This is a genomic window from Saccharospirillum sp. HFRX-2, from assembly GCF_043196805.1.
Classification (GTDB): Bacteria; Pseudomonadota; Gammaproteobacteria; order Pseudomonadales; family Natronospirillaceae; genus Saccharospirillum.
Window position 1 is genome coordinate 681,223 of sequence record NZ_JBEBMU010000001.1, and the last position, 55,544, is coordinate 736,766.

Consider the following 55,544-nt stretch of genomic DNA (forward strand, 5'->3'; position numbering starts at 1 on the left):
CTTCCTGCTGGCGCGCGTTGCCGAATTGACGGGCGGTGACAGTTTGGCCAGCAATATCCAGCTGGTGTTCAACAACGCCCGTCTGGCGGCTGGTATTGCCAGCCAACTCGCCAGCCGATAGAACTTTCGTCTTTGCTGCCACTCCCTATACTGAGTTGACCGAATTCGGATAGGGAGAGGGCGCAATGACAAAACGTTGGATGGGATCGAGCTTGATCAGCCTGCTGCTGGCTGGTTGCGCCAGTCTGGGCTCAGGCCCGGTCAGCGAACCCAGTATCACCATGCCGCTGTTTCCCGGCTGGTTCGATGACCGCAAGGTCTATTACATCACCACCGATGCGTCGCCGGTGGCAGCGGCCATCGACAAGAACGCCAATTTCGCACCACGACTTAACGATGCCTTGCCACCTCGTCCGAAACCGCCGGAATTAAAGACGGTCATCGAACGTATCTACGGTTTTCCCGAAGGCGACCAGCCAGCCATTCTCCCCTCGTCACCCGATCCCATTGGCGCCACCAGTGTTAACCGACCTTACAGTCCTATCTGGCAAATCTATGAAGTGCGCTGGCTGGATGTTTCTAAGCGTCGGGAGTTGACGTCTGAATCAGCCTTATTTGATGCCGAAGCCAATAGCTGGGTCAGTATCACGGCAACGGACATGGTGGTGAATTGTGCGGTGGTGGCCGATGCCGAAGGGAATCATTTACCGGGCAGTGTGATTCAGGGTTTATCGAATTGATGGTGTGATTTTTTTCTTACTGACGATAAAAAACGGGAGCCAAATGGCTCCCGTTTTTGGTGCTACCGATTAAAGTTTCAGTTCAACTTTCAGCCCCAGAGAATTGGTGGCGTAAGTGGTATCACTGTCGTCGTCATCTTCGGTTTCAGCCATGGTATAGACCGCACCCATTTGCAGGTGCTTGTTGAACTCATAGCCGGCACCCACAAGGATGCCTTTGCCGCTTGACTCAATGTCGAAGCTGTTATCTTCGACGTTAAATCCCGCCATACCTGCGGTTACTTCAAAATAAGGCGAACCCGCGGTCGAGCTGGTGTAGTGGGTGTAGCCCAAACCGATCAGCGTAGTCTGTGCATCTTCAAACTCAATGTTGGCATCTTCAGTTTCATAGTCGAAACCAGAAGAGCGTGCGTGCACGTACAGAGCATTGCGGTCATTTAACATAAAGCCCGCTTTCAGAGAGCGCAGCAGGCCGGAAGTGGCGTCAGTTTCAACCTCACCCAGCGAGGAATCAGAGGTTAAATTGTTAGCGCCGATACCAGCACCGGCCGACAGATAAAGTGGCGTACGATCTGCCAGCGCGACACCGCTGGTGCCGAGAACGACCGTTGCGACACCGGCGATACAAAATTTCTTAGTCATTGTCTGAGTCATGATCATTATCCCTTTTCAAGTCTCAATCACTTCAACATGAAGCGATCATGGGACGAGACGCTACAGCTCGAATCGGGAGGTACTCAGTGAAACAGTTCACAACAAGTCTGAATTGGATGCGGGATGTGATGGGGTCGGCGGTAAAGGTTGCTGACATTACGGGGAATAGAACGAGCGTCGACAATTTCTTTACTCGTTTATTTACAACGCATTAGTGTGTTTTAGTTAGATAAAGAACCTCCGGAATAAAATGCTGGCTCCCAGCATAGGCAGCTGGCTAGTGCGATGAATATATTAATATTTATCAGAAACCCTTCCTTGCTGCTAAGACTTATCAGTCTATAAGAGTCTAGGTTCTTGAGGGCTTGCTGTGTTTCGTGACATTAGATTAAGCCCTAATGCATCTTATCCGGGGCCGCGTGCGTGGTTGTCGGTTGGAAATTCTGGATAATTATAGCCAAGGGCTTTACACCATAAAATTATACAGAAGGCATAGTAAAGGCTGGAATTAGCCAGCCTTTATATCTAGAACTATAGTTTTAATTCAACTTTTGCCGCAATGGTTGAAGTGCCATACTCTTGCTCTGAACTAGCAGAATCATTCTCAGTAGTGGTTGTTCTGAATGTTGCGCCAAACTGTACGTTTTGATTGAGCTCGTATCCTGCTCCAATCAAAAAACCAATTCCTGAAGAATCTACGTCAGTATTATTGTCGTTAATAGTGAAGGATGAAAAGCCTGTTGTCATTTCAACGTATGCTGATCCAACTGTAGGTTTTAAATAGTAGGTATAACCAAGGCCAAGCAGCATGCTCGTATTGTCCTCATAGACCAAGGACTCACCTTTAGCATTCATATCGAAACTAGAGGACTGGCCATGGAAGTAAAGAGCATGTTGTTGGTTAATAATGCCGCCAATTTTCAGAGAACGTACAAAACCGGCGTCAGAGTCTGTTTCGAAATCATCACTAGGCGTATAGATTGTTAAGCTGTTTGCACCGAAACCCGCACCAGCGGCAAGTAGAAAAGGATTTCGCTCTGCAAAAGCATAATTGCTTGCAAATAATGCCAGTGCTGACATCAGAAAGATTTTTCGCATGGGAGGATTCTTCCATAAAGACACAATTCGGGATGAATTGACTGCGCGCCGGAAGGTACAAAAAAAATCAAGTGCCAACAATCATTATTGGCACTGAGGTGTCGTATCTGTCCGCTTTTATGAGATTAATGAGTGAGGGCTAGTCTGCCAAAATAAAGTTCTCGAGCATCTCCTTGCCACCTTCCGTCGCAAACGACTCCGGATGAAACTGGATGCCATGAATGGGATAGTCCCGGTGTTGCACGCCCATCAGTTCGAAATCACCGGCGCTTTGCAACGCCTTGCGATCGTCAAACTGATCTGCGCTTAAGTCACCGACCGCTGCGGTCACCCTCAGGCATTCCGGTAAGGTTGCGGCATCGGCGATTAAAGAGTGATAGCGCATCACTTCCAGCTTATCCGGGACATTGGCAAAAACGGAATCACCGCCATGAGTGACCGGGCTGATTTTGCCGTGCATCGGCAGCGGCGCCAGCACGACCTTGCCACCAAAGCAATGCACGATACCTTGCATACCTAAGCACACACCCAGCAATGGAATGGTCGGGCCCAGTTCAGTGATGACTGAGGCGCAAACACCGAAATAGCTTGCGTCATCCGGTGAGCCGGGTCCGGGCGAAATAATAATGCGATCCGGATTCAGATCGCGCACTTCGGCCAGGCTGATTTCATCGTTGCGCTTCACCAACACCTGAAAATCTTCCAGGCGGTTATGGCGCTTGGCGGTGGAGAGAATTTCGCCGATATACTGATAGAGGTTGTAGGTGAAGGAGTCATAATTATCGATGATTAAAACCTTCATTCGAGCTCTCCTTCCATAAAGGGCGCCAACGCCATGCGGGTGCCGGCAAACTTACGGCGAATTTCTTCGTATTCATCTTCAGCGTTGCTGTCGTACACATTGCCACCGCAGGTTTGCACATAGGCACGGTTGCCATTGGCGAAGACGGTGCGGATGGGAATGGCGAAGGTGCAGTCACCGTTAAAGGAGAAATGACCGACGCCGCCGCCATAAGGACCACGACCATCGGTCTCCAGGCCGTCGATAATTTTCATCGCCTCAATTTTCGGCGCGCCGGTCAGGGTGCCGGCTGGAAAGTTACTCGCCAGAGCACTGAACATATCTTCGTCTTCATCGATGATGCCGACGATCTCGCTGGATATATGCTGCACATGACTGAAGCGTTTGATGTCCATCAGCGAACGCACTTTAACGGTGCCAAAGCGCGCTACCCGACCGATGTCGTTGCGATGCAAATCGACAATCATATTGTGCTCGGCGATTTCCTTAGGATCGTTCAACAAGGCACGGGCGTATTGGGTGTCTTCCTGTTCATTTTTGCCGCGTTTGGTGGTGCCGGCCAGCGGGAAGGTTTCCATCTCACCCTGACGCAAACGGAATAGCAGTTCCGGGCTGGCGCCGATCAATTTCTGGTCGCCGAATTTGACGTAGTACATCTGCGGTGACGGATTAACTTCGCGCAGTTGCTCATAGATGTTGATGGTGTCGCCGTCGATTTTCAGGCGTTTTTTAAAGCCGACTTCACACTGAAAAATTTTGCCGTTGATGATGTCGTTTTTTACTTTGGCGACGGCCTGGGCATGTTCGGCCTGGCTCATGGTGTCGCCTGAAAATTCGATACGCAGTGGGCCGTTGCCTTCATAGTCGGTATCGATCAAAGCATCGAGAAAATCCACCCGGCTGTCGCCGTAATGAAAGTAAATAATCTCGCCGGTCATTTTGTCGAGAATCAACCCGTCTTTGTACAAACCGAAACGGAAGGTGTCGAAATCGTCGTTATGCTTCAGTTGCAGGGTCGGTTCAAAATACTGCATCGCATCGTAACCGAGGTAACCGGTCAGGCCACCGGCGTATCGCCGCGAGATAATATTCTGCGGCATGATTTCGCGCAGTAATTGATAGGGATTGTCGCTGTCGTAATCGCTGCGCTGGCCGTCGCGGTCTTCGATGCTCAGCGTTCTGCCGTTGGCGTAGAGGCTGTATTCAGGATCGAAACCAATGATCGAGTAACGTGAAATATGGCTGTCTTCGCCGAGCGATTCGAGCATAAAGCAGGTGTCGAAACGCTTTTCTATTTTCTTGAACAGTTCAAAAAAATCGCAGTCGTCGGCGAGCTTGATGTACTGCGGTTTGCGCGGCAACACAAAGGGCTGAGGGCGCTCGGACATGGTGAATACTTCCTGAAGTCAGTGGTTGTCGTCGTGCAGGGCGCGGGCGCCGCGTGACACTGTGGCAATGCCGACACCCAGGGTTTCGGCGATTTTGCGTTGCGGAACACCGGCGCGCAGCATCTTGAAGATTTGCAGACGCTTGGTGATCTCGGTGTATTCGGCCGGTGTCAGCAGGCTTTCCAGGGCGGCGTCCAGGCTTGGGGCGTCGTCGATGGCGAGCAGGTAGTCGAGCAACTCGGCTTTGTAATCGGACTGTGTACTCATGTACTAGTACGGTATTGATTTTGGCCGAGGAGTCAAGCCTTGATTGTGTTAGGCGGGTTATTCGCTGTGGCGCCGAAAGATCAGTTTGTTGGACAGGCTGTAATTGAAGCTCATCCCGGCGATGCCACCGAGCCAGACACCCAGCAGCGGCAGCCAGAAATCCCAGACTGGTGCCAGCGCCAACTGGTGACCGACCAATAAAGTCAGGCTGAAGACGCCATAGTTGATCAGACCGCCGGTGGAATGAACGCCGTAATAATGCGCCAGCTCGACCGACAGCCGATGCACACGCTGGTGGTTATGGAAGGTGAATTGCCGGTTCAGAAAGTAACCGGTGGTCATGGCCGTCAGATAGGAACAGACGCGCGAGATAAAGACGTTCCAACCCAGGCCTTCATGCAACGCATAGAGACCACCGGCATCGATGACCGAGATAAGACTGGCAACCAGGGCATAGCGAGTGAGGGTGACGGCGTGGTGCGTGGAGTGCCGTAAACGGTTCAGCATGACGGTCGAAGGCAAGACAACAAAGTCTGCACTCTACCGGTAAGGGTCGAGGCTGACCAGTATCGGGCGAGCACTGTGGCGATAAAAATCAGCGGCGATAAAAAGCCCCGGCCGTTTGCACCGCCGGGGCTGGTTCGGACGTCACGATGTCAGTCCGCTGCGGTCTGGTTTTGTGCCAATTTCATCAGCACTTCACGCAGGTCGTTGCGAATCGACTCGTGCTGGCGACCGATGGCGTTTAGTTCGTCGTGAATTTGCTCGAACTCAGCTTCGCGCCGTTCGGCCATCACCATCGTCTTGATCTCTTTGACCACAGACAGGATGGCGTCGGTTTGAGCATTGCTTTGTTGAGTCATGGTTTCCTCCATTAGTTTGCATTTACGGATGTCCGATCCCGGTGCGTTCTGGCATCAGGATTTGGGACGCTTGGACGCGCTACGCTGGCGACTCGGTGTTGCTCGTTCGCTGTCGCCTTCGCTCGCGCTGTCATTGGCTTGGATGGCGGTACTGCTGGCATTGGCAGCGTTGCTGCTGGCACTGGCACCATCGGGTGCGACTACCGCCACACCGACCGGACCGGCCGCTGCCGCGCCATAAGGGCCGACCGCTACGGCCACGGTGTCGGAGGCGGCCGCGGCATAGTCGCCACTGACGCTGACCGAAACCGCACTGGTCTGGGCCACGCCATCGCCGACCGCCGAACTGGCCGCACTGGCCGAGGCCGGGCCATCGCCCTGTTCGGCTTCGGCGGTGACCGCCGAAGTTGCCACGGCGTGCTCAGCGCGATCGACCACCGGCTCACCTTTGGCCTTGGCCTGTTGGCTGTCTTCGGCTTCGTTGTGGTCGTTGCCGGTATCGGTATTGCTGTTTGTGTTGGTGCTGCTGTTGCCGGTACTCATGGTTCACCTCCTCAGGTTCAGGCTTAGAAAGCCGCCACCGGCACCAGCTGCATCAGCAGCGTTACGCCGGTCACGATGACCAGAATTCCGGACAGATCGACCAGAAAACCGGTTTTGATCATGCGCCACACCGGCACCTGGCCTGAGCCAAACACGATGACGTTGGCCGAGGTGGAGATGGGCAACATAAAGCCGTAGATGGCGGAAAAGGTTGCGATCAGCGCCACCATTAACGGATCACCACCGCCGGCTTCGGCGACCGGTGGCAGCGTCGGCACCAGCACGGTAATGCTGACCAGGTTGGTGCTGATTTCGGAAAACAGGATGGCCGTGGCCGAGGCGATGAAACTCACCGCTAAAGGACCAACGTTGCCGACGTGTGACGCCAGAGCATTACCGAACACCTCTGCCAGGCCGGTCTGGGTCATCAGGTTGCCCAGTGCCAGGGCGGAACCGACCAACAGAATCGGTCCCCAATCCATGGCGCTGACATCGCGCCAGCGCAGCGTGAAACCCTTGTCGCGACTGACCGGCATCAGAAACAGACTGCAGGCGACGAGAATGGCCACCACAGGAGCCGGCAGGCGCTGGGCCAAAAACAGATGCGGCGCCGAGCCGTGTCCAAAGATCACCGCGACGATCGCCGGCAACAACCACAGGAAGACCGCCAGCCCAAAGGCAATGGCGGTGTTGATTTCGCCCTGGCTCATGCGGCCGAGCTTGTTACGATGCGCCGCCAGATGTTGCTGGGCATTGGGCAGGCGACCGATTTCCGGGCGATTCATCAGGATCACCAGCGTCACCAGCAGCACGAAAAGCACGGCAACAATAGGCAGCGCCAGTGACATCCAGGTGCCCACCGAAATCAGCAAGCCAAATTCGCTGAGGATAAATTCGCGACCGACCAGGTTGGAGGCATCGCCAAAGGGCGTCATCAGTGCGCCGACGGTGGCGCCGTAAGCGGTGATCAACATCAGCGCCGTGGCAAAGCGCAGCGGCCGATGGTCGGGCAAATCCGGACAGCGTTTATAGATGTCGGGTGACAACGCCTGCACCAGACCGATGGCAATGGGCACCAGCATGGAAGCGACCGCGCCGTTATCGATAACGCCGGACAGCAGGGCGGCGAGCAACCCGAAGGCGGCGATGATGCGCGTGGTCGACTGGCCAATGCCGGGCAGTGATAACACCCCCAACGCCAGCCGCTGCCCGAGACCGTATTTGACCATCGACAGGGTGATCAGAAAGCCGCCGATCAACAGAAACAGCGTCGGCGACGAGAAGGCACCAAAGACCGTTCGTGCCGGGGCGACGTTCAACACCACCGTCAGCGTCAGACCGAGAATGGAGGTCACCGGAATCGGAATCGGCTGGGTGATCCAGTAGGTGATGGTCATCAGGATGATCGCCAGCAACGCCTGCTGCGGCCAACTGAGTGACAGTGGCAGCAGCAGGGTGATCAGTAACAACGTAGGCCCGAGCAACAGGCCGATGACGCGGCTGCGGCTAAAGGGTTGCTGCTTGGGACGGCTGGCTTTGGCTTGGCTGAGAGACATAACGCCTCCTGCGCTGGAATGTGGCTTCACCCTAGGCAGGCGGCATTCGGACGACCATGGGTCGAACAGCCAGACTTTCGGACAAGTCGCCCGAGCTCTGGTTCAGGGCTTAAGCAGGCCACTTTGAATCGCACGAAAAACCGCTGCCGGAGCATTGGCGACGCCGAGTTTGGCGAACAGATTCTGGCGGTGGTTTTTCACTGTGGAAGGACTCAGATGCAGCACCCGGCCGACTTCGCTGTTGGACAGACCCTGGGCAATCCAATACAGCACCTCGTACTCGACTTCCGACAAGCGCGGCGGCGCCGAAGGTTCCGGCTCGGCCATGATGGTGTTGCCGTCTTCCAAGAAGGCCTGCAGGCTGGCTTGGGCTTCGGGTGACAAACACACCTCGCCTGCGGCGGCGCTGCGAATCGCCTCGACAATGCGCTCCGGTGACGACTGGGCCGTGATGTAACCGGCAACACCGGCAGTCAGGGCTCTGTACACCAGATCGCCGCGTGGCTGGCTGGTCATCAACAGCACGCGCACGGCCAGGCCGCGTACCTTGACGGCATCGATCAAACGCCAGGCATCGCCGTCAGCTGTGGTCAGTTCAATCACCGCCACATCCACCTCAAGCTGCCGCAACAGCCGCACCGTACCTCGCGGCTGTGCGCGTTCGGCCACCAGGCAGAGCCCGGCCGTGGCGTTGATCAGCGCCGCCAGGCCGTAACGCAGCAGCGGATGGTGGTGCACCACCAAGACACGAGTATCCACGCTAAAGCGCCGTTCCCCTTTGGGTCAGAGTTGCATCGTTAGTAACAGCAGAACTGCCAATGACGGCGCCTAAGACGCCCAAAGGGTGGGGAAAGTGCGTGGTCAGAGGTTACCGCTCGGGATACATTGGCCAGGAACATCGCATGCTACCGTTGGTTTAGGGGGCCTCTGAACAACTCTCCCAGGGCTCTGCGCGAGCTAAAACGTTCTGCCACAAGGCGTACTTCGCAGCGCAATGGCCGTAGCCCTTGTCAAGAAGTGCAACGCCGGGGCAGGACGTTTTAGCCGCGCCCTTCGGGGCTTTCCGAGGAACGTTGCCACTGCGTTAAACTCATTTGAAAGGCCTAGGCATTCCTACATGAGTTCGCCTTGTGGCAACATCCCTCGGATAAGCCAGAGCCCGGGGGAGTTATTCAGAGGCCCCCTAGGTAAATTGGCCCAGAGAAACCTGAGGTAGAAGAATGACCACGCCGCGTCGAAAACGACGCCAGAGCGTTCGGACCATCCTTGAACCGGGTGCGCAAGACAGAGCGTATGCATCCTTCCAATCCGTACAAAAAATAGGCGGTTGCTGAGCGCTTAGCGTTCAGTCTGCCCAACATTGTGATTCAGGTCACAAACAACCTCCGAATAACGGCCTCAGCTGGACCCTCGGCCAGGACAGTGGCTGTGCCTCAATGTCACATAACTTTGATATAGTCCGCCGGATTGGGTGAACCGGGCTCGCCCTTAGTCGTTCAGGAGAGAGCAAAACATTGAATAGATGGTGGTGTTTGTGGGTGGTTATGGTCGGCAGCGTTCAGGGCGCAGACCTGTCGGTGGGGCTCGGTGTGGCGGTATTGCCGCCGGTTAGCGACGACGATTGGCAAGTGTTTCCGGCGCCTTCGTTCCGCTATGAGGCTAATGGTTATTCGGTGGCGAGCCAGGGGCCGGGCATTGGTGCAGATCTGGTGCCCAGTCCCTTGCTGAGTATGGGGCCGCTGGTGCGTTACAGCGGCGGTCGCGACGAAAATGATCTGCCCGACATTCCCGCCTCGGCAGAAATCGGGCTGTCTGCCAGTACCGGCCTGCCCTGGAAAGTCATCGGCGTGCCTTTGCCGGGTATTGCGACGGTTGGTAGCGAAGTGGTGACTACCTGGCCAGGCGGGCATGAATCGCCCTACGGCAAGTTCAGCCTCGGCTGGGTGTGGCCGGCCACCGACAAGCTGACGCTGATCAGCAGCGCCAGCGCCAGCTATTTCAGCGATAGCTACGCCGACCGTTTCTTCTCCCTTAACAGCAGTGAAGCCAGTCGCGCCGGTGTCGAACCCTATGATGCCGACGCCGGCTGGCAGGATCTCGGCCTCACTCTGGTTACCGCCTATCGCTTTAAGCCGCGTTGGTCGGCGGTGACGGTGCTCAGTCACAGTCACTACATCGGTGATGCGGCTGACAGCTCAGTGACCGAGCGGCTGGATGATCGCGACCGCCAGGCGCTGGTGTTCAGCATCAGCTATCAATGGTTGGGTGATGGCCGTCGGTCACGGACTCGTCCCAGCGATGCCGCAGAAGCCGCAGACTGATCGACGTACCCGGCTGATTGAATGCTCACAGCTCGGTCTCTTGAAACTGGCATGCCTCTTGAAATGACCACTGACCGTGGATCAGTCACAGAGGCGTTGCCATGAATATTTCCGGTTCTTTATCGCAATGGGCGGAACAATTTATCCAGACGGTGGAAACCCGGCGGCTAGAAGCTGCCGGTGACATCGAACCGATTGAACGCACCCCTGAACAGGCGGCTGCCGAACAAGCCATGTTATCCGGCGCTGCCTCGAAGAATCACCTGGCGCGTTTGGTATTTGGCGGCGGCCAGATGGAACAGTGGAGCGCCAAGGGGTTGGAACTGGCTCCTGGCACCATGGATGCCGCCTACAACGCGATCAGCAAAGCCATGGCCGAACACGAAGCCAACGGCACCCAACCCTCCGAAGCCTTGTTCAATGCCTATCAACTGGTGGCCGACAATCAGGAAGTGCCGGACTGGTTCAATCAAGAGAAAGCCGACGCTTTGGCGAACATGACCGATGATGAGATTCGCGAAGCCTTTGAAAACGGCGAGCTGTATTTCCTGCGTGAAAAAGGCCCCAGCAACAACAGTGCTATTGAGGCCTACAAAGCCATGAGCAGAGCGCCGAGCCTGATCGATCAGCTGTTCGGTTAACCGTTTTTGCGGTTAATAACCAAAGGCTTCGCGGGTCAGGTTACGCTGACCTTCAGCGGTGACCACCAGATTGTCTTCAATACGAATGCCGCCGAAGGCTTTGAGCTGTTCAATGCGCTCGACATCCAAACCATGCTGCGGCTGGTTGCGCATCAGTTGGTCCAGCAGCATGGGAATAAAGTACAAACCCGGCTCGATGGTGGTCACCATGCCGGTCTCGAACGTTCGGGTCAGCCGCAGCGCCGGTGAGTCCTCATCGCGCTTAATAGTACCCGCCATATCCTGTTGATGGCCGCCCACATCGTGAACCTGCAAACCCAGTAAGTGCCCCAGACCGTGCGGATAAAAAGCCTGCGGTATGCGTTTGGCCAACTGTTCGTCTACCGACAGTGAGCAGAGTTTATGCTGGTGTAACACCTCAGCCACGCCCGCCAATGCCTGTTGATGCAATTCCGGCATGGTCACGCCCGGCTTCACCGCTTGGCACAGACGCTGTTGCAAGGGCTCCATGCTGTTCAGTATCTCAGCAAACAAACCCGCTTCGGCACAGTAAGTACGAGTGATGTCGCTGGCATAACCATTGACCTTGGCGCCGGCATCGATCAGTAAGGTGCGGTGTTGCGATGGCGCGGCAAAGCGACGACGTTCGTAGTGCAAGGTTGCCGCGGCTTCATTCAGTGCGACGATGCCACTGTAAGGCTCTTGGATTTCCAACTGTTCGCTGGCGCCCAAAAAGGCACGGTAGATCTGTGCCTCAGAGCCACCTTCAGCAAAGGCCAGCTGAGCCGCCAGATGACCTTTAACGCCTTTGCGGCTGGCCGCAGCCAGGCAATCGATTTCGAAAGCGGTCTTATAAGCGCGGCAATAACTCAGCTCCGCTTTCAGTCCCGCCGGGTCGACTTCAACCTGACTGGCATCGGCGTGTTGCGGTCCGATCCAGGCGATGCGTCCGGCCAGTTTGGGCAGCCAGTCGGCGACTGGAGTGGCGGCTTCGATATTCCACAAAGCGGTCCAATCGCCGCTGGGTTCTTGTGGCGTCAGATGCCAGAAGTCGGCGCGGGCCGGCCACAACAGTCGCGGTTTTTCGCCGGGACGAAAGATGACGAAGGTGTCCGGATCGAGGTCGTAAGGCAACCATTGTTGCGCGAAAGCACGCGGCGTATAGGGAAAGGTGCGATCGTCTTCGGCGATGGTCAGCAACGGACCGGCGCTGATCACCACGGCATCGTGACCGGAACGTTCCAGAGCGGTTTGGTAACGCTCAATCAGCGTTTGCAGATGTGCTTGATAGTGCGATGTCATGCAATTATCTCTCTTTAATCAGTGGCTTTTCGACAGCAGTTCCTGGCCGTATTCGCTGTCGAGTTGGCGATTTTTCAGTTGGCTAACGGCGGCGACTTCGACCAATTCGCCATGGCGCAGCACACCCAAGCGGTCGCATAAAAAGGACACCACCGGCAGGTCATGAGTGACCAGAAAATAGGTCAGCTGCCGTTCTGCGCGCAGCGTCTTCAACAGGTTCAGCACTTCAGCCTGCACCGATACATCGAGCGCCGAGGTCGGTTCGTCGAGCAGCAGAATTTTCGGATCGAGCATCAGCGCCCGGGCAATGGCGACACGCTGACGTTGCCCGCCCGACAACTGGTGCGGCAGCCGGAAGCGAAATTTCTGCGCCAGGCCGACGTCATCGAGCGCTTTTAAAACACGTTCGCTGTGGTTGCCAATGCCGTGAATTGCCAAGGGTTCCGACAAAATAGTGTCGACGCTTTTGCGCGGATGCAGCGACCCATAAGGATCCTGAAACACCATCTGACACAGCCGTACCTGAGCGGCATTGGGTGTCTTGCTCAGCGCTTGCTGATTCAACTGAATCTGTCCGCGCCAATGTTTTTCCTGGCCGGAAATGGCTTTAAGAATGGTCGATTTTCCCGAGCCGCTTTCACCGACTAAGGCAAAACTTTCGCCCTTGGCGATGTCCAGGCTGACCGACTTCACCACCTCGGTATCGCCGTAGGAAACGCTGAGATTATTCAGTTCGATCATTGGCTGTAAGCCTCCAGATCGGCGCGATTCAATACCGGCAAACGATCGCGGTTTTCATCCAGAGTTGGCATCGACGCCAGCAAACCCTGGGTGTACGGATGTTGCGCCAGATGCAATTCGTTGGCGGCGCAGGTTTCGACAATGCGACCGTTAAACATCACCAAAATGCGGTCGCAATAACGCGCCACCAAGTTGAGATCGTGGCTGATAAAAATCAGTCCCATACCGTTGCGATTTACCAGATCATCGAGAATATCGAGCACCTGGGCTTGCACTGAAACATCCAGAGCAGACGTTGGTTCGTCGGCAATAATTAAGTCGGGTTCCAGTATCACCATCATGGCAATCATCACCCGCTGGCCCATGCCGCCGGAGACCTCATGCGGATAAAGCCGATAGACCCGCTCCGGGTCGTGAATGCGTACCGACTCCAGCGCCTGCAACACTTTTTGTTTGCGTTCGCGGCGCGATACTTTGCTGTGTACGGCCATCACTTCAGCCATCTGTTCGCCGATGCGCATCACCGGATTGAGCGAATATTTTGGGTCCTGCATTACCATCGACAGACGCGCGCCGCGCAAACGGCGCATGGCGCGATCGCTCAGCGTGGTCAGTTCTTCGCCGTTAAAACGCAGCGCGTCGGCACTGACTTTCCCCGGTGCGCGAATCAGTCGTAACAGCGCCCGGCCGGTCATGGATTTGCCCGAACCGCTTTCACCGACGATGCCCAGGCGTTCACGATTCAGCTCAAAACTGATGCCTTTGACGACCTCGACCGGGCCTTGCTCCGAAGGAAAGCTGACACGCAGATTGTTGACTTCTAAAAGAGGCATCAGTGGCTCCTGTTGCGCGGATCGAGTACATCACGCAGCCCATCGCCGAACAGGCAAAAGCCCAGACTGACGATGAGGATGGCGAAGCCCGGCATGGTGGCAACCCACCATTGATCGAGAATGAAATTGCGACCGCTGGAGATCATCGCGCCCCATTCCGGCAGCGGCGGTTGCGCGCCCAGACCGAGAAAACCGAGGCCGGCGGCGGTGAGAATAATGCCGGCCATATCCAGGGTGACGCGCACAATGGTCGACGACATACACAGCGGCATAACGTGGCGGAAAATAATGCGCAGATGACCGGCGCCCTGCATACGAATAGCGCTGATAAATTCTGCCTGCCGGAAGGTCAGTGTTTCGGCGCGGGCGATACGCGCATAAACCGGCCAGGCAGTAATGGCAATGGCGATAACGGCGTTCTCTATACCTGGTCCTAAAGCGGCGACAAAGGCCAAGGCCAAAATCAATCGTGGCATTGACAGAAAAATATCGGTGATGCCCATCAAAATACGATCAATCCAGCCACCGAAATAACCAGCGACGGTGCCAATTAACAAACCGATGGGCGCGGAAATAACCGCCACCAACAGCACAATAAAGAGCGTGATGCGCGAGCCATAAATAATGCGCGACAAAATATCGCGACCGAGTTCGTCGGTGCCCATCCAGTGTGCCGCCGAGGGCGGTTGCAGACGCGCGCCCAGGTCGCTGGCGATGGGCGAGTAGGGCGCAATCAGCGGCGCCAAAGCCGCTACTAACAGCAGCGCGATAATGATCAATAAACCGATCAACGCCAGCGGATTGCGCATCAGATTGCGCAGCGTGCGATAGCCTTGACCGAGGCTCGCCTGCCAACGGGTTTCTGGGCTGTCGTCCAACAGCCAGCTTTTCGACAACATCATGAGCGGGCCCTCGGATCGAGCAAACGGTAGAGCAAATCAGAAATTTTATTGACGCCGATAAAGACCGCGCCGATTACCAGAGTGGCACCGAGCACCGAATTCATATCGGCGTTGAGTAAGGCATTGGTGAGGAAATTACCGATGCCTGGCCAGGAGAACACCGTTTCAATCATCACCGAACCTTCCAGCAACTGTGCGAAAGACAAACCGATAACCGTCACCAGTTGCACCCGTATCGGTCGGAAGGCGTGACGCCAGATCACCAGATATTCCGGCACACCTTTAACCCGAGCGGTGGTGACAAATTCCTGGCTGAGTTGTTCGAGCATAAAAGAGCGCGTCATGCGCGCTATGTACGCCAGGCTGAAAAACCCCAAAATAGTCGCCGGCAAAATGATGTGTGAAAAAGCGCTGCGCCAGACCATCCAGTCGCCAGCCAGCAGACTGTCGATTAACAGCAAGCCGGTGCGAGTGGGCACCATCCCTTCCAGATAGATATCGATACGTCCGGGTCCACCGACCCAATGCAGATGCGCATAAAACAGCGCCAAGCCAACCAGACCTAACCAGAACGCCGGAATAGCGTAACCGGCCAAACCAATGACGCGGATGATCTGATCGAGCCAGGAACCCTGGCGCGCCGCAGCGATGACACCGGCTGGTACGCCCAGCGCGACGCCGATGATGATGCCGATCAGTGCCATTTCCAGCGTCGCCGGAAACACCCGCGCCAGTTCTTCGGCGACCGGTCTTTGCGAGCTGACCGACACGCCTAAGTCACCGCTGAGCACCGAGCCGACATAGTGGAAGAACTGCACGATCAACGGATCGTCCAGTCCCATTTCCAGACGGGCAGCGTCATAGACGGCCTGAGGCGCACGGTCGCCGACCACGGCCAAAACCGGATCGATAGGCACGACCCGGCCGATTAGAAAGGTAATCGCCAGAAGCCCGAGAAAGGTCGCGGCGACCGTTGCCAGCACGCCGGCAATCGACAGCGACCAGCGCCGCAGCGAGGGTAAGCGGGTCCGCCAAAGGGCTCCCTGATCCATGGTAAAAGCGCCTTTTACTCTATAAAAATGTTTTTTGACTAAACTAAAAAATTTTTATAGTGTCAAACTGGTTTTAATAAAAGTGTCAAACTGGTTTTAATAAAAGTGTCAAATTGGTTTTACATTAAAGAGTGTCAAACAGGGTTCATGACGAACACTGTTAAACGGCGATTAATAGAAGAAGGATGACTCATGGTCTTGCCCGACGCCCAACCAGACAGCGAGAAAAAACTACTCAGTGGCAGCCGCATCCGCGACGCTCGTCGCCGTGCCAATCTGACCCTGCAGCAGCTGAGTGACCTGGCCGGCATCTCGGTGGGTTTTTTGAGTCTGGTGGAACGCGACAAAGCCACCCCTTCGCTCGGCACCCTGGCGCAATTGGCCGGAGCGCTGGAAGTGTCCATCGAATACTTTATCGCCACGCCCAAGGTGACCGACAGCTATACCCGCGCCAACGAACGCAGTCGTTTCGCCGTGGCCGATTCATCACTGCAATACGAAAAACTGTCTACCGACCTGCCCGGCGGCACTTTGACGTCACTGATCATCCATATCCCGGCCGGTTACGCCTCAGAGCTGACCAGTCACCCGGGTGAAGAAATGATTGTCGTGCTCGAAGGTGAAGTGCAGCAGGTGTTGGGCGAAGGCAGCTTTGCCATGCAAGTTGGCGACTCGCTGCACTTTATGGGCGATGTCCCGCACAGCTTCGCCAACACCGGCGACAGCGGCGCACGAATCCTCTGGACTGGCACCACCCCTCGGTTACGAGGACCAAAACAAACCCCGCTCAAACGCGAGTCATAACTCTAAAAGAAAGTTGGGAGTCAATAACCATGAACAGAGTCATCCACACGACCTTGGCCGCTGCCTTAGCGCTGCTGCCGGTCACACAACTGCACGCTGCGACACCGGACAACACCTTGGTGGTGGCGCAAAATATCGACGACATCGTTAGCATCGACCCGGCGCAAGCCTACGAGTTTTCCTCCGGTGAATACGTCGCCAACAGCTACGACCAGTTGGTGCAGTACGATGCGACCAACACCACCGAACTGGCGCCGGGCCTGGCGACTGACTGGGACATCGATGCCGACAACAAAACCATCACCTTCACCCTGCGTGATGGTGTGAGCTTCCACTCCGGCAACCCGCTGCGCGCTGAAGACGTGGTCTATTCCTTTACCCGTGTGGTCAAGCTGAACAAGGCACCGGCCTTTATTCTGACTCAGCTGGGTTGGACGGCGGATAACGTCGAGCAAATGGTGGTCGCCGATGGCGATCAGGTGGTGGTGCAGTACGACGGTGATTTTGCGCCTTCATTTGTGATGAACGTTCTGGCGGCACGTCCGGCGGCTATCGTCGATGCGGTAGAAGTCAGCTCGCACGAAGTCGATGGTGACATGGGCAACGGCTGGTTGAACCGTAACTCAGCCGGTACTGGTCCTTTTAAACTGCGCACCTATCGCCCGGCAGAATTGCTGATCATGGATGCCAATGCGGACTACTTTGGCGGCGCGCCGGCAATGGACAGCGTCATCATCCGTCACGTTGCAGAAGCCGCGACTCAGCGTCTGTTGCTCGAAGCCGGTGATGTCGATATGGCGATGAACCTGACGCCGGATCAGATTGCCGGCATGGCCGACAACGACGAAATCAACACCGAAACCTACCCTCAGGCAGCGGTGCATTTCCTGTCGTTCAACCAGAAAGACGAGGCGCTGACCTCGGAAACTCTCTGGGAAGCAGCGCGTTACCTGGTCGATTATAAAGGTATGGTCGATTCGTTCCTGAACGGCCAGATGCAGGTGCATCAGGCGTTCTGGCCGGCCGGTTTCCCGGGTGCGGTAGAAGACACTCCGTACAGCTACGACCCCGACCGTGCGCGTCAGATTCTCGAAGACGCCGGTGTTGAACTGCCGATGACCGTGACGCTGGATGTGATCAACTCGGCGCCCTTCACCGATATGGCTCAGGCGCTGCAAGCGACCTTTGCGCCCGTCGGTATCAACTTCGACATCATCCCCGGCACCGGTGCTCAGGTGATTACCAAGTACCGCGCCCGTACCCACGAAGCCATGTTGCTCTACTGGGGTCCGGACTTTATGGACCCGCATTCCAACGCCAAGGCGTTCTCTTACAACGCCGACAACTCGGACGACCACTACCAGAGCACCACCACCTGGCGTAATGCCTGGCAGCCGTCGGATGAGCTGAACGAAGAAACCATGGCAGCGTTGACCGAACAGGATTCAGACAAGCGTCTGGATATGTATCGTCATCTGCAAGTTGAAGTGCAGCAGCATTCGCCGATCATCATCATGTTCCAGGCGACCAAGCAGGTGGCTATGTCGGAGCGCGTCAGTGGCTTCGTCAACGGCGCAATTTCAGATTACGTTTACTACCGCTTGGTCGAAAAAGACTGAGCAAGCGGCAACACCAGAAGGCGCTTCGGCGCCTTCATTTTTTTGTATCAGTGATATTTGTACAGGAAACAACACAGTGCACAGTGAAACCTTGTATGCGCAGTTCCACCAGCAGGCCGACCAGGCCATCGGTGTCAAACTCTTTACCGTCATGGTGGTGGATAACGAAGCCGGTTTGTCGCGCCGGGCCTATACCTCTCACCCCGAAGAATATCCAACGTCCGGCTCCAAACCTTTGCGTAAGGACGACCGTTGGAGCCAGCAGGTGTTGGTCGAGCAGCAGTGCTTTATCGCCAACAGCACCGCCGGTTTTGCCGATGTTTTTCCGGACCACGCGTTAATTAATGAGCTGGGTTGTGAGTCGGTGATCAACGTGGCCATCGTCGATGGTGGCGAGGTGATCGGCACGGTGAATTGCTTGGACGTGGCCGATCATTTCGATGAAGCGCGAGTGGCTACGCTGCTGAAGCTGATCGACGCGCAACGCGCCGACCTGATTGCCGCCATTCGTTCTGCCAGCTTTTAACGACGCTTACAGCCCCTGCATCGCCTCGGCGCCGATGCTGTACGATTTCAGCCGGGCGGCGTGATCAAAAATCGGCCCGGTTAAAATCACCTCATCGACCTGGGTTCGGCTGATAAAGGCTGCCAGCCAGCGCCGTACGGTCTGCGGTGAACCCACCGCAGATTCCACCAGAGCGTGCTCCACCTGCATGCGTTCCATCGGCGAACCGATGCTGTCCGGGTCATCGACCGGCGGCGGCATCTTGCCCGGTGTGCCCCGACGCAGCGCGACAAACTGCTGCATCATCGACGTCTTCAGCCGTTCGCCTTCGGCGTCGGTATCGGCGGCGAACAGATTGGCGGCAGCCGCACAGTAAGGCTTGTCCAGATAGGCCGAAGGTTGGAAACGTTCGCGATAAATCGCCAGCGCCTGGTCGAGCATATCCGGTGCGAAATGCGAGGCGAACGCGAAGGGCAAGCCCAGAGCGGCCGCCAGTTGCGCCGAATACAGACTGGAACCGAGCAACCAGACGGGAATGCGCGTACCGGCACCAGGAACAGCCTTGATGCGCTGACCTTCCTGCAGCGGTTCCAGATAGGCCAATAACTCCTGGACATCGTCAGGGAAACGATCGGCGGCCGACATGGGGTCACGACGCATTGCCTGCATGGTGGCGCCATCGGTGCCCGGAGCGCGGCCCAGACCCAGATCGACCCGACCCGGATACAGCTCGGCCAAAGTGCCATATTGTTCGGCGATCACCAGCGGTGAGTGGTTGGGCAGCATCACACCGCCGGAACCGATGCGAATACGTTCGGTGCCTTCGGCAACAAAGCCGAGCGCAACCGAGGTCGCGGCGCTGGCGATGCCGGTCATATTGTGGTGTTCGGCCATCCAAAAACGGGTGTAACCGAGTTGTTCAACGTGGCGGGCCAGATCGCGACTGTTGTGCAGCGCCTGGCGGACGTCGGAACCTTCGGTGATGGGAGCGAGATCGAGTACAGAAAAGGCAGTCATAAGGGCTCCAAAACTGGGCGGTTGGCGAATCCCTCTATAAGATGGGAATCGAACTTGGCCCTGTTATGGGGTCATCAATGGTCAGCGCAAGCCGTGCCAAAGGTCAGCTTTGACACGCTGCGTCTATAAAAGCGGGACGATGATGATCAGCCTTGAATTCCTACTGACTTCTCTTGTTGTGGTGCTTATTCCCGGCACCGGCGTGCTTTACACCCTGGCCACCGGACTATTCGTCAGTCGGCGTGCCAGCTTTTATGCAGCCGCCGGCTGTACCCTGGGCATCGTGCCGTCGCTGTTGGCGAGTGTGCTTGGCCTGGCGGTGATCTTTCACACCAGTGTGCTGGCGTTTCAGATCATCAAGTACGCCGGTGTGATTTATCTGCTCTATCTGGCCTGGTCGATGTGGCGTTCCAGCAGTCCTTTGAGCGTGGCTGAAAACAGCCATGAAAAGGACGCTTGGTCGGTAGCGCTGAAAGGCATGCTGATCAACATCCTCAACCCCAAACTGTCGATTTTCTTTCTCGCCTTTATGCCGCAATTTGTCCAACCCGAGGCAGGACAACCTTTGATGCAAATGCTGCTGCTCGGCGGCGTCTTTATGCTGATGACTCTGGTTATTTTTATCGGCTATGGACTCATCGCCAATCAATTCCGGCAGTGGGTCACCCAATCGCAACGCGCCGCTGTGGTGCTGCAAAAAATCTTTGCCGGTAGCTTTGCAGCGCTGGGGGTAAAGCTGGCATTGACTGAACAATAAAGTCTCAGCCAACCAGTGCCTTGGTCCAATCCTCGACGCTGTCACCGCTGCCCAGCGCCGGTTGTACCAGACCATCGACCATAAAAGTAGGCGATACATGGATGCCATTCTGGCGTGCGTATTTGCAGTGGCGTTTGATCAACTGATCGAGATCGTGCTGTTCAAAAGCGGCGGTTAATTTAACGCCGCTGTAAGTTTCCAATCGCGCCAGAATATCATTGGGTGTGGCATCACGATTCGGGCCTACACAGTGATGTTCGAACTCGAATTCCTCGCGATGATCAGCCACCGCCTGCAATACCTTTTTGGCTTGGTCACGGCCGTTGTCGAGCGTCGAAGCCGCCAGCACAGCGCGAACAATAACACCGGAAAATAAATGCCAGGGCTGTGACTGCAACCAGATTTGCACACGGATCTGATTACTACCAGCGTGCGCTAACAGCGCATCCAGTTTATTAAAGGCTTTAACCGAAAACGGGCAGGTGGGCTCGAGAAAGACTTCGAAGCGACGCAGTCCGCTTCCCCAGATCAATGGTTCGGCGATATGCATATCGTTAGCCTCAATAATCACTATAAGACAAAACAATTAGTGGGGCGCCAAGGGTAGTGGTTTGCGCAGGCGCCCCGGTTTTAGGTAATTGATCAGCAGTTAGGACTCAGGAATAACCAGAAATTCCAACTCAATATTGGCCTGATTGGCTGCTTCGATCAGGTTTTCCTGAAACTGGGCACCGCCAACAAAGACCACTTTTTTACCATCGATGGAGCCTTCGCCGTCTTTTAGCGCGCGTTCAAGTGTAGCGGCGGCAAGCACATCCGAATCTGAAGTGACGATGGTGGGAATCCCCGGCTCCACCTGTTGCAGATGTGCCAGCAGGTTATCAGAAGGAACCGTAGGCCCCATCTTCAGGCTAGTGGCGAGCAAGGAGTCGCTGACGTTGTTTCCGGCACTGGGAATTTCTGCAATGTATTTCTTGCCATAGGATGATTCGATCATATTCATCCGATTTTCCCTGCTGTGCATACCACCCCCGGTGGCGCAACCAGCCAGCACCAACATCACAAGCGTTAACAGGCTTATCTGGCGTAACATCGATTTCTCCTTGAAGCATTTCAACGGTAAGGTTATTGCAGCCTTGGCGACCCTGGGGCCATGGGGATGCTTTGGCTGATGGTACTATCGTTACATTGGTAAAGGGTAGTTTAAGCGCTGGCGCTCTATGCAAAAGGGGTGCACATCTGTCCGTCTTTGATCACTATTCGATTCATAGTGATCTTCCTTTGCATTGATCGAACAGTATTAACTCAACAGGAGTGCATGCCGATGCCTGTCAGAGCGCCGGAGTCAGCTGAGATGGATGCCGTCTATATGATGGGCTACGACGTCTGGGGTGACGGTGACGACATTGACACCCATCTGAACGATTGCCGACACAGTGCCAAATATGCCGCTGGTGAATGGTTTGTCTGGGACCTCGGTGGCGAGCCGGTGGCCTCGTTAATTGTGTTCCGTGATGGCTATCAATTGGCTGAGCAATGCTATGGCATCGGCGCGGTCGCCACCGAACCAGGACATCGTCGTCAGGGTTATGCCTCGGCTCTGGTACAGGCAGTTGTGAATGTCTTGGCGCAACGTCAGGCTAAGGCGATTTTTCTGCATTGCGACATTGAGTTCGATTTTTATCGGCGCCTGGGTTTCGAGCTTCAGGTAGCAGACAGTCGCTGCATGATGTTGGCTGTTGAACCAGGATTTCAGTGTCTGCGTCTGCCCGATTATTTTTAATACTGTGCTGTGAATTGAGGTGAGTGGATGAAACGCATCCTGGTGCTGCTATTGGTGTTGGTCGGGCTTTATGCCGCCGCCTTCAGTCGCGCCAATCGAGCCTACGAGTTTTGCCTGCAAGCCAAGGGTTTGCCAAGCACCGCCATCGAAGCGCGACTGGGTGAACATTATGAAGTGCGTAACGGCGAACGTCGTTACGATCCAAGCTGGCTCTATGCGTTGCTATTCAGCGACGATATTGGCGTGCGTTATGACCGCAACTGGAACGCCATGAGCGTCAGCTGCGGTGCTTAACATGGTGCAAACAACAAGATTAAAAAAATAATTCTGCTATTAATGCCGCGCTATTAATTCAGCCACTGCAAAACTACGGCCGCCAAGCAGATACACAGCAAATGGTAGCTGCCGGTGATCAAACTGTATAAAAACGGGCGCGGAATATTGGGATTGATGGCGATGTTGACCGTGTTCGCCACCAGAAAACCGATGCCGACCAGCAAAGCCAATAACACAGCAGAACCCAGATCCGCCACCGCGACCCACTGCATCAGTATTGCCAGTGTCAGGGTGATGACCAACATGGTCAGCATCGGTCCGATAATAAAGATTGCTGTTGTCGGTGTTTCGACGTCCGGGTCGCGGCCCAGGGCGAGACGATAAGAGCGCTTAAACAACAGCGTGAACCAGACTGAGCCCAAAATAACATAGGGCAGATAGGCGACAGCGACGGTCCAGAGTTTCAGCGTTGAGAACATTGGGTTTTCCTCAGTGTTGGTGGTGTTCGTGATGTGAAAGGCCGTTTAAAGGCCGGGATCAGCAGCGGCCAGGTACGCAAAACAGTCATGGCTAATTGGCGGTCAACAGAGTCGGCGGCGGCTCGATACCAGCCACTGCTCAGCTGGTGTCCTGGCACAGTCGTTAAACGCCTAGAGGTGACGAGTTTCAGTGGGTGCAGCAAACCAGTTATCGTGGCGACCGTCGCTGTAACGCACTGGAATTTCCGCCAGTTGTTGCGCATCGACCAAATCCAGGCAGGCCAGGTTGACGCTGACAAAGTCGCCGCCCAGCACATCCAGAGTGCCGCGTCCGAACGGGCGCACGCCGCAGTGTTTGCAAAACAGGTGATGCATGACCTCGCCAAACTGGTAATCGCTAAGTGCCGCTTCGCCGGATAACAGGCGAAACTGCTCGGGCTTCAGGCTGACACTCCAGGCACGTGTCTTCGTGCAAATGGAGCAGTTGCACTTGCCACTGCCTTCACTCAGATCGATGTCGGCTTCGAACCGGATTGCGCCGCAATGACAACTGCCGTTGTGGGTGGTACGCATGGATATTCGCTCCGCTGGGTGAATGGAAGCGCCAGCTTAAAAGCCAAATAGGCTGGATTACGCCCTAATTCGATGCCACTCTAAATGTCTCGCTCTGGAGGCTGTTATGACCCGTCCCACCACCCGAGTTTTGGCGTTATTGGAGTTGTTGCAAACGCATCGCCGCCTCAGCGGCAGCGAACTGGCGCGTCGTCTGGAGGTCGATGGACGTACCGTGCGCCGCTATATCCAGACGCTCGAAGAGATGGGTGTACCGGTGGTGGCCGAGCGTGGTCGCGATGGCGGCTATGCGCTGGTCGCTGGTTTCAAACTGCCGCCGATGATGTTTACCGATGAAGAAACCCTGGCCGTGGCGCTGGGTCTGGTCGCAGCCTCTGGATTGGGTTTGTCGGAAAACGAAGTCGCCGTTACCAGCGTGCGCGCTAAGTTGGAAAGGGTGATGCCCGAGCGCCTGAAGCGTCGGGTGCGCGCCATTGGCGAAACCACTCAGATGGCGCGCGCGCCGGCGCGGATCGATATCGACGAAGGTGTTTTTATCACCCTGACGGAAACGACGCTGGCGCAACAGCGAGTTCGGCTGAGCTATTGCAGCGTTGATGGCGAAGTCTCTCAGCGTGATGTGGATCCTTATGGCCTGGTGTTTCGCACCGGCTACTGGTACGTCAGTGGCTATTGCCATCTGCGCAAGGACCTACGCTCGTTCCGACTGGATCGTGTCACCAGTGTCAGCGCTTTGCCGGAAAGTTTTTTACGACCCGCCGATTTCGATGCCGCCCGTTATCTGTCGGACAGCCTGAAAGGTTTGTTTGCCGGTCAGGAAAATCTCTGGGACATCGAAATTATGCTCTATACCCAATCACAAAATGTGTCGCGTCAGTTGGGTTGGTTTGGTGGCGTTTATATTCCCACTGAAACTGGCCTGCTGCTACGCACCTGCACGCCCAACCTGGAATGGCTGGCGTCGTCGCTGTGCTCGTTATCGGTCGATTTCCGCATCGAAAAACCGGCTGAGTTACGCACCGCCGTTGCCAATCACGCCCGGCATTTATTGCAGATGGCTGAAAAGTCCGGCTGACTATCCTCGTCGCCATCGAACATCTTTGCCCCCAATTCGTGCTTTCGTTCAGACCATAAGCTCTAATTTGGACCATTTGATCCACATCAATATCTCCACCAAAAATAACTCCTTGTTTTTATTGCAATTTAATTCTTGGCACGTTTACTGCTCTGCCCAATCCCGAGCGAGCACTCACCCAAAAGGGATGGGTTGCATGGCCTCGCTGTGAACTGAAGTCATTCGAGGGCAAACAACATGACGAAGTTAGAGCAGGTACCCACCATCGATTTGGCGCCCTATTTCGACGGCACCGAAGCGGGCAAACAGCAGGTCGCTCAAGCCGTTGATCAGGCCTGTAAAGACATCGGCTTTCTGGTCATCGTTAATCACGGTATTGATGAAAAACTGGTAGAGCGCGTTTACCAATTAAGTCGTGAATTTTTTAATCAACCCATGGCCGAAAAGCGCAAGGTTGATCGGCCTCGTGCCGACATGGTGCGCGGCTACAGCGCGGTGGCCGAAGAGAGTTTGTCGTACTCGCTCGAAGAAGCTGCACCGGGCGATTTAAAAGAAAGTTTCTCCATCGGTCCGGTCGATGTACCGGACGATAACTACCACAGTCTGGACGTTGCCGGGCCGCATTTTGCGCCCAATGTCTGGCCGCAGAATATTCCCGGTTTTGAACAGGCTTACGCCGACTATTTTGCTGCCATGAGCGATTTGGCGCGTTCGCTGATGCGTATTTTTGCGCTGTCATTAAAGCTCGATGAATACTTTTTCGATGACAAAATCGATAAAGAAATTTCCATGTTGCGTACGCTCAGTTACCCCAATGTCGGCGATAAAATTGAACCCGGCCAGATGCGGGCTGGCGCGCACAGCGACTACGGCAGCCTGACCATCGTCCGCCCGGACGATTCGCCGGGCGGCCTGCAGGCGTGCAATCACAACGGCGACTGGGTTGACGTGCCCTACGTCGAAGGCGGCTTTGCCGTCAACATTGGCGATTTAATGATGCGCTGGACCAACGACCAGTGGATTTCCACCTTGCATCGGGTGGTTAACCCACCGCTCGATGCCAACGCCGAACATCCGCGCCAGTCGATCGTGTTTTTCCATCAGCCAAATTACGACGCTGTTATCGAGTGCCTGCCGAGTTGTCTCGATGCCAACGGCCAGGCCAAGTATCCGCCGGTCACTTCCGGTGATCATCTGAAATCCAAGTTCGTCAAACAGACCACCTTTGGTGGCAGTAAAACCGAGGTGGCCTGAATGAGCACGCTGTCGTACGTCAATGTTTTCGCCAAAGACATCGAAGCACAGAATGTTTTCTATCGGGATTTATTTGGCTTTAAAGAAATTCCGGAGATTCGTTCGCCGATTTTCCGCGGTCTGGATACCGGTAAATCCTGCATTGGTTTTAATGCCCTCGATGCCTACGAACTGCTGCATCTGGATGAATACTCCGACACTCAGGGCTGCAAGTTTTTGCTCAATATTGATGTCGATTCCAAGGAAGAAGTCGATCAGTACGTGCCTAAAGCGGTGGCTTCCGGCGCAACCTTAATCAAGGAGCCTTACGAAACTTATTACCACTGGTACCAGGCTGTTTTGCTGGACCCGGAAGGCAATGTTTTCCGAATCAACTACATGATGTAGCCAACCTAAACCGCCCCAAAGGACATCCCCATGAAACACTTTGCAATCCGCGCCACTATGGTGCTGGCAGGCCTTATTGGTCTGGCCAATTTAAGTTTTGCCGAAGGCTTTACTCTCAGCGGAGAACCGAAAATTGCCATGCTGTATATCTCACCGACGAACGACGGTGGTTGGACACAGGCGTTCGACGAAGCCCGCCAGAAACTCGAAGACGAGTTGGATGTGAAGATTCAGTATGTTGAAAGCGTACCGGAAACCGCTTCGGCAATTCGCCCGGCGGTCGCGCGTTTAATTCAACGCGGCGCCAATATTATTATCGGTACCGCCTTTGGTTATTCCGACACCTTTGCCGCCCTGGCTGAAGAATACCCAGACGTCGCTTTCCTGAACGGCTCGGGCACCACCAACAGCGATAACCTCTTGGCGTTTTATGGCCGTACTTATGAAAGTCAGTATCTGTGTGGCATGGCCGCCGGTGCGGCGTCCCCGACCGGTAAACTCGGCTTCGTTGCCGCCAATCCGTTCGGCCAGGTTAACTGGACCATCAACGCCTACGCCATGGGCGCGCGGGAAATGAATCCGGAAGCCACGGTTACCGTGGTCTACACCGGTGCCTGGAACGACCCGACCAAAGAACGCGCGGCAACTCAGGCGTTGATCGACCAGGGCGCTGATGTGATTGGCCAGCACGTTGATACTCCGACACCGCAATTAGTAGCGCAGGAAAACGGCGTTTACGGCACCGGTCATCACCGTGACTTCCGCGAGTTTGCACCTGAAGCGACGGTCTGTTCTTCGGTCTGGGTATGGGATCGTTTCCTGAAAGACGAACTGGAAAAAATCTTTGCCGGTAACTGGGAGCCGAATCCTTACGGCGCACTGTTGTCGATGCAAGAAGGTGGCACCGACATCGCTTGCTGTGGTCCGGGTGTCGATGCCGAAGAAGAAGCCAAGATTATGGCCGCGCGGGAAAAATTGCTGAACGGCGAACTCGATATTTATGCCGGTCCCTTGTCGGATCAAAACGGCAACCTCATCGCCGCTGAAGGCAAGACGGTTTCCGATGGCGATCTGTGGCAAATGGATTGGTTTGTCGACGGAGTGATTACTCAGCAATGAAGCCAGAAAACGCGATCCAACTGACCGGCGTCAGCAAAACCTTTGATGGCTTTCGCGCTCTGGTTGATGCTGATTTCACCGCCAAGTGGGGTGAGGTGCATGCGCTGCTCGGTGAGAATGGCGCCGGTAAATCCTCGCTGATGAATATAGCGGCGGGGCTTTACGGACCGGAAAGTGGATCGCTGTTTATTGATGATAATGCCGTCGAGTTAAAGGGCCCGAAACAGGCGGCTCAACTCGGCATTGGCATGGTGCACCAGCATTTTAAGCTGGTCACCCCCTTTACTGTGGCCGAGAATATTTTGCTCAATCTCGGTCACCAACAACGCAGCGGCTGGCACCGTCAGCGGCTGCGCCAGGTGTCGGACGATATCCGGGCCATGGCAGAAAAACTGGGCTTTAACATCGACCCAGACGCGCGCATCAGCCGGTTATCGATTGCCGAACAACAGCGCGTGGAAATCGTTAAGGTGCTGCTCGCTGGTGCCAAGGTGTTAATCCTTGATGAACCAACCGCCGTGCTCACCGAAGCCGAAGCCGAACGCTTGCTGACGACGGTGCAGGGGCTGGCGCGTCAAGGCGCTGCGGTGATCCTGGTCACGCACAAGATGAACGATGTGCTGCGCTACGCCGACCAAGTAACCATTATGCGCGCCGGTCAAACCATCACTTCGTTAAAACCCGATTCGGTGTCGGTCGACGAATTAGTAAAGCTGACGGTTGGCGAGTCGACTGCGAGCACCGACCAGGTTGTCGAGGCAACCGAACCTGGCGAAGCCTTGTTGTCGGTTCGTCACTTGGTCAGCCGTGTCAGTAACGGACATCCACCATTAAATGGCGTCAATTTAACGCTGCACCGGGGTGAGATTTATGGCATTGCCGGTGTCGGTGGTAATGGTCAGAGCGAACTCGCCAATGTGTTGATGGGGTTGCCCGAAGCGGTCGATGGCGAGGTTGAATGGATAGGCGAAGGTGCTTTATCTGAACTCAGTGCTTGGCAGCGACGCCAACTCGGCATCGCCTCTATTCCCGCCGATCGCTACGGCGCAGCCTTGGCCGGGCCTTTATCCATTGCCGATAACTTTGCTATGGGCGATATCCATTCCGGCCGTTACGGGCCTTCATGGTGGCTGCGCCGAAGCGCCATCGAAAAAGCCGCCGATGAAGCCGTGCTGCAGTTCGATGTGCAAGGCGTGCGCTCGCAAAAGCAGAAGGCGGCGCTGCTCTCCGGTGGTAATGCCCAGAAGCTGGTAATCGCCCGCGAATTCAGTCAACCACCTAACCTGGTTTTTGCCCACAGCCCCAGTCGTGGCTTGGATGTAAAAGCGACGCTGGCAGTACGAGCGCGCCTAAAAGCAGCGCGCGATCAGGGTGCGGCTGTGTTGTTGATCAGCGAGGATCTCGATGAAGTCCTGGCGCTAGCCGATCGCATTGGGGTGATGTCTGCGGGTCGTATTGTCGAGGAATTTTCTCAGCCGGCCGATCGTCAGGCCATTGGTCAGGCCATGGTGAATCATGTTTGAAACTGCTGTAAAACGTCCGCTGTTAAGTTACAAGTTCGCGCTGGAAATTCGTCAACAGATGGCTTGGTATTGGCAGGCGGTTATCTTGTCTGCCTCTCTGTTGATTGGCCTGCTTATTTCCGGCGCCATTCTAGTGGCCGCCGGCGTTCCGGCCGGTGAATTACTCAACGAATTTGTGCTCTACACCTTGCTCGATGCACAAAGTCTGCAATCGGTTATCTTTCAGGCATCGCCATTAATATTAGTCGGTCTGGCCGGTTGCCTGGCGTTTCGGGCACGGTTTTGGAACCTGGGCCTGGAAGGTCAGATGATCTTTGGCGCCATCGGTGCAACGGCCATAACAATGTGGGAAGTCGGCACGCCGTCGATGCGCTTACCGCTGATGATCATCGCCGCCTTGGTCTGCGGTTTGTTGTGGGCGGTGGTGCCGGCTTTGCTGCGCTTAAAACTGGGCGTCAACGAAATTGTCTCGACGCTGATGTTGAATTACGTCGCCATTAATTTCTTGCTGCACTTAATGTACGGCGCCTGGAAAGATCCTAAAGACGCCTTTCCTTATTCACCCAAATTCGAAGCCTTTGAATTGTTGCCCGATGTATTCGGTAGCCTCAGTTTGTCGATTCCCTTGGCATTGATTATTGCCGTCATCGTGTTCTGGTTTGTCAGTCTGTCTCGGGCGGGTTTGTATCTGCGTTTTGTCGATCAAAGTCCGCGCGTGGCTCGCGCACTGGGTGTACCGACGGCAAGAATCATTTTACTGACGGTGTTGTTTTCCGGTGCTTTGGCCGGTCTTGCTGGATTGATGGTGGCGGCTGGCCAGGAAGGTCGGCTGACGCATTCGTTTTACGTTGGTTACGGTTTTTCCGGCATTCTGATCGCCTTTTTGGCGCGTAATAATCCCATCGCCGCGACCTGTGCGGCGCTGTTGATTGCGACCTTATTTGTCGGCGGTCGCAGCTTACAGGTGTTCTACCAAATTCCTTTTGCCATGGTGCAGTTGATTCAGGCGGTGCTGGTGATCTGCGTGGCCTCGTCGGACTTCTTTATTCGGCATCGCATTCGTCGTATTCAAGGAGGCGATTGAACATGGCTTTAATCAGCAGTTGGCTGGGTAATACGCCAGAATTTGCCGTGCCTTTTGCGTTGGCGGCCCTGGGTTTAATCATCACCGAAAAGTCGGGTGTCTTGGCGCTCGGTGCCGAAGGTTTGATGCTGGTGGGCGCGGTGGTTGGCATTGGTGCTTATCTGGGGTTTGGTAATACGCCGCTGGCACTGATGGTCGCCATGGTCAGTGCCAGCCTGGTGTCTTTGCTGTTTGCCTTAATGGTGTTGGTGATGCGCATCAACCAGGTGATTTCCGGTCTGGTGCTGGTGTTTTTCTGCCAGGGTTTGAGTACCTGGATTGGCAGCCAGTTTGGCTGGGTGAATCGACCGGTGCCCGGGCTTAGCGAGTTTGCGATCTGGGGCTTGGCGGACATTCCGTTTATCGGTCGTATTTTTATTCAAAATGCCGTGGTCTATTTAACGCCGCTGATTTTTCTGCTCAGCGTCTGGGCGCTGTATCGCACCACCGCCGGGTTGCGCTTGCGCGCTGTCGGTGAAAATCCGCAGGCGGCCGATGCGGCGGGTATTCCGGTGTTGGGTTATCGGCTCGCGGCCATCGTAATCGGCGCCGCCTTAATTGGTTTGGCCGGCGCTTTTATTTCCGTGCTCAGCACTAAATTGTGGATCGCCAATATGACCGGTGGCCGTGGTTGGATTGCCGTGGCGTTGGTGATTTTTGCGCGTTGGTCGCCATGGAAAGCGCTGGCGGGTGCGCTGCTTTTTGGCTGCATCGAAGCCCTGATTCCGCAGTTGGCGGCCTCGGGCATTAAGCTGTCGCAGTACTTTGTGTTTATGGCGCCTTATCTGATTACCCTCGGGGTGATGGTCTGGGTCGCGGTCAGCAAGCGCGACAGCAGCAGTCAGCCGGGTGCCCTGGGCAGTGCGTTTATTCGTGAAGAGCGGACCTGAACCATGCCGCTATTAACTCAGCCCTGGCCGCTTAACACAGCCCGCACCGCCCTGATTATTGTCGATATGCAGCGGGTCTTTTGCGCCTCGGACGGTGCCCTTTTTGTGCCCTCGACCGAGGCGATTATCGAGCCTATAAAACGTCTGGCATACGCCTGCCGCGCGCTACAAATACCGGTCATTTATCTGCGTCATATTGTGCGTGGTGATGGCAGCGACAGCGGCCGGATGCGCGATCTGTACCCAGATGTGGATCAGGTTTTGGCGCGCGCTAATCCTTATGTAGAAATCGTCGATGAGCTTCGGCCCGAGCCGGGCGATATCATCGTCGATAAGTTGTTTTACAGCGGCTTCCACAACACCGATCTCGACACCATTCTGCGTGCCCGCGATATCGATACGCTTTTGGTCTGCGGCACCGTCACCAATGTCTGCTGCGACACCACCATTCGCGATGCGGTGCACCGGGAATACAAGGTGGTGGCATTAAGCGATGCCATGGCGGCGATGCCTTACCCGGATTTGGGCTTTGGTGCGGTCTCGGCCGAAGAAGTCCAGAAGGTGGCGCTGACCACCTTTGCCTATGAGTTCGGCGAGGTTGCCCGCTGCGCGGAGCTGTTGCAGCGGCTGCGCCAGGCCTCTTAACGTTTTTCCCAGTTCGTCACCGCGATCGTCGGTGCGCCAGCCAGGCACCGAACAGTGCTTTGTGACTTTAGATAGATAGCAAGCTAATTAATAGTTGGCTAGGATAGCGCTCCTTTTTCATCGGGTCCGTGCTATGCCTCATCATTCCGCCGACGTTCAAGAGCAGTTGGGCCGCTCCATCGGCCAGGTCGCGCGTCGCTGGCGTGCCGAGCTGGATCGCCGCCTGCAACCCTACGGTCTGACCGAATCGCGCTGGCAGATTCTGCTGACCTTGAAACGTGCCAGTGAGCCGCTGCGTCAGAAAGAACTCGCCGATGCGCTGTCCATTCAAGGGCCGACGCTGGTGCGCAGTCTGGATTCGCTGGAGCGCGAAGGATTGGTCGAACGCCGTGCCACGGCGGATGACCGTCGCGCCAAAACCGTTCATCTGACTGCCAAGTCCGAGCCGGCGCTGGAACAGATTCAGTCGGCCGCGCGCAGCATTCGGGCGCAACTGTTCGTCGGCATCGACCCGCAAGACATCCTGCATTGCCTCAACGTTTTTGACCGCCTCGCCCAGCGCCTGGACGAAGTGGCCGCCTTACCTTCAGGAGAACACCCTCATGACTGACGCGGATTCTGCATTCGCCGGGCGGCGTCGCCCGCTGATTTTGGCCACACTCGGCTTGGTCGTTGTCGTCGCCGGCGGCTTTTGGCTGTATCAGCAGCTGACCCATGTGAACATCGCCGATGCGCGTATCGCCGCCGATATGATTTCGGTCAGCAGCCGGGTGGCTGGTCGGGTGACCGCCCTGAATGCCGGTCAGGGCGATCGGGTAGCGCTGGGTACTGTGCTGGCACAGCTGGATGATCGCGACAGCACCCTTAATCTGGCGGGGTTGGATGCCCAGTTGGCGGGTTTGCAGGCGCGGCGGGATGAGATGCAGGCGCGCATCAGCCTGACTGATCATCAGACCCAGGCCAGTCTGGAGGCCCAACGCGCGCGCATTCGTGCTTCCGAAGCCAATCTGGCTGCGGCGCGGGCACATCTGGAACAGGCGCGTGCGGATGATGATCGGGCCGAACGCCTGGCGCCGCAGGGCGTGGTCACTCATGAAAATCTGGATCAGGCGCGGCTGGCACTGGAAACCGCCCGGCAGCAGGTTCGTACCGCTGAAGCCGAGGTGGAAAGTGCCGAGGCGGCTTTGACTCAGCTGACTGCCAGTCGTGAAGAACTGACCGTACTGGAGCGCCAGCTGGCGGAACTGGCGCCGCAGGAAGCTCAGTTGCAGGCGCAGCAACAACGCGCACAACTGGCGCTGGACGATCATCGCATCACCATGCCGGTGGATGGGGTGATCGATCAGGTCTTTGTCGATAACGCCGAATTCGTCTCGCCTGGCCAGCGTATTTTGCTGGTGCACAACCCGGATAAGGTGCGCGTTGAAGCCAATGTTAAGGAAACTGATATTCGGCATTTCTCAATTGGCAAAGCGGTGCAGGTCACCGTTGATGCGTTGCCGGGCCGGGTCTTTGAAGGCCGCGTCGAGAGCGTCGGTCAGGCCGCGACCAGTGAGTTTGCGTTGCTGCCCAGCCCCAACCCCAGTGGTAATTTCACCAAGGTCGGCCAGCGTCTGCCGGTGCGCATTGCCATCGATCAGGTCGATGGCCTGCTCAAACCGGGCATGATGGTGGAAGTGGAGACGCGCACCGGTGGCTAACAGCGCTCCAGACAGCCTGGCGGCGCGCTTCGAACGGCACGGTCCGGGTTATCGTTGGCTGGTGACCGCCACCGTCATGATGGGCACCATCGCCACCATTCTGATCGCGACCATCGTCAATGTGGCGCTGCCAGACATTATGGGCGCGCTGGGCATGAGCCAGGATCAGGCGCAGTTGCTGTCGACAGGTTTTCTGGCGGCGATGACCGGCACCATGCTGGTCAACGCCTGGATGGTCGAATCCTTCGGGCAGCGCTTTACCTATTTGACCGCGGTGATCATCTTCACCTTCGCCTCCATTCTCGGTGGGATCGCGCCGAGCAGCGGCGTGTTGATTCTGGCGCGCATCCTTCAGGGTGCTGCGGCCGGGGTGTTACAGCCGCTGGCGATGCAGACCATCTTCCAGGTGTTTCCGCCGGAAAAACGCGGCTCGGCGATGGGTATTTACGCCATCGGTGTGGTGCTGGCGCCGGCGCTCGGGCCGACGCTGGGCGGGCTGATGATCGACAGCTTCAGCTGGCGCTATATCTTCTTTATGCCGCTGCCGTTCTGTGTCGCTGGCGTCTTACTGGGTATGCTCTATATGCCCGGCCGCCTGACGCATGAGGCGATCAAGCGTTTTGACTGGACCGGCTTTGCGCTGATGATCGCCTTTCTGGTCTCGTTGCTGACGGCGCTGTCGAACGGCTCGCGTGATGGCTGGACCTCCGACGTCATCCTGATCTATTTCACGCTGTCGATTCTCACCGCCGCCGGCTTTGTGTGGCGTGAGCTGACTGCCTCGGCGCCGCTGCTCAATTTTCGGCTGTTCGCCAACCCGACCTACGCCAGCGCCTCGGTGATTTCCTTTATCTTTGGCGCCGGCCTGTTCGGTTCGACCTTCCTGATGCCGCTCTTTGTGCAGACCATCCAGGGCTATACGCCAACGCTGTCGGGTTTGCTGTTGATGCCGGCGGGTCTGGCGATGGGCGTGGTGTTTCCTATTGCCGGTCGGTTGTCGGATCGGGTGCCGGCCTATCTTACGATTCTGGTTGGTTTGGCCTTGTTCGCCGCTTCGTCGTTTTTGCAGTCGAACATCGATTATGGTTCATCGTTTTGGCAGCTGGCCTGGTGGACTTTGCTCGGCCGGGTGGGTCTGGGCTTTATTATGCCCAGCCTCAACGCCGGTGCATTGAAGGCGCTGCCGCCGGAGCTGGTCGGTCAGGGCACGGGTGCCATCAACTTTGTGCGGCAATTGGGTTCGGCCTTCGGTGTGAATCTGCTGACGCTCTATCTCAGTACCCGCACTCAGGTGTATGCCAGCCATCTGGCTGCGGCTCAGACCACCGCCAACAGCTCGACCACCGAATTGATGGGGCAGGTATCCGCGTTGCTCGGTCAGGCCGGCCTGAGTGGTGATGCGCAAAGCGTTGGGGTGATGAGTTATCTGGGCCAGATGGTTTACGTGCAGAGCAACATCCACGCTTACCGCGACAGCTTCTGGCTGGTCGGTGCTTTATTTGTGCTGACGATGATTCCCACTCTGCTGCTGAGAGAGCGGAACAAGGCGTTGATCTGAGGCAGGGTTTTTGTCGCCGTCTGGGTTATAGTCGCTCGCCCTGGTTGTTCTGGCCGGGGCTTTTTATTGAAGGGGTTTACCATGAGCGATACACCAGCCTGCCCACAATGCCAGGGCCAATACAGTTATCAGGATCGAGGTCTGTGGGTCTGCCCGGAATGCGGCCATGAGTGGTCTGCGACCGAGACGGCTGCAGAAAATGAGGCGCCGGTTATTACCGATGCCAACGGTCAGCCTTTGGCCGACGGCGATACCGTGACTGTTATCAAAGACCTGAAAGTGAAAGGATCATCGTCAGTGGTGAAGGTTGGTACCAAGGTGAAAAACATTCGCCTGGTCGATGGCGATCACGACATCGATTGCAAAATCGATGGCATCGGCGCGATGAAACTGAAGTCGGAATTTGTCAAAAAAGCCTGAATAAAAAACGCCCGCCGTGCTAAACCAACGGCGGGCGTTTGCGGACATTATTCAGACTTTAAAGCGCAGCACGTCTTCGTTGAGTCGATTGCTCAACTCCAGCAAGCGCTTGGCGGTATTGCTGGCCACTTCACTTTCGGTGGCCATTTCATCGCCGACTTCGCGAATGGTTTCAGTGTTGCGGTTGATCTCTACCGTGACCGATGCCTGTTCTTCCGCAGCTGCGGCAATTTGAGTGGCGCGGTCGTTAATGGCGCTGATGGCCTCGGCAATCTGCTTCAGGCTGTCGCTGGCTTTAACCGCATCGGCCACGCTTTGTGATGCCAGCTCGCCGCCTTTGTTCATTGAATCCACCGCGCGTTCGGTGGCTTCACCCAAGGCACTGATCATCTCTTCGATTTCCTTGGTCGATTCGTGTGTGCGGCTTGAGAGCATCCGTACTTCATCGGCGACCACGGCAAAACCGCGACCATGTTCACCAGCGCGTGCCGCTTCAATAGCGGCGTTTAACGCCAGCAGGTTGGTCTGTTCGGAGATGCCAGAAATGGTCGACAGAATGGAATTGATTTGCTGAGCATGTTTATTCAGTTCGGCAATGATCTTGCCTGCTGAACTGACTTCCTGAGCCAGGGTTTCAATCGACTGCTGACTCTTATCGACCTGTTGTTGGCCGGCGTTACTGAGCTTAACGGTATCTCTGGCTGAGTCAGCGGTACGTTCGGCATTACCGGCAATTTCCTGAGTCGCCGATGACATTTCGGTCACGGCGGTCGCCACCATATCGATTTCTGATTTGTGACGTTGCACCCGGTCGTGTTGTTTCTGCGCCGACAGCGCTGCGGAGTCCGCCTGACTGCGCAATTCGTTGGCCGCTGTCACCAACCGCGAAACAATGCCGTGCAACTGTTCGACAAAGCGATTGAAATTGCCCGATAACTGACCGATTTCGTCGTTGCTGTGAATCGGCAAACGCTGCGTTAAGTCACCATTACCACTGGCGATTTCGTGCAGCGTGCTCGATACCGTTTCCAGGCTTTTAAACAACACTTTAAACAACGCCAGCAGCGCAGCGATGGCGACCATCACGATCACCAGAGCCGTGCCTAGTTGAATAAATAACTGTTGGTTGACCGGTGCCATCATGGTGGCTTTGTCCATCACCAGCAGCAGTGTCCATTCGGTGGTGGGAATGCCGACCGCGAAGACGAAACTCTCCTGGCCGGCAATATCGGCTTCAACCAAACTGTCGTCTTCGACTAATCGGCTTAGATTTTCCGCAGTAATAAAGGGGGAGAATTCGACCGCGGGTTTGCGCTGCCAATCGCTGTTGGGGTGCGCCACCAACTGCCCATTGCGGTCAATCAAAATAGCATAGCCGTTGCCCGGTACTTCCAAAGCGTTGACGTTTTCGGTCAGCGTATCCAGGGTCAGGTTGCCACCGACGACGCCAATAATACGATTGTTGCGGCGTACCGGTTCGGCCAGGGTGACCACAAATTCACCCGAGGTTGCCGAGGTAAATGGATCGGCTAAGAAGCTGCCCTGGTTGGCCATCGCCCCTTTGTACCAACTGCGTACCCGTGGATCATAGCCTTCAATATCAGTGCGGGTGCTGCGATACATCTCGCCTTGCTCAGTACCGTAATAGGCCAGCGACAGTCTTAAACCCTGCACCACCAGATCGAGAAACTGGTAAGGCTCAACATTGGGGTTTTGCGGCAGGGCTTCGGCCACTTCCTTGATGCTATTGCGGCGATCATCCAGCCAGGCGCCGACGCGTTCGGCAAAGGCGGTGGCGAACAGATCGACATCACGGTCGAGCGTTTGTTTGATGTTGGAACTGAGGCTGGACAGGCTCAGCCAGAGCAGCGCAGCGGTCAAAATGATCAGGCAGAGGGTGGACGTCAGCAGTAATTTGAACCGCAAAGACAAGTTTTTCATGTTGGGGAATTACCAGAGTGAACAGGGTTGATGAAGCTTAGTTCAAGCTGGTCAAGGCGCTAGCTGGCCAACGGTGAAAGAGGGTGCTAAAAACCGGTCTTTTGAGATGGCCTGTCGGGCTAAGCGAGCAGTGGTGCGGCGGTGTTAGAGCTTCGGCGGGTTTAGGGACGCTCCGTACCAAAGCAGCCGCACGCTGTTCAGCTTAAGACTGTGGATTATCGCGTTCTTTGGCTTGTTGTGTGAGGTCGGTATTACGCGTGCGTTCCAGCGGTTCGCTGTCCTGATGCAGCGCCGCCTTGGCCAGCATGTGCGCGGTGATTGGCGCGGTGATCAACAGGAACAAGGTGATCACCAGTTCTTTCACGCTCAAACCGTTCTGATCGAAGCTGAAATAAATACAGGATGCGATCAACACCCCGCCAATACCCAGCGTTGATGCCTTGGTCGGGGCGTGCAGGCGAGTGAAAAAATCCGGCAGCCGTGCCAGGCCGATGGAGCCGACCAGCAGAAAAATCGAGCCCAGCAGCAGCAGCGCTACTACGATCCATTCGGTAACAGCATTCATGGTGCTAATCCGTCCTTTGCGTTATTCGATGATGTCGCCGCGCAACAGATATTTGCACAGCGCAGCGGTGCTGACGAAGCCGAGCATGGCAATCAGCAGGGCGCCTTCGAAGTACAGTGGTGAGCCGAAAAACAGCCCCAGCAAGACGATCAGCGCGATGGAATTAATGTACATGGTGTCGAGCGCCAGAATGCGATCGAGCACGCTCGGCCCCTGGATCAGCCGATACAGATTCAGCAGCAGCGCAACCCCGACCAGGGCGCAACAAATCAGGATGATCAGGGTCAGCATCCGAACATCTCCTTGAGCGGTTTTTCGTAGCGTTGCTTGATGGTGGCGATGGTCTTAGCTTCGTCATCCAGGTTCAACACATGCACATAGAGATGGCTGCGATCTTTGCTCACCTCAACACTCACGGTACCGGGTGTCAGCGAAATACTGGAAGCCAGCAAGGTCACCGGCAGGTGCTCGGTGGTATCCAGAGGAATCACAATAAAACCCGGATTCAGTTTGCGCAGCGGACCGAGCACCTGAATGGCCACCTCGACGTTGGACAACACAATGTCCCACAACAGCATCAGTACATAGCGCGCTGCCAATACCGGTTTACGCAAGGTTGGATGGGTTTTTTGCAAGGGTGTGGTCAGCTTTGGAATCACCAACGCCAGAATCGCGGCTAACAGAATATGACCAGGCGCGATGGAGTTGTTCAACAGCAACCAGACCACGAACAGAATCAGACTCAGGAAGGGATGGGGCAACAGGCGGTTCATCAGCGACCTCCTTCCAGCAGCGGCTGGACATCGGGATAGATGGCTTCCATCTGCGCCACGGCGCCAGCGGCAAACTCGGTCGCGGAACCACCGAAAATGACCAGCAGCGGCGATGCCAGCAACAGTAAAATAACCGCCGCCAGTTGCACTGGCGCGGCTGTTTCACTGCTGGGTTTGGAACCCGACAAGTGCCAGAACAGGTTGGTACCAGCGCGCGACAGCGCCACCATAACGGCCAGACTGCTGAGCAGGATAGTGCTCCACACCCAGGCCATGGTGGTGGCGGTATCGGCGGCCTGCAGCAGCAGGGCTTTGCCGATAAAGCCGGACAGCGGTGGCAGGCCGACCACGGTGACCGCGGCCACGAAGAACAGCGCGCCCAGAATCGGTGCTTGCGCCATGGGTCGGCTGACGACAAAGCGGTCTGACGCCTGGCCGCGCTGGGTGGCAATCAGATCCGCCAGCAAAAACAGCGCGCCGGTCACCAAGGTGGTGTGTACCAGATAATAGAGCCCGGCGATAAAGGCCTCGGGGTTCAGCAAGACAATCGCCAGCAGCAGCGTGCCGGCGGAGATCAGCACCAGATTGGCGATCAGCAAACGCAGCGTCGGTGCTGCCAGCGCACCGACGGACGCTACCACGATGGTGCCGATGGCCAGCGGCCAGATCCACGGCACGGCAACGAATGCCAGTTCGCCCGCACCAGCGCCAAAGACGACGGTGTGAATGCGGAAGATGGCGTAGATGCCCACCTTGGTCATGATGGCAAAGAGCGCCGCTACCGGCGCGCTGGCGACCGAATAGGTGCGCGGCAGCCAGAAATGCAACGGCAGCATGGCGGTTTTCAGACCAAACACCAGCAGCAGCAACAGCACCCCGGTCTGCGCCAGAATGCGCATGCTCGGTGACAGGCCGGCCGCACGCGACGCCATATCGGCCATGTTCAGCGTGCCCAACGTGCCGTACAGAATGCCCAGAGCGAACAGAAAGAACGCCGAGCCGATCAGGTTCAGAGTGACGTAATGCACGCTGGCCTGGGTTTTCTGTTTACCGCCGCCGTGAATCAACAAAGCGTAAGAGGCGATCAGCAGCACTTCGAAGAAGACGAAGAGGTTGAAAATATCGCCGGTCAGAAAGGCGCCGTTGATGCCCATCAACTGATACATAAACAGCGAATGGAAATACTTGCCCTTGTTGTCGTCGCCAGCCAGGGAATAGAGCAATGCGCCGAACGCCAGCACCGAGGTCAGCAACACCAGCAGTGCCGACAGACGGTCAGCCACCAGGATGATGCCGAACGGCGGACGCCAGTCACCGAGTACATAAATCTGGCTTTGAATCAGACTTTGCTGGAGCAGCAGGAAAGCCGCTGCGATCAACACCAGCAGGCTGATCACGCTGGTGGTGCGCTGACGGCGAATACCCCCACCGAGCGGCGGCAGCAACATCAGAGTGCCCATCAACAGCGGAATCAGGATGGGCAGGATCGGCAGATGAGACATCAACGCTTCTCCTTGTCGGCGACCGCACTGGCGGGTTCTTCCGAAGGCGGGTTGGTGCCGTCGACGTGATCGTTACCCAGGTCGGCGCGGGCGCGAATGGCGAGGATGACCACAAAGGCGGTCATCGCAAAGCCGATGACGATGGCAGTCAACACCAGCGCTTGCGGCAGTGGGTCGGCGTAACTGCCGTTGCCCAGAATCGGCGCGCCATTAATGGTTAAACGACCACTGGAAAACAAGAAGAGGTTGACCGCGTAGGACAACAGCGTAATGCCGACGACCACCGGAAAGGTGCGTCCGCGCAAGGTCAGAAAGACACCGCAGGCGGTCATCAAACCGACGCAAAAAGCGAATACCGCTTCCATTATTGATGCTCCGTCTCGCGGGCGCGCTCACCGGTGGTGAGCTGGCCCAGGTTGGCAAGGATCAGCAAGGTGGCACCGACGACAGTCAGGTAGACGCCCAGGTCGAAGGCCATGGCGCTGGCGACTTCAAACTTGCCGATGATTGGCCAGTAGAGGTAATCGTGCCAGGAGGTCAGGAACGGCCGGTCCCAGATCCAGGCGCCCAGACCGGTCAGCACAGCGATCAACAGACCACTGCCAATCACCTTCTGGTAATCCAGCTTGAGCCGGTCTTTAACCCAGTCGACACCGTGAGCGATGTACTGCTGAATCAGCGCAATGGAGGTGATCAGACCGGCGATAAAGCCACCGCCAGGCAGGTTGTGACCACGCAGGAAAATATAGGCCGAGACCAGCAGCGCCAGTGGCAACAAGCCCTGGGAGATCACCGCCAGCATCATCGGATGCTTGTCTTCAGCCCAGGGACGACCGCTGGAATCGCCGGTCGGTTTGAACAACCGCATGCGCGAGATCAGCTTGTAGATACCCAGAGCAGCAATGCCGAGCACAGTAATCTCGCCGAGTGTATCGAAGCCGCGGAAGTCGACCAGAATGACGTTGACCACATTGGTGCCACCGCCGCCTTCTTTGGCGTTGGCGAGGAAATAATCGGAGATGCTGTCCAGTGGCCGGGTCAGTAGGGCGTAGTTCAGTGTGCCGATGACACCACCGATCAGCGCTGCTATCGACAAGTCGCGCGCCACTCGACGCGGCGACGATTCCTTGGGCGTGTTCTGTGGCAGGAAGTAGAGCGCCAGCAACAGCAGAATGATGGTCACCACCTCAACCGACAGCTGGGTCAGCGCCAAATCCGGTGCCGAGAACAGCGCAAAGGCCAGCGACACGATCAGCCCCACCACCGACAGCATCAGCAGCGCCACCAGTCGCTGGCGATGCCAGATGATGGTCGCCAGCGAACAGAACGCCAGCAGAGCCGCGCCGGAGAGCATGACGGCATCGATCGGAATCTGCGGTTTCAAACCAGCAGTAGCGTTGAGGTTAAACAGCGGCGCGGCCATCAGAATCAGCGCCAGCACCGCCAGGAAGAAGGTGTAGCGTTGCAGCGAACCGTTATCGAACCAGCCCTGGATGGCGGCGCACTTGCGCATCAACCATTTGACGCTGTTATCGAAGATCAAGCTGGCATTGGCCTCAGGGAACTGCGCCTGGAACTGAAACAATTTATGGCGATTGATATAGACGTAAGCGCCACCGGCCATGGCCAGGCCGCTCATCAGCAGCGGCAGATTAAAGCCGTGCCAGATATAGAGGCCGTAGTAGGGCAGCTTATCGCCACCGATTACCGCCAGCGACGCCGAGGCCAACAAATCACCGACCAGCAGCGCCGGCCAGATGCCAATCAGCAAACAGAGTGCGACCAGCACATCCACCGGCAAGCGCATGTAACGTGGTGGCTCGTGCGGGGTTTTGGGCAGATCGATCGGCTCGCCGTTGAAGAACACATCGTGAATAAAGCGCAGCGAGTAGGCCACCGAGAAGCCAGCGCCGATGGTCGCGAGCACCGGAATCATCCAGCTTAACGAACCGAGCGAGCTTTGGTGCAGCGTTTCGGCGAAGAACATCTCCTTGGACAGGAAACCATTCAATAACGGCACCCCGGCCATCGCCGCGGCGGCCACCATCGCCAGCGTCGCGGTATAGGGCATGTACTTCCACAGGCCGTTTAGCTGACGCATATCGCGCGAGCCGGATTCGTGGTCAATGATGCCTGCGGCCATAAACAAAGACGCCTTAAAGGCCGCGTGGTTAATGATATGAAACACGGCCGCCACCGCAGCCAGATCCGAACCCATGCCTAGCAACAGGGTGATCAAACCCAGATGACTGACGGTCGAATAGGCCAGCAAACCTTTCAGGTCGTGTTTGAGCAAGGCGGTGTAAGCGCCGAGCAACATAGTCAGCAAACCGGTCAGGCTGACCACCAAAAACCACAGGTCGGTGCCGGCCAGTACCGGATAAAAGCGCGCCATCAAAAAGATGCCGGCTTTGACCATGGTGGCCGAATGCAGGTAAGCGCTGACCGGTGTCGGCGCCGACATCGCATGGGGCAGCCAGAAGTGGAAAGGGAACTGCGCCGACTTGGTGAAGGCACCGAGCAACACCAGCGCAATGATGATCGGGTAGGCAGCGTGGTCGCGCAGCAGATCGCCGCTGGCGAGCACATCGCCCAGTTCATAACTACCAACAATTTTGCCGATCAACAGCACGCCGGCCAGCAGCGCCAGGCCGCCCATGCCGGTGACCGTCAGCGCCATGCGCGCGCCTTTGCGGGCTTCGGTCTTGTAATGCCAGAAACTGATCAACAGGAAGGACGACAAACTGGTCAGTTCCCAGAACACCCACATCTGAATCAGGTTGTGCGACACCACGATGCCGAGCATGGCGGTCATAAACAGAATCAGATAGGCGTAGAAGCGGCCCATCGAATCCTGTTCGGACAGGTAATAGCGGGCGTAGAGAATGATCAGCAGGCCAATGCCCAGCACCAGGATGGCAAACAGCAAGGCCAGGCCATCCAAATGTACCGATACCGACAGGCCCAGCAGCGGCACCCAGTCGATGGTTGAAACCAGGGTTTCACCGGCAAAAACCGCGGGCAGATTGGACAACACCAAAGCCAGCGCCGCCGCAGGCAATAGAGCAGTGAAAAAAGCACAGGCACTACGACCAAAGCGAATGGTCAGCGGCGGAACCACTGTGCCGATCAGGGTTAACAGTGGTATCCAAAGCAAATTCATCGAACGCAAGCTCCAAAGCGTAGGGCGGTGACTGTTATCGGCTCAGCGCGCAATCTAACAGTGACCAGCATCGTTCAGTGTTCAACGGCCATTGAGAATAGCCAACCCCTGGAAGGGCGTCCAGATTGGTGAACGCTTTCACAAAGTGGTTGGCTGGCATCGATTTGCGTGCAAGCGGGTCACTGCCTGATCCCGTTGCTCAAATCGAAAATAACAGCCTTTACACGCCAATCATCAAAGTTATGCACTGCAAAGGCGCCAGAGCCATTCGATCAGGGTTCACCCTAGTGCCTGAAGCTGTGCATTGGCGACCCGGGAAAAGCTTAAGTGTTTGCTTTCTAACCGCTTTTTAATCCAGGGCGCAGTTATTGCTTTGCTCGGCTGTCGGTCGTAAGCATTGGCGGTGTGTCCTCACCGTGCTCACACAAAAGGAACTCGGTATGACGGAAATGGCACTGACCCCGGAACAATTACAGGCGATGATCGAAATGTCCGGCACCATCAATATGGAAGTTTTTTATTGGTGGTGTACAGGGCTGATGGTCATTATTCACGCGGGATTTCTCGCTTATGAAATGGGTGCGTCACGGCTGAAAAATGCGCTGGCGTCAGGAGTGAAAAACATCCTCGCCTTTGCTTTTATCATCCCAACCTTTTTCTTTTTCGGCTGGTGGATTTATCTCGCCATGTACGGCGGCTTTATGCCCGACTTTGAAGCAGGCGCCGGTGGCGTTCCCTGGTCGTCGGCCATGGGGCCCAACCTGATCGATAACGGCACCGGAATTTTCTGGGGCGCTTTCGTGCTTTTTGCCGCCACCACAGCGTCGATTTTTTCCGGCGCAGTGATTGAACGAATTCGCATGAGTGCCTTTATTATTCTGGCCATTGTGCTCGGTTCCGGCGTGTGGATTCTGGGCGCGGCCTGGGGTTGGCACCCCGATGGATGGCTGACCACAAAGTGGGGCTTCCACGATTTTGGCGCCGCTGGTTGTGTGCATATGGTCGCCGGTTTCTTTGCGCTGGGTGTGATCATCAATCTGGGTCCGCGCATTGGACGCTTTGCGCCCGACGGTACGCCGGTGATGATTAAAGGTCACAGCGCGCCGATGAGTATTATCGGTTTGATGTTGATCATCGTCGGCTTCTTCGGTTTCCTCGGCGGTTGCATCATTTACAACACCGGCGCGCAGTGGACGACGATCTTCGGTAATCCAACCACCTTGTCATCGGTCAGCTTTAATACGCTGATGGCTTTCTCCGGTGGCATCATCGGTTCTTACTGTATTACCCGTCAGCCGTTCTGGATGATGTCGGGTGCCCTGGCCGGTATTTTCTCCGCCGCACCGGGTTTGGATATTTACTATCCGCCTTTGGCGTTTTTGCTCGGCATCATCGGCGGCGTGGTCACTCCGATGGCCGACAAGTTCATCACCAAACGCTTCAAACTCGACGACGCCGTGGGCGCGTTTTCGGTGCACGGTGTGGGTGGTTTAATCGGCATCGTCGCCATGGGCATTTTCTCCGGCTATCCGAACGTCAATGGCCCAGACGTCAGCTTCTTTGGTCAACTGGCCAGCGCTGGTGTGATGGCCGCATTGGGCTTTATTCCCGGCTTTGTATTGAGTTACATCATGGCGAAATTCGGGGTGTTGCGCGTGCCGCCGAAAGCGGAAATCGCCGGTCTGGATTTGGTCGAAGTGCCGCTGGAAGCCTACCCGGAAGCGGTCCCTGCGGCCGGTAAAATTCAACCGGGAATGACCGGTTCTGTCACAGCATAAGGAGACAACATCATGGCAAGCCCTATTACTACTTGGGACGGCGCTGAAGCCGTCTTCACCTACGCCGATCAACCCGCAGTTGTGTTTGGTATTTTTGTACTCTCGGTGATCGTGACGGTGGGGGTGATCGTTTCCACCTTCCATCACGAAAACCACAGCTATATTGATTACCAGGACTAAACACCTGGGCTCGAATCGCCGGAGTTCCCACTCCGGCGTTTTTATTTAACAAGGCAATGTCATGGCGTCTTATTCATTCGATTGTTACGGCACCCGTTGGCGGTTCAACGATTTAAAAACCTTACTCGCCAAAGCCACACCTTTGCGTTCGGGCGATCAACTTGCGGGCATCGCTGCTGAGTCGGCCGAGCAGCGTGTTGCTGCGCAAATGGCGCTGGCGGATTTGCCACTGAAGACATTTTTGAACGACGCCGTTATCCCCTACGAAAATGACGAAGTCACCCGTCTGATTGTTGATTCTCATGACGTCGATGCCATGGCACCGGTATCGTCGTTAACCGTTGGCGAATTCCGCAACTGGTTGTTGTCCGATGCCGCCCAGGCCGACAGTCTAAAAAAACTGGCACCGGGTTTGACGCCGGAAATGGTCGCCGCCGTCAGTAAGATCATGCGCATCCAGGATCTGATTCTGGTGGCGCAAAAATGCCAGGTAACCACGGCCTTTCGAAACACCATTGGCTTGCCAGGCCGGATGTCCACCCGCTTGCAACCGAACCATCCCACCGATGACCCGGCCGGTATTGCCGCCAGCGTGCTCGATGGTTTGCTCTACGGCAACGGCGATGCAGTAATCGGTATTAACCCGGCCACCGATAGCCCGCAAGCGGTGATGACGTTGATGAAAATGCTCGATGACGTCATCCAGCATTACGACATTCCCGCCCAGTCTTGCGTACTCACCCACGTCAGTACCCATGTACAGGCGATGCAAAAAGGTGCGCCGGTCGACTTGGTGTTTCAGTCGATTGCCGGTACCGAAAAAGCCAACCAAAGTTTTGGTATTGATCTGGCGTTACTGGCTGAAGCGCATCAAGCCGCGCTCGAATTAAAACGCGGCACGGTCGGCAATAACGTTATGTATTTTGAAACCGGCCAGGGCAGTGCGCTTTCCGCCAACGCGCACCACAATGTCGATCAGCAAACCTGCGAAGTGCGTGCTTATGCGGTAGCGCGTGCCTTCGACCCGTTGTTGGTCAACACCGTGGTCGGTTTTATCGGCCCGGAATATTTATTCAATGGTAAGCAGATTATTCGTGCCGGTTTGGAAGATCATTTCTGCGGCAAATTATTGGGCGTACCCATGGGCTGCGACATCTGCTACACCAACCACGCCGATGCCGACCAAGACGACATGGACATGCTGCTGACGCAATTGGCCGTGGCCGGGGTCAACTTCATCATGGGCATTCCCGGCAGCGACGACATCATGCTCAATTACCAGACCACCAGTTTTCACGATGCGCTCTATGTGCGCGAGGTGTTGAACAAACAACCGGCACCAGAATTCGACGCCTGGTTGCAACGTATGGGCATCTTTTCAGACGCAGGGAAATTGGCGGTGGGCGACCAATTACCCGCCGCGTTTCAGGAGACCTTGGGGAACGATTTCTGATGTCGGATGCACCCAAAACCGTGCAAGAAAACCGCTGGCAACGATTGCGTGAATACACCGATGCGCGCATCGGCCTGGGCCGCAGTGGCGTCAGTTTGCCAACGCAGCATCATCTTGAATTTCAGCTCGCGCACGCCGCTGCGCGCGATGCGGTGAAGCGGCCGATTGATTGGTCGGGCGTCGACACCGCCGTCGAAAAAATGGGTGTGGCCCTGTTGGCTTTGCACAGCCAGGCGTTGGATCGAAACCAGTATTTGCAGCGCCCCGATCTGGGACGAAAACTGGACCAGAAATCGGTGACGGCTTTGATGCGTTGGCGCGAAACCAATGCAGCCCCCCGGGTGGTGATTGTGATTGCTGATGGTTTATCGAGCACCGCCATCGAAAATCAAGCGCCAACCATGGTGCAGCAATTGGTGCCGGACCTACATACCTTGGGTCTCGATTGCGCATTGGTGTGCCGCGTCGACCAAGGCCGTGTCGCCATTGGCGACGACATCGCCGAACGTACCGGTGCCGAGCATATCGTCTTGCTGGTCGGCGAACGCCCAGGCTTGAGTTCACCCGACAGCCTGGGTATTTACTACACCTTTCACGCCCGTGTTGGCAGCTCCGATGCCGACCGCAATTGCCTATCCAACATTCGCCCGGCAGGCTTGGCCTTTGCCGAAGCCAGTCGTCGTTTGTGCTGGTTGATGCGCGAAGCCATAAAGCTCGGTTTTTCCGGCGTCAAACTGAAAGACGACAGCAGCAGCGACATTCTCGATGCACCGACGCATCAGAATTTTCTAGTGCCACCGGCGCAGAAATAACGGAGGCTATAAATCCTTTACCAAGCGCAGCGCATCGTAAATCGCCGCATGAGTATTGCGCGACGATACGGCATCGCCAATGCGGAACAGTTGAAAGGTGCCCGCGTCGTTACGAATTTCTTCCTGAATTTCACCGGCAATTAACGCATCGTAATTGACCGCGCCGCCGTTCGATGAGTGCGGTTTTAAATCGAAATACAGATCAGCCAGCGGCCGGTTACCGTAATTAACCACCACTTGATCGACGGTCCGATGTTGGCTTAACGACAGATAATCACTGCCCACCGTCGCGACTAATTCCGCACCATTTTTCTCGACCGAAGTCAGTCGATAGGTCGGGGTAAAGCGAACATTCTCACGCTGTAAAGCACGCATATAGGGCACCAGATTCATCGCCATAATTTCCGGCGACACGCTGCGATCCGGTGTCATGATTTCCAATTCCGCGCCACTGGCGGCTATGATTTCGGCGGCTTGCAGAGCGGGGTGATCACCGGCCTCATCGAACAACAAAACCCTGGCGGCCGGTTTGACGTGACCCGACAAAATATCCCAAGCCGAGATCGTTAATTCGTGCCCAAGCGTTGGTTGGTCGTCAATCGGATAACCGCCGGTGGCGACAATCACGACGTCCGGATTTTCGGCCATAACCTCGTCCGCTTCGGCCCAACAGTTGTAACGAAACTCGACGCCAAGTCGTTCACACTCAGCCACACGCCAATCCACAATGGCGATCATTTCGCGGCGGCGTTCGCTTTGCGCAGTCAGCCGAATTTGCCCGCCGGCGTCGCTCATCGCTTCCATCACAATAACGGTGTGACCGCGTTCGGCGGCCACGCGTGCCGCTTCCAAACCACCCGGACCAGCACCGATCACCACAACTTTGCGCTGCATGTTGGCCGGTTCGATATCGTGCGGCATCGTCGTTTCGCGACCGGTGGCGGCATTGTGAATGCAGTAAGCCGCGCCGCCCTGGTAGATCCGATCCAGACAATAGTTCGCACCCACGCAAGGTCGAATGCGGTCTTCTTGCCCGGCCAATAATTTGCGCACGATATGCGGGTCGGCCATGTGTGCGCGGGTCATACCGATCACATCGACTTTGCCGGTTTCGATGGCGTACCGGGCGGTGCCGATGTCTTGAATTTTGGCACCGTGGAAAGTCGGGAAATCGGTGTGTTTTTTAATTTCACCCGCAAATTCCAAGTGCGGCGCACTGCGCATGCCTTGCACCGGAATCACATCGGTCAAGCCAGGATCGGTATCAATATGGCCGCGTACCACGTTGAGAAAATCGACCAGGCCGCTGTCTTTTAAACGCTGCGAAATACTCAAACCGTCTTCAGCGCTCAAACCACCGTCGAGCATTTCATCGCCGGTATAACGCACGCCAAGCAAGAAGTTTTCACCGACGCGTTCGCGAATGGCGGCTAATACGTCAAAGGTAAAACGCAACCGATTATCGAGGTTGCCGCCGTAAGGCGCGTCGAGCGTGTTGGTCAGCGGAGACCAGAATTGATCCATCAAATGCCCATAAGCCTGCAATTCCAAGCCATCGAGACCCGCTGCCTGCATACGCTCGGCGGCATCGGCGTAGTCGTGGATTAAGCGTTCGATGTCCCAGTCTTCGACCTGTTTGGCGAAGGCGCGGTGTGCCATTTCGCGCTGGCTGGAGGCAGAGATCGTGGGCAACCAGTCGGCTTTGTCCCAGCGGGTGCGCCGGCCCAGATGCGTCAACTGAATCATCACCGCCGTGCCGTATTGGTGACATTCATCGGCCAGGTCGCGTAACCAGGGTACAACTTCATCCTGATAGGCGAGGATGTTGTTGAACACCGGCGGGCTGTCTTTGGCGACCGAGGCGGAACCGGCGGTCATGGTCAGGCCGATGCCCGCTTTGGCGCGCTCAACGTGGTAAGCGCGATAGGCTTCTTTGGGCATGCCATCGACCGGGTAAGCGGGCTCGTGCGCGGTCAGCATCAGGCGGTTTTTCAGCGTCAGATGCTTGAGCTGATAGGGCTGCAACAAGGGGTCGAGTGCCATGGCGAGCCTCGGCTTCGGGTGGGCGAGCGGCCAACTTAGCGATGACTGTACACAGGTGTCAAGATGTAAGACACTGATGTACATCATGTGTCGTTTATGGAACATCATGACTGCTCAGACCGAGAGAACGGCCAATAAAAGTGCCAACAAGGATCGCGCCGAAGACTGGCTAAACCTAGCCTATGAAATACTGATCCGTTCCGGCGTTGAGGCGGTAAAAATTCAGCCGCTGGCCAAAGCCCTGAATACTTCACGCACCAGCTTTTACTGGTTTTTCAAAGACCGCGATGCGTTGTTGGATCAGCTAATAGAACGCTGGGAAAACACCAACACCCAAGGGCTGATTACACAGACCGAGCGCTACGCCGACAGCGTGGTCGAAGCCATGTTAAACGTGTTCGATTGCTGGCTGGATGCGCGTCTGTTCGACGCCGATTTTGAATACGCCATTCGCCATTGGGCGTTGCATTCGCCCGCCGTAGCAAAGGCCGTCGACGCCGCCGATCAACAACGTTTGGCGGCGCTGCGTGCCATGCTCACACGCTACGACTTTCCCGACGGCGAAGCCGACGTTCGCTCGCGGACGATCTATTTAACGCAGATTGGTTATATCTCGATGCGCACGCAGGAAAATTTAAGCGAGCGGTTAAACCGCATGGCCGATTATGTGCGGGTGTTTACCGGACGAGTTTGCAGCGAAAACGATCTGGCGCGCTTTGTCGCGCGCCATCACGATGATCCGAAGGGTTGGTTGCAACGACACCGTTTGTTGCCCGGTGATGCCTGGCTGGTGGATCGTTAGGCATCTGATGGCAAGTGGTTCGATAACTCAACATCAAACAGCCGAAGCATTGGTGGAGTGTCAGAGGTTTCATCCAAATACCACAAGCTATTTCCGTCGGGGTCAGTGGAAATATCCCAGCCCGCATTCATGTAGTGCTGCAACTGCGACATTTCTGCTTCACTCAACTTTACGCTGCCTGGGCGAGTTACGATCGCAGTCGCGGAGGAAAAAATTTTGAATAAACTTTTGGCTATATTGACTGAATCGTTAACGCCATTGGGTATTGCAAATGCATCTTCTTCGTTGCCATTTCCGGTAAACCATAATTGAAGCGCATAGCTCTTATTGATGCTTGCTCGGCCCGATACATCAGCAGCAAATCCGGCTACATCTGTATCCTCTAAAGCGTTTATGGTAGTCCCCATAACGCAGGAATCGCTGATTGATAATGACTCGTCGACGCGACCAAAGAACCCACCTGCATCATAGTCAGCCGAAACACGTCCTCCAATGAAGCAACTTCTTTTTAGAGTGATTGTGCCGTAAGTTTCAGCGGCCAGTCCGCCTACATGAGAACCCCGATCAATTCTTTGGTTCACCAAAGCCAAGTGTCGAATTGTCGCGTCACTTAATGACGCAAACATTCCGGATTGTGTTCCACCACCATTGACTTGCAGCTGGCTAATGGTATGTCCCAATCCTTCAAAATTTCTAATCCTCTGACTAATTCGTTTAAAGCCAGATGTCGCACTCCAATTCTTTGTGGTATCTGCATCGATATCGCTACCCAATGCAAAGTTAACACCCGCGGCACCATTAATGCCTTGCAAGTCCGTCCCGGTGACCGAGCCTTCTGCACCTAACTCAGTAATAACGACATACTCTTCCCCATTAATGCGCAGATTGTCGCCGGCGGATAAGTGCACCGGGCGAACCAGAATAAAATCGTGCCCAGGGTTATCAACAATGAGTTTTCCGGACGTGGCACTTAAGCCGCCGTTGATGCGGATATCGTTGTCCGCTTGCAATGTCAGTGAATGGCTGCCGTCCCATTCGATGCCGTTGTCCAACACCAGTCGGCTGCCATTGGCGGCTTTTAAGATGACGTTGCCTAAGGCCAGTTCGTCTTGGACGGTCGCTGCGTATTCTTCGTTCAAAGCCACGCCACGAGCAAGAGAACATACGCCACCGGCGCAAAAGAAAGGTTCGGTTTGAATGGATGAGTCACCACCACCTGATTCTGAATTACAACCGGCCAATCCCAGTGCAAACAGGGCCAGATAATATTCCCATTTAAAAAGCAAACTGCGCATGACGGCTCTCCGCTGTTGCAAGCAATGTTAGAGCCGTCAGTGTTGAGTTTAAGAGAGGAAAGAGGAATACCGCAGGATGTGGTATATGGCATTGTATTGGCGGTGACGGTAGCCGATAGTCCGATTACGAGAAGTCGGCTCGTATTGCTACGAGCCAGAAAGACGTCCCCAAAAGTGAGTTGTGACGTCAGTGTCTTTTGAGTGGGGACAGGATCTTCCGATCAACCTGAAGGCAATAAATAGTCCGATAGATCTATATTAAATATTCGGAGCATGGCTGGTACCGGCCTGGCATAGGTTGTGTCCAGAAGCCAAAGACTGCTGTCGTCCGGATCACTGGAAATATCCCAGTTTACGTTCTTGTAAGTAGAAAGAGATTTTTGGTTGCTAAAGGTTACATTGGTCGTTCCATCTGGGACGCTATCGATATCCTCGGATTGGGCAAGAGATTCGACCGTAATAGTCGCGGGTGCTTCACTGGGTGCATCAAAAAAACTGTCAAGATTGACGTCATCAATTTCTAACCAAAACACATAGCTTTTTGACACAGTCAGTTGACGTCCGCCGTTCGAGCCAGTCATGCCACCAATTTTGTCGTCGGCGTGAATGGTTGTGCCCAAGGAACAACTGTCTTGGACGTCTAGGTCGCCATCTAGGTAACCGATGAATCCACCCGCTGAATTATTCTGGGCCGTGATTTCCCCACCCACAATGCAACTTTGAACAATGCGGTTAGCGCCATCGATCACTCCAGCCAGACCACCCACAGCGCTGTTTCCGGTAATTTGAAAATCTTCCAGCGCCAAATGCTGAATTGTTGCATTGTCCAGCGCAGCGAAGAGTCCCACATAACTAAAGGTTGGCCTGTTGATAGTGATATTACGAATGACATGCCCGAGTCCGTCGAGTTTGCCCGTAAATGGAACAACATCGGTCTGATGCGTGATTTGATAAAACCCAGAGCCGCCGTTCCAGCTACTGGTAGCCGATGCATCGATATTGCTGCCGAGGGCGTAGTTATTATTCAGGTTGCCACTGATGCCTTGCAGATCGGTACCGGTGGTTGAGCCAGGCTGGCCAAGCGATGTGATGACGGTGTATTCATCACCATTCACTCGAAAGTTTTGGCCGGCCGATAAATTCACCGGTTTGCGCAAATGGTAGTCGTGCCCGGGGTTATCGATGATCAGTTTGCCCTGGCTCGCGCTGATGCCGCCGAATAACTCAATGTCGTTGTCCGCCTGTAAGGTTAACGAACGACGACTGCTCCACTGAATGGGGCTTAACAGCGTCAACACTTCTGAGTTCTGGGTTTTAAGAATGACGTTGCCCTGAGCGAGATTGGCGGCAACCACCCTGGCTTCGGCGTCCCCCACAACAACACCACTGTTGAGTGTACAGATGCCGCCGTTGCAAGGCATGGTATCGACTGTGGGTAAAGAGCCACCGCCGCCCGTTTCTGAATTACAACCGGCCAATCCCAGTGCAAACAGGGCCAGATAGAATTCCCATTTAAAAAACAAACTGCGCATGACGGCTCTCCGCTGTTGCAAGCAATATTAGAGTCGTCAGTGTTGAGTTTAAGAGGGGAAAGAGGAATACCGCAGGATGTGGTATTCCTCAGTATAGTTTCTGTTCAAACAATTGGGCTTTCGCAAGTTAATACGTTAAACAGCCAATTGAACGTAGTCTTATTCAAAACAATCTCAACTAATTATCGCGGCGAAGAATCTGTGACTAATCGTCGTGTAAGTAGTCGGTTAAATCAAATTCAAAGATGCGTAACATGGCGGGTACTTTCCGAGCGTAGGTTTTGTCTAAATACCAAAGGCTATTGCTTTCTGGGTCAGTTGAAATATCCCAAGATACATTTTGGTAAGTTGAAAGATTTCCGAGTTCGCTTCCTGTCAATGGTGTACGGCCGGAATCGTTGTTAGGATTGGTCGGTGTTGAAGATATACGATGAACTAGACTATTTATTACCGTTGGCGCTGCGATTTCATCTCGGGCAGTTATGAAGCCAATTTCCGAGGCACCATCTTCGTCAGTCAAGTTCAAATGAAATGCGTAGCTATCTTCAACCGTCAAGTTATGATTGTTGTATCCAACCATTCCTCCAACACTGTGATCGGCGTATATAGCGGTACCGAGGATGCAGCTATCGACGATGACACTGTCTCCGTAACTGCTTCCAACCAACCCAGCTGCGTTATCTGAAAAGGCGGTTATTGTTCCACCAATAACACAGACCTGGGTAACCTTGGAGTCTTCAATGCTACCAGCGAAACTACCCACTGAGCTATAACCTTGTACCTGAATATTCTCCAGAGCCAGGTGTATCAAGGAGGCGTCTATCATCCCGGAGAAAAGACCAACGTAGTTGTCTTCGGATCTATCAATGTGAATATTTCGAATCACGTGCCCTAAACCATTCAATGAGCCTGAAAAGGTTGTATCGCTATCATCAGCATTGCCAATGGGAGAGAAACCTTCACCTGAATTCCAACTGCTGGTTGTCGATGCATCAATATTACTGCCAAGGGCATAGTTATTATTCAGGTTGCCACTGATGCCTTGCAGGTCGGTACCGGTGGTTGAGCCAGGTTGGCCGAGCGATGTGATGACGGTGTATTCATCACCGTTCACTCGAAAGTTTTGGCCGGCCGATAAATCCACTGGCTTGCGCAAATGGTAGTCGTGCCCGGGGTTATCGATGATCAGTTTTCCCTGGCTCGCGCTGATGCCGCCGAATAACTCAATGTCGTTGTCCGCCTGTAAGGTTAACGAACGATGACTGCTCCACTGAATGGGGCTTAACAGCGTCAGCACTTCTGAGTTCTGGGTTTTAAGAATGACGTTGCCCTGAGCGAGATTCGCGACAACCACCCTGGCTTCGGCGTCCCCCACAACGACCCCACTGTTGAGTGTACAGATGCCGCCGTTGCAAGGCATGGTGTCGACGGTAGGTAAGGAGGCGGTGCCACCATCATCGGAGGTAGTGCCGCCGCTTTCTGAATTACAACCGGTCAGTCCTAAGACGGACAGCGTTATAAAAACTACCCAGTAAGAATTGCAGATCAGACCGCGCACGGTGGCCCCCTTGTATGGTTTAACAGGAGGGCTCAGTCTCAGTTTGTTAGCGAGGGAATTGAATACCGCAGGATGCGGTATCGAGGGCTTAAAAATGTGGAATGCCGCTCAATGGTGAACCCAGAGCGGCGTTATTTTGCGATAAAAATGCCGTTCAATTCTGGCGTTCAACCGTCGGCACACCTTCGGGAATTTCAAACCAATCTTGCTTTTCGCTCACCCAAACATGCATCGTTGGTTGAATCACTCGGGTGTCTTCTAATGTGCTGGGTTTGAGTTTGATGTGCTCCGGGTCAGCCGGGTTGAAATGGTAGAGGCGGTTGCCGCAATTGGGACAGAAGGCAGCACCATTTATATTGCCGCTGTCGGCTTTGCGCTCCCAGAATTTCAGTTCGCCATGAACGGTAAGCGCGCTGGCTTTTACCATAGCTGTTACGCTAAACGCACTGGTCGATAGCTTCTGGCACTGGCGGCAATGACAGGCAATCACTTTTAGTGGTGGCTCGGCCAGTTCATAGGTGATGCTGCCGCATTGGCACGAACCCTTAAGCGGGTATTGAATGTCAGTCATGATCGGCTCCAGGCTGTTGGTCGGTCGCCATAAATTCCCAGCTTTGCAGAGGATTGGCAAATGCAAAATCATCAACGCCTCGGCATTATCGGTGGTTTCGGCTGGATGGGTCGTTCGCTGGGCCGGGCAGTGTTAACGCGAGGGCTGATTGAACCCAGCCAACTGATCCTTTCGTCGCGCTCACCGCAAGCAGCCGTTTATGCCGACTGGCCAGGTGTGGAGATCACCACCGATAACCAGCAATTGGTCGATATGGCCGATCTGCTTGTGCTGTCGATTCGTCCGCAGGATTTATCTGCGCTGAGCGTCAATGCTCAGGGCAAAACAGTGATTTCTTTGCTGGCGATGACCGACGCTGCTGAATTA

The 55,544-nt window shown here is 55.5% G+C and carries 60 protein-coding genes (2 of these 60 only partly in view); 28 read left to right on the forward strand and 32 right to left on the reverse strand.

The genetic code is table 11. The features are described 5' to 3' along the window. Both ABMA60_RS03340 and ABMA60_RS03345 read left to right on the forward strand, forming a co-directional pair. Window positions 1-121, forward strand: partial view of a pseudouridine-5'-phosphate glycosidase gene (locus tag ABMA60_RS03340; RefSeq protein WP_392798677.1) — the end only. It extends 794 nt beyond the left edge of the window; the window shows 121 of its 915 coding nt (coding positions 795-915); its start codon lies off the left edge, out of view; it ends in the stop codon at window positions 119-121. A 64-nt stretch (window positions 122-185) separates the two neighbouring features. Next, window positions 186-740 (forward strand): hypothetical protein, encoded by a 555-nt coding sequence (locus ABMA60_RS03345; protein ID WP_392798680.1) that lies wholly within the window; start codon window positions 186-188, stop codon window positions 738-740. A 69-nt stretch (window positions 741-809) separates the two neighbouring features. Here the strand turns inward: ABMA60_RS03345 and ABMA60_RS03350 are convergent, their stop codons facing one another. The 10 genes from ABMA60_RS03350 to ABMA60_RS03395 form a co-directional block, all read right to left on the reverse strand. Then, complete coding sequence (locus ABMA60_RS03350; RefSeq protein ID WP_392798683.1) at window positions 810-1,400, reverse strand: outer membrane beta-barrel protein; 591 nt, start codon at window positions 1,398-1,400, stop codon at window positions 810-812. Window positions 1,401-1,925: 525 nt separating this feature from the next. Continuing rightward, window positions 1,926-2,492 (reverse strand): outer membrane beta-barrel protein, encoded by a 567-nt coding sequence (locus tag ABMA60_RS03355; protein WP_392798687.1) that lies wholly within the window; start codon window positions 2,490-2,492, stop codon window positions 1,926-1,928. A gap of 139 nt (window positions 2,493-2,631) precedes the next feature. Continuing rightward, the gene (locus ABMA60_RS03360; RefSeq protein ID WP_392798690.1) at window positions 2,632-3,294 is read right to left on the reverse strand and encodes an anthranilate synthase component II; all 663 of its coding nucleotides are present in this window, start codon (window positions 3,292-3,294) and stop codon (window positions 2,632-2,634) included. Then, entirely contained in the window at window positions 3,291-4,682 is a 1,392-nt protein-coding gene (locus ABMA60_RS03365; protein WP_392798693.1) for an anthranilate synthase component I family protein, read from the reverse strand. The genes ABMA60_RS03360 and ABMA60_RS03365 overlap by 4 nt, the downstream gene beginning before the upstream one ends. Before the next feature lie 18 nt (window positions 4,683-4,700). After that, a complete protein-coding gene (locus tag ABMA60_RS03370) occupies window positions 4,701-4,949 on the reverse strand; it encodes a Trp family transcriptional regulator (RefSeq protein ID WP_392798695.1) in 249 nt (82 codons plus the stop codon). A gap of 57 nt (window positions 4,950-5,006) precedes the next feature. Next, window positions 5,007-5,456, reverse strand: coding sequence for a GtrA family protein (locus ABMA60_RS03375; protein ID WP_392798698.1), 450 nt, complete (start codon window positions 5,454-5,456; stop codon window positions 5,007-5,009). A gap of 149 nt (window positions 5,457-5,605) precedes the next feature. Then, a complete protein-coding gene (locus tag ABMA60_RS03380; protein ID WP_392798701.1) occupies window positions 5,606-5,812 on the reverse strand; it encodes a hypothetical protein in 207 nt (68 codons plus the stop codon). 54 nt (window positions 5,813-5,866) lie between these two features. Continuing rightward, entirely contained in the window at window positions 5,867-6,355 is a 489-nt protein-coding gene (locus ABMA60_RS03385; protein ID WP_392798703.1) for a hypothetical protein, read from the reverse strand. A gap of 23 nt (window positions 6,356-6,378) precedes the next feature. Then, entirely contained in the window at window positions 6,379-7,911 is a 1,533-nt protein-coding gene (locus ABMA60_RS03390; protein WP_392798706.1) for an SLC13 family permease, read from the reverse strand. A gap of 102 nt (window positions 7,912-8,013) precedes the next feature. Continuing rightward, complete coding sequence (locus tag ABMA60_RS03395; protein ID WP_392798709.1) at window positions 8,014-8,670, reverse strand: LuxR C-terminal-related transcriptional regulator; 657 nt, start codon at window positions 8,668-8,670, stop codon at window positions 8,014-8,016. A 755-nt stretch (window positions 8,671-9,425) separates the two neighbouring features. Between ABMA60_RS03395 and ABMA60_RS03400 the strand changes: the two genes are divergently transcribed. Together ABMA60_RS03400 and ABMA60_RS03405 are read left to right on the forward strand one after the other, a co-directional pair. Further along, on the forward strand, window positions 9,426-10,232 hold the full coding sequence (locus ABMA60_RS03400) for a MipA/OmpV family protein (RefSeq protein WP_392798711.1): 807 nt from the start codon (window positions 9,426-9,428) through the stop codon (window positions 10,230-10,232). Between the two features lie 101 nt (window positions 10,233-10,333). Further along, entirely contained in the window at window positions 10,334-10,873 is a 540-nt protein-coding gene (locus tag ABMA60_RS03405; protein ID WP_392798714.1) for a hypothetical protein, read from the forward strand. A gap of 12 nt (window positions 10,874-10,885) precedes the next feature. Here ABMA60_RS03405 and pepQ read toward each other — a convergent pair whose 3' ends face one another. Genes pepQ through ABMA60_RS03430 form a run of 5 tightly spaced genes read right to left on the reverse strand, consistent with a single transcriptional unit; the run spans window position 10,886 to window position 15,703 of the window. Beyond that, the gene (gene pepQ / locus ABMA60_RS03410; protein WP_392798716.1) at window positions 10,886-12,175 is read right to left on the reverse strand and encodes a Xaa-Pro dipeptidase; all 1,290 of its coding nucleotides are present in this window, start codon (window positions 12,173-12,175) and stop codon (window positions 10,886-10,888) included. A gap of 18 nt (window positions 12,176-12,193) precedes the next feature. Next, a complete protein-coding gene (locus ABMA60_RS03415; protein WP_392798719.1) occupies window positions 12,194-12,916 on the reverse strand; it encodes an ABC transporter ATP-binding protein in 723 nt (240 codons plus the stop codon). Further along, a complete protein-coding gene (locus tag ABMA60_RS03420) occupies window positions 12,913-13,749 on the reverse strand; it encodes an ABC transporter ATP-binding protein (protein ID WP_392798722.1) in 837 nt (278 codons plus the stop codon). Before ABMA60_RS03420 ends, ABMA60_RS03415 begins: the two co-directional genes overlap by 4 nt. Beyond that, window positions 13,749-14,651: a nickel transporter permease gene (nikC, locus tag ABMA60_RS03425; RefSeq protein WP_392798725.1), complete on the reverse strand. Its 903-nt coding sequence runs from the start codon at window positions 14,649-14,651 to the stop codon at window positions 13,749-13,751. The genes ABMA60_RS03420 and nikC overlap by 1 nt, the downstream gene beginning before the upstream one ends. After that, window positions 14,648-15,703 (reverse strand): ABC transporter permease, encoded by a 1,056-nt coding sequence (locus ABMA60_RS03430; RefSeq protein ID WP_392798727.1) that lies wholly within the window; start codon window positions 15,701-15,703, stop codon window positions 14,648-14,650. Before ABMA60_RS03430 ends, nikC begins: the two co-directional genes overlap by 4 nt. 192 nt (window positions 15,704-15,895) lie before the next feature. Here ABMA60_RS03430 and ABMA60_RS03435 point away from each other — a divergent pair, with 192 nt between their 5' ends. From ABMA60_RS03435 to ABMA60_RS03445, 3 genes are all read left to right on the forward strand, one after another. Continuing rightward, window positions 15,896-16,507: a helix-turn-helix domain-containing protein gene (locus ABMA60_RS03435; protein WP_392798730.1), complete on the forward strand. Its 612-nt coding sequence runs from the start codon at window positions 15,896-15,898 to the stop codon at window positions 16,505-16,507. Between the two features lie 29 nt (window positions 16,508-16,536). Beyond that, window positions 16,537-18,126 (forward strand): ABC transporter substrate-binding protein, encoded by a 1,590-nt coding sequence (locus ABMA60_RS03440; RefSeq protein WP_392798733.1) that lies wholly within the window; start codon window positions 16,537-16,539, stop codon window positions 18,124-18,126. Between the two features lie 76 nt (window positions 18,127-18,202). Further along, on the forward strand, window positions 18,203-18,652 hold the full coding sequence (locus tag ABMA60_RS03445; protein ID WP_392798736.1) for a GAF domain-containing protein: 450 nt from the start codon (window positions 18,203-18,205) through the stop codon (window positions 18,650-18,652). Window positions 18,653-18,658: 6 nt separating this feature from the next. Here ABMA60_RS03445 and ABMA60_RS03450 read toward each other — a convergent pair whose 3' ends face one another. Continuing rightward, window positions 18,659-19,648, reverse strand: coding sequence for an LLM class flavin-dependent oxidoreductase (locus ABMA60_RS03450; RefSeq protein ID WP_392798738.1), 990 nt, complete (start codon window positions 19,646-19,648; stop codon window positions 18,659-18,661). 139 nt (window positions 19,649-19,787) lie between these two features. On the opposite strand from ABMA60_RS03450, the gene ABMA60_RS03455 reads away from it, so the two are divergent. Beyond that, window positions 19,788-20,405 carry a LysE family translocator gene (locus ABMA60_RS03455; RefSeq protein WP_392798741.1) on the forward strand — a complete coding sequence of 206 codons (618 nt, stop codon included), beginning with the start codon at window positions 19,788-19,790 and terminating at the stop codon, window positions 20,403-20,405. A 4-nt stretch (window positions 20,406-20,409) separates the two neighbouring features. Here the strand turns inward: ABMA60_RS03455 and ABMA60_RS03460 are convergent, their stop codons facing one another. Both ABMA60_RS03460 and ABMA60_RS03465 read right to left on the reverse strand, forming a co-directional pair. Next, window positions 20,410-20,955: a DsbA family protein gene (locus tag ABMA60_RS03460; protein WP_392798744.1), complete on the reverse strand. Its 546-nt coding sequence runs from the start codon at window positions 20,953-20,955 to the stop codon at window positions 20,410-20,412. Window positions 20,956-21,054: 99 nt separating this feature from the next. Then, window positions 21,055-21,408, reverse strand: a complete 354-nt coding sequence (locus ABMA60_RS03465; protein WP_392798747.1) for a hypothetical protein — start codon at window positions 21,406-21,408, stop codon at window positions 21,055-21,057. A 321-nt stretch (window positions 21,409-21,729) separates the two neighbouring features. Between ABMA60_RS03465 and ABMA60_RS03470 the strand changes: the two genes are divergently transcribed. Continuing rightward, window positions 21,730-22,188 (forward strand): GNAT family N-acetyltransferase, encoded by a 459-nt coding sequence (locus tag ABMA60_RS03470; RefSeq protein ID WP_392798750.1) that lies wholly within the window; start codon window positions 21,730-21,732, stop codon window positions 22,186-22,188. A 27-nt stretch (window positions 22,189-22,215) separates the two neighbouring features. Next, window positions 22,216-22,482, forward strand: a complete 267-nt coding sequence (locus ABMA60_RS03475) for a hypothetical protein (protein WP_392798753.1) — start codon at window positions 22,216-22,218, stop codon at window positions 22,480-22,482. Window positions 22,483-22,535: 53 nt separating this feature from the next. Here ABMA60_RS03475 and ABMA60_RS03480 read toward each other — a convergent pair whose 3' ends face one another. Further along, window positions 22,536-22,943, reverse strand: coding sequence for a DUF1761 domain-containing protein (locus ABMA60_RS03480; protein ID WP_392798755.1), 408 nt, complete (start codon window positions 22,941-22,943; stop codon window positions 22,536-22,538). Between the two features lie 171 nt (window positions 22,944-23,114). Then, a complete protein-coding gene (locus ABMA60_RS03485; protein WP_392798757.1) occupies window positions 23,115-23,516 on the reverse strand; it encodes a GFA family protein in 402 nt (133 codons plus the stop codon). A gap of 106 nt (window positions 23,517-23,622) precedes the next feature. Between ABMA60_RS03485 and ABMA60_RS03490 the strand changes: the two genes are divergently transcribed. The 12 genes from ABMA60_RS03490 to ABMA60_RS03545 all read left to right on the forward strand — a co-directional run bounded on the left by ABMA60_RS03490 (window position 23,623) and on the right by ABMA60_RS03545 (window position 35,210). Continuing rightward, window positions 23,623-24,591: a helix-turn-helix transcriptional regulator gene (locus tag ABMA60_RS03490; protein ID WP_392798760.1), complete on the forward strand. Its 969-nt coding sequence runs from the start codon at window positions 23,623-23,625 to the stop codon at window positions 24,589-24,591. 237 nt (window positions 24,592-24,828) lie between these two features. Continuing rightward, window positions 24,829-25,845 (forward strand): isopenicillin N synthase family dioxygenase, encoded by a 1,017-nt coding sequence (locus tag ABMA60_RS03495; RefSeq protein WP_392798763.1) that lies wholly within the window; start codon window positions 24,829-24,831, stop codon window positions 25,843-25,845. Further along, complete coding sequence (locus ABMA60_RS03500; RefSeq protein ID WP_392798766.1) at window positions 25,846-26,232, forward strand: VOC family protein; 387 nt, start codon at window positions 25,846-25,848, stop codon at window positions 26,230-26,232. A 30-nt stretch (window positions 26,233-26,262) separates the two neighbouring features. Next, the gene (locus tag ABMA60_RS03505) at window positions 26,263-27,351 is read left to right on the forward strand and encodes a BMP family ABC transporter substrate-binding protein (protein ID WP_392798769.1); all 1,089 of its coding nucleotides are present in this window, start codon (window positions 26,263-26,265) and stop codon (window positions 27,349-27,351) included. Further along, the gene (locus ABMA60_RS03510) at window positions 27,348-28,874 is read left to right on the forward strand and encodes an ABC transporter ATP-binding protein (RefSeq protein ID WP_392798773.1); all 1,527 of its coding nucleotides are present in this window, start codon (window positions 27,348-27,350) and stop codon (window positions 28,872-28,874) included. Before ABMA60_RS03505 ends, ABMA60_RS03510 begins: the two co-directional genes overlap by 4 nt. Beyond that, on the forward strand, window positions 28,867-29,958 hold the full coding sequence (locus ABMA60_RS03515) for an ABC transporter permease (protein WP_392798776.1): 1,092 nt from the start codon (window positions 28,867-28,869) through the stop codon (window positions 29,956-29,958). The genes ABMA60_RS03510 and ABMA60_RS03515 overlap by 8 nt, the downstream gene beginning before the upstream one ends. 2 nt (window positions 29,959-29,960) lie before the next feature. Further along, window positions 29,961-30,887, forward strand: coding sequence for an ABC transporter permease (locus ABMA60_RS03520; RefSeq protein WP_392798779.1), 927 nt, complete (start codon window positions 29,961-29,963; stop codon window positions 30,885-30,887). Between the two features lie 3 nt (window positions 30,888-30,890). Next, window positions 30,891-31,532: a cysteine hydrolase family protein gene (locus ABMA60_RS03525; protein WP_392798782.1), complete on the forward strand. Its 642-nt coding sequence runs from the start codon at window positions 30,891-30,893 to the stop codon at window positions 31,530-31,532. A gap of 133 nt (window positions 31,533-31,665) precedes the next feature. Beyond that, the gene (locus tag ABMA60_RS03530) at window positions 31,666-32,142 is read left to right on the forward strand and encodes a MarR family winged helix-turn-helix transcriptional regulator (protein WP_392798785.1); all 477 of its coding nucleotides are present in this window, start codon (window positions 31,666-31,668) and stop codon (window positions 32,140-32,142) included. Further along, on the forward strand, window positions 32,135-33,232 hold the full coding sequence (locus ABMA60_RS03535) for an HlyD family secretion protein (protein ID WP_392798788.1): 1,098 nt from the start codon (window positions 32,135-32,137) through the stop codon (window positions 33,230-33,232). The genes ABMA60_RS03530 and ABMA60_RS03535 overlap by 8 nt, the downstream gene beginning before the upstream one ends. Next, window positions 33,225-34,790 carry a DHA2 family efflux MFS transporter permease subunit gene (locus ABMA60_RS03540; protein WP_392798791.1) on the forward strand — a complete coding sequence of 522 codons (1,566 nt, stop codon included), beginning with the start codon at window positions 33,225-33,227 and terminating at the stop codon, window positions 34,788-34,790. Before ABMA60_RS03535 ends, ABMA60_RS03540 begins: the two co-directional genes overlap by 8 nt. 81 nt (window positions 34,791-34,871) lie before the next feature. Beyond that, a complete protein-coding gene (locus ABMA60_RS03545; RefSeq protein WP_392798795.1) occupies window positions 34,872-35,210 on the forward strand; it encodes a zinc ribbon domain-containing protein YjdM in 339 nt (112 codons plus the stop codon). 51 nt (window positions 35,211-35,261) lie between these two features. Here ABMA60_RS03545 and ABMA60_RS03550 read toward each other — a convergent pair whose 3' ends face one another. The 7 genes from ABMA60_RS03550 to ABMA60_RS03580 form a co-directional block, all read right to left on the reverse strand. Continuing rightward, the gene (locus ABMA60_RS03550; protein WP_392798798.1) at window positions 35,262-37,151 is read right to left on the reverse strand and encodes a methyl-accepting chemotaxis protein; all 1,890 of its coding nucleotides are present in this window, start codon (window positions 37,149-37,151) and stop codon (window positions 35,262-35,264) included. A 202-nt stretch (window positions 37,152-37,353) separates the two neighbouring features. Beyond that, window positions 37,354-37,716, reverse strand: coding sequence for a Na+/H+ antiporter subunit G (locus ABMA60_RS03555; RefSeq protein WP_392798801.1), 363 nt, complete (start codon window positions 37,714-37,716; stop codon window positions 37,354-37,356). Between the two features lie 21 nt (window positions 37,717-37,737). Continuing rightward, a complete protein-coding gene (locus ABMA60_RS03560) occupies window positions 37,738-38,007 on the reverse strand; it encodes a K+/H+ antiporter subunit F (RefSeq protein ID WP_392798804.1) in 270 nt (89 codons plus the stop codon). Continuing rightward, a complete protein-coding gene (locus ABMA60_RS03565) occupies window positions 38,001-38,489 on the reverse strand; it encodes a Na+/H+ antiporter subunit E (RefSeq protein ID WP_392798807.1) in 489 nt (162 codons plus the stop codon). Before ABMA60_RS03565 ends, ABMA60_RS03560 begins: the two co-directional genes overlap by 7 nt. After that, on the reverse strand, window positions 38,489-39,991 hold the full coding sequence (locus tag ABMA60_RS03570) for a monovalent cation/H+ antiporter subunit D (protein WP_392798810.1): 1,503 nt from the start codon (window positions 39,989-39,991) through the stop codon (window positions 38,489-38,491). The genes ABMA60_RS03565 and ABMA60_RS03570 overlap by 1 nt, the downstream gene beginning before the upstream one ends. Beyond that, window positions 39,991-40,356: a Na+/H+ antiporter subunit C gene (locus ABMA60_RS03575; protein ID WP_392798813.1), complete on the reverse strand. Its 366-nt coding sequence runs from the start codon at window positions 40,354-40,356 to the stop codon at window positions 39,991-39,993. Before ABMA60_RS03575 ends, ABMA60_RS03570 begins: the two co-directional genes overlap by 1 nt. Continuing rightward, the gene (locus ABMA60_RS03580) at window positions 40,356-43,154 is read right to left on the reverse strand and encodes a monovalent cation/H+ antiporter subunit A (RefSeq protein WP_392798816.1); all 2,799 of its coding nucleotides are present in this window, start codon (window positions 43,152-43,154) and stop codon (window positions 40,356-40,358) included. The genes ABMA60_RS03575 and ABMA60_RS03580 overlap by 1 nt, the downstream gene beginning before the upstream one ends. 440 nt (window positions 43,155-43,594) lie before the next feature. On the opposite strand from ABMA60_RS03580, the gene ABMA60_RS03585 reads away from it, so the two are divergent. The 4 genes from ABMA60_RS03585 to eutC all read left to right on the forward strand — a co-directional run bounded on the left by ABMA60_RS03585 (window position 43,595) and on the right by eutC (window position 47,377). Then, a complete protein-coding gene (locus tag ABMA60_RS03585; protein WP_392798819.1) occupies window positions 43,595-44,932 on the forward strand; it encodes an ammonium transporter in 1,338 nt (445 codons plus the stop codon). 12 nt (window positions 44,933-44,944) lie between these two features. Next, complete coding sequence (locus ABMA60_RS03590; protein ID WP_392798822.1) at window positions 44,945-45,112, forward strand: hypothetical protein; 168 nt, start codon at window positions 44,945-44,947, stop codon at window positions 45,110-45,112. Between the two features lie 61 nt (window positions 45,113-45,173). After that, a complete protein-coding gene (locus ABMA60_RS03595) occupies window positions 45,174-46,565 on the forward strand; it encodes an ethanolamine ammonia-lyase subunit EutB (RefSeq protein WP_392798825.1) in 1,392 nt (463 codons plus the stop codon). Then, window positions 46,565-47,377 (forward strand): ethanolamine ammonia-lyase subunit EutC, encoded by an 813-nt coding sequence (eutC, locus tag ABMA60_RS03600; RefSeq protein ID WP_392798828.1) that lies wholly within the window; start codon window positions 46,565-46,567, stop codon window positions 47,375-47,377. The genes ABMA60_RS03595 and eutC overlap by 1 nt, the downstream gene beginning before the upstream one ends. Before the next feature lie 6 nt (window positions 47,378-47,383). On the opposite strand, the gene ABMA60_RS03605 is transcribed toward eutC, so the two are convergent. Continuing rightward, window positions 47,384-49,420: an FAD-dependent oxidoreductase gene (locus ABMA60_RS03605; RefSeq protein WP_392798831.1), complete on the reverse strand. Its 2,037-nt coding sequence runs from the start codon at window positions 49,418-49,420 to the stop codon at window positions 47,384-47,386. Between the two features lie 106 nt (window positions 49,421-49,526). Here ABMA60_RS03605 and ABMA60_RS03610 point away from each other — a divergent pair, with 106 nt between their 5' ends. After that, window positions 49,527-50,222: a TetR/AcrR family transcriptional regulator gene (locus ABMA60_RS03610; protein ID WP_392798833.1), complete on the forward strand. Its 696-nt coding sequence runs from the start codon at window positions 49,527-49,529 to the stop codon at window positions 50,220-50,222. Here ABMA60_RS03610 and ABMA60_RS03615 read toward each other — a convergent pair. The 4 genes from ABMA60_RS03615 to ABMA60_RS03630 form a co-directional block, all read right to left on the reverse strand. After that, window positions 50,219-51,517, reverse strand: coding sequence for a hypothetical protein (locus ABMA60_RS03615; protein ID WP_392798836.1), 1,299 nt, complete (start codon window positions 51,515-51,517; stop codon window positions 50,219-50,221). The genes ABMA60_RS03610 and ABMA60_RS03615 overlap by 4 nt on opposite strands. A 221-nt stretch (window positions 51,518-51,738) precedes the next feature. After that, window positions 51,739-53,049, reverse strand: coding sequence for a hypothetical protein (locus tag ABMA60_RS03620; protein ID WP_392798839.1), 1,311 nt, complete (start codon window positions 53,047-53,049; stop codon window positions 51,739-51,741). A gap of 205 nt (window positions 53,050-53,254) precedes the next feature. Then, window positions 53,255-54,607, reverse strand: a complete 1,353-nt coding sequence (locus ABMA60_RS03625; protein ID WP_392798842.1) for a hypothetical protein — start codon at window positions 54,605-54,607, stop codon at window positions 53,255-53,257. 154 nt (window positions 54,608-54,761) lie between these two features. Next, window positions 54,762-55,178 carry a GFA family protein gene (locus tag ABMA60_RS03630; protein ID WP_392798845.1) on the reverse strand — a complete coding sequence of 139 codons (417 nt, stop codon included), beginning with the start codon at window positions 55,176-55,178 and terminating at the stop codon, window positions 54,762-54,764. Between the two features lie 60 nt (window positions 55,179-55,238). Here ABMA60_RS03630 and ABMA60_RS03635 point away from each other — a divergent pair, with 60 nt between their 5' ends. Continuing rightward, a protein-coding gene (locus ABMA60_RS03635; RefSeq protein ID WP_392798848.1) for a pyrroline-5-carboxylate reductase family protein crosses the window boundary here: on the forward strand, window positions 55,239-55,544 show its beginning. 495 nt of this gene lie beyond the right edge of the window; 306 of the gene's 801 nt are visible here — the first part of the coding sequence; the start codon lies at window positions 55,239-55,241; its stop codon lies beyond the right edge, outside the window.

Coding starts and splice junctions, on each gene's coding strand:
- ABMA60_RS03345 (WP_392798680.1), top strand. CDS start 186: ATGACAAAACGTTGGATGGGATCGAGCTTGATCAGCCTGCTGCTGGCT.
- ABMA60_RS03350 (WP_392798683.1), bottom strand. CDS start 1,400: ATGATCATGACTCAGACAATGACTAAGAAATTTTGTATCGCCGGTGTC.
- ABMA60_RS03355 (WP_392798687.1), bottom strand. CDS start 2,492: ATGCGAAAAATCTTTCTGATGTCAGCACTGGCATTATTTGCAAGCAAT.
- ABMA60_RS03360 (WP_392798690.1), bottom strand. CDS start 3,294: ATGAAGGTTTTAATCATCGATAATTATGACTCCTTCACCTACAACCTC.
- ABMA60_RS03365 (WP_392798693.1), bottom strand. CDS start 4,682: ATGTCCGAGCGCCCTCAGCCCTTTGTGTTGCCGCGCAAACCGCAGTAC.
- ABMA60_RS03370 (WP_392798695.1), bottom strand. CDS start 4,949: ATGAGTACACAGTCCGATTACAAAGCCGAGTTGCTCGACTACCTGCTC.
- ABMA60_RS03375 (WP_392798698.1), bottom strand. CDS start 5,456: ATGCTGAACCGTTTACGGCACTCCACGCACCACGCCGTCACCCTCACT.
- ABMA60_RS03380 (WP_392798701.1), bottom strand. CDS start 5,812: ATGACTCAACAAAGCAATGCTCAAACCGACGCCATCCTGTCTGTGGTC.
- ABMA60_RS03385 (WP_392798703.1), bottom strand. CDS start 6,355: ATGAGTACCGGCAACAGCAGCACCAACACAAACAGCAATACCGATACC.
- ABMA60_RS03390 (WP_392798706.1), bottom strand. CDS start 7,911: ATGTCTCTCAGCCAAGCCAAAGCCAGCCGTCCCAAGCAGCAACCCTTT.
- ABMA60_RS03405 (WP_392798714.1), top strand. CDS start 10,334: ATGAATATTTCCGGTTCTTTATCGCAATGGGCGGAACAATTTATCCAG.
- pepQ (WP_392798716.1), bottom strand. CDS start 12,175: ATGACATCGCACTATCAAGCACATCTGCAAACGCTGATTGAGCGTTAC.
- ABMA60_RS03415 (WP_392798719.1), bottom strand. CDS start 12,916: ATGATCGAACTGAATAATCTCAGCGTTTCCTACGGCGATACCGAGGTG.
- ABMA60_RS03420 (WP_392798722.1), bottom strand. CDS start 13,749: ATGCCTCTTTTAGAAGTCAACAATCTGCGTGTCAGCTTTCCTTCGGAG.
- nikC (WP_392798725.1), bottom strand. CDS start 14,651: ATGATGTTGTCGAAAAGCTGGCTGTTGGACGACAGCCCAGAAACCCGT.
- ABMA60_RS03430 (WP_392798727.1), bottom strand. CDS start 15,703: ATGGATCAGGGAGCCCTTTGGCGGACCCGCTTACCCTCGCTGCGGCGC.
- ABMA60_RS03435 (WP_392798730.1), top strand. CDS start 15,896: ATGGTCTTGCCCGACGCCCAACCAGACAGCGAGAAAAAACTACTCAGT.
- ABMA60_RS03440 (WP_392798733.1), top strand. CDS start 16,537: ATGAACAGAGTCATCCACACGACCTTGGCCGCTGCCTTAGCGCTGCTG.
- ABMA60_RS03450 (WP_392798738.1), bottom strand. CDS start 19,648: ATGACTGCCTTTTCTGTACTCGATCTCGCTCCCATCACCGAAGGTTCC.
- ABMA60_RS03455 (WP_392798741.1), top strand. CDS start 19,788: ATGATGATCAGCCTTGAATTCCTACTGACTTCTCTTGTTGTGGTGCTT.
- ABMA60_RS03460 (WP_392798744.1), bottom strand. CDS start 20,955: ATGCATATCGCCGAACCATTGATCTGGGGAAGCGGACTGCGTCGCTTC.
- ABMA60_RS03465 (WP_392798747.1), bottom strand. CDS start 21,408: ATGAATATGATCGAATCATCCTATGGCAAGAAATACATTGCAGAAATT.
- ABMA60_RS03470 (WP_392798750.1), top strand. CDS start 21,730: ATGCCTGTCAGAGCGCCGGAGTCAGCTGAGATGGATGCCGTCTATATG.
- ABMA60_RS03475 (WP_392798753.1), top strand. CDS start 22,216: ATGAAACGCATCCTGGTGCTGCTATTGGTGTTGGTCGGGCTTTATGCC.
- ABMA60_RS03480 (WP_392798755.1), bottom strand. CDS start 22,943: ATGTTCTCAACGCTGAAACTCTGGACCGTCGCTGTCGCCTATCTGCCC.
- ABMA60_RS03485 (WP_392798757.1), bottom strand. CDS start 23,516: ATGCGTACCACCCACAACGGCAGTTGTCATTGCGGCGCAATCCGGTTC.
- ABMA60_RS03490 (WP_392798760.1), top strand. CDS start 23,623: ATGACCCGTCCCACCACCCGAGTTTTGGCGTTATTGGAGTTGTTGCAA.
- ABMA60_RS03495 (WP_392798763.1), top strand. CDS start 24,829: ATGACGAAGTTAGAGCAGGTACCCACCATCGATTTGGCGCCCTATTTC.
- ABMA60_RS03500 (WP_392798766.1), top strand. CDS start 25,846: ATGAGCACGCTGTCGTACGTCAATGTTTTCGCCAAAGACATCGAAGCA.
- ABMA60_RS03505 (WP_392798769.1), top strand. CDS start 26,263: ATGAAACACTTTGCAATCCGCGCCACTATGGTGCTGGCAGGCCTTATT.
- ABMA60_RS03510 (WP_392798773.1), top strand. CDS start 27,348: ATGAAGCCAGAAAACGCGATCCAACTGACCGGCGTCAGCAAAACCTTT.
- ABMA60_RS03515 (WP_392798776.1), top strand. CDS start 28,867: ATGTTTGAAACTGCTGTAAAACGTCCGCTGTTAAGTTACAAGTTCGCG.
- ABMA60_RS03520 (WP_392798779.1), top strand. CDS start 29,961: ATGGCTTTAATCAGCAGTTGGCTGGGTAATACGCCAGAATTTGCCGTG.
- ABMA60_RS03525 (WP_392798782.1), top strand. CDS start 30,891: ATGCCGCTATTAACTCAGCCCTGGCCGCTTAACACAGCCCGCACCGCC.
- ABMA60_RS03530 (WP_392798785.1), top strand. CDS start 31,666: ATGCCTCATCATTCCGCCGACGTTCAAGAGCAGTTGGGCCGCTCCATC.
- ABMA60_RS03535 (WP_392798788.1), top strand. CDS start 32,135: ATGACTGACGCGGATTCTGCATTCGCCGGGCGGCGTCGCCCGCTGATT.
- ABMA60_RS03545 (WP_392798795.1), top strand. CDS start 34,872: ATGAGCGATACACCAGCCTGCCCACAATGCCAGGGCCAATACAGTTAT.
- ABMA60_RS03550 (WP_392798798.1), bottom strand. CDS start 37,151: ATGAAAAACTTGTCTTTGCGGTTCAAATTACTGCTGACGTCCACCCTC.
- ABMA60_RS03555 (WP_392798801.1), bottom strand. CDS start 37,716: ATGAATGCTGTTACCGAATGGATCGTAGTAGCGCTGCTGCTGCTGGGC.
- ABMA60_RS03560 (WP_392798804.1), bottom strand. CDS start 38,007: ATGCTGACCCTGATCATCCTGATTTGTTGCGCCCTGGTCGGGGTTGCG.
- ABMA60_RS03565 (WP_392798807.1), bottom strand. CDS start 38,489: ATGAACCGCCTGTTGCCCCATCCCTTCCTGAGTCTGATTCTGTTCGTG.
- ABMA60_RS03570 (WP_392798810.1), bottom strand. CDS start 39,991: ATGTCTCATCTGCCGATCCTGCCCATCCTGATTCCGCTGTTGATGGGC.
- ABMA60_RS03575 (WP_392798813.1), bottom strand. CDS start 40,356: ATGGAAGCGGTATTCGCTTTTTGCGTCGGTTTGATGACCGCCTGCGGT.
- ABMA60_RS03580 (WP_392798816.1), bottom strand. CDS start 43,154: ATGAATTTGCTTTGGATACCACTGTTAACCCTGATCGGCACAGTGGTT.
- ABMA60_RS03585 (WP_392798819.1), top strand. CDS start 43,595: ATGACGGAAATGGCACTGACCCCGGAACAATTACAGGCGATGATCGAA.
- ABMA60_RS03590 (WP_392798822.1), top strand. CDS start 44,945: ATGGCAAGCCCTATTACTACTTGGGACGGCGCTGAAGCCGTCTTCACC.
- ABMA60_RS03595 (WP_392798825.1), top strand. CDS start 45,174: ATGGCGTCTTATTCATTCGATTGTTACGGCACCCGTTGGCGGTTCAAC.
- eutC (WP_392798828.1), top strand. CDS start 46,565: ATGTCGGATGCACCCAAAACCGTGCAAGAAAACCGCTGGCAACGATTG.
- ABMA60_RS03605 (WP_392798831.1), bottom strand. CDS start 49,420: ATGGCACTCGACCCCTTGTTGCAGCCCTATCAGCTCAAGCATCTGACG.
- ABMA60_RS03610 (WP_392798833.1), top strand. CDS start 49,527: ATGACTGCTCAGACCGAGAGAACGGCCAATAAAAGTGCCAACAAGGAT.
- ABMA60_RS03615 (WP_392798836.1), bottom strand. CDS start 51,517: ATGCGCAGTTTGCTTTTTAAATGGGAATATTATCTGGCCCTGTTTGCA.
- ABMA60_RS03620 (WP_392798839.1), bottom strand. CDS start 53,049: ATGCGCAGTTTGTTTTTTAAATGGGAATTCTATCTGGCCCTGTTTGCA.
- ABMA60_RS03630 (WP_392798845.1), bottom strand. CDS start 55,178: ATGACTGACATTCAATACCCGCTTAAGGGTTCGTGCCAATGCGGCAGC.